The 45,507-nt window shown below is 38.2% G+C and carries 42 protein-coding genes (1 of these 42 cut by a window edge); 16 read left to right on the top strand and 26 right to left on the bottom strand.

Going from position 1 to position 45,507, the window contains the following annotated elements; translation table 11 throughout:
• Positions 1–38: 38 nt before the first annotated feature.
• The 5 genes from G9371_RS02830 to G9371_RS02810 all read right to left on the bottom strand — a co-directional run bounded on the left by G9371_RS02830 (position 39) and on the right by G9371_RS02810 (position 3,756).
• The gene (locus G9371_RS02830) at positions 39–443 is read right to left on the bottom strand and encodes a hypothetical protein (protein ID WP_165471252.1); all 405 of its coding nucleotides are present in this window, start codon (positions 441–443) and stop codon (positions 39–41) included.
• Between the two features lie 174 nt (positions 444–617).
• Positions 618–899 (bottom strand): hypothetical protein, encoded by a 282-nt coding sequence (locus G9371_RS02825; RefSeq protein ID WP_000650375.1) that lies wholly within the window; start codon positions 897–899, stop codon positions 618–620.
• A gap of 188 nt (positions 900–1,087) precedes the next feature.
• Complete coding sequence (locus G9371_RS02820) at positions 1,088–1,558, bottom strand: hypothetical protein (protein WP_001123841.1); 471 nt, start codon at positions 1,556–1,558, stop codon at positions 1,088–1,090.
• A gap of 412 nt (positions 1,559–1,970) precedes the next feature.
• Positions 1,971–2,222, bottom strand: coding sequence for a hypothetical protein (locus G9371_RS02815; protein ID WP_000179474.1), 252 nt, complete (start codon positions 2,220–2,222; stop codon positions 1,971–1,973).
• 298 nt (positions 2,223–2,520) lie between these two features.
• On the bottom strand, positions 2,521–3,756 hold the full coding sequence (locus tag G9371_RS02810) for a mechanosensitive ion channel family protein (RefSeq protein WP_000345328.1): 1,236 nt from the start codon (positions 3,754–3,756) through the stop codon (positions 2,521–2,523).
• Between the two features lie 452 nt (positions 3,757–4,208).
• Between G9371_RS02810 and G9371_RS02805 the strand changes: the two genes are divergently transcribed.
• On the top strand, positions 4,209–6,458 hold the full coding sequence (locus tag G9371_RS02805) for a TonB-dependent receptor (RefSeq protein ID WP_029424712.1): 2,250 nt from the start codon (positions 4,209–4,211) through the stop codon (positions 6,456–6,458).
• A 62-nt stretch (positions 6,459–6,520) separates the two neighbouring features.
• Here G9371_RS02805 and G9371_RS02800 read toward each other — a convergent pair whose 3' ends face one another.
• Together G9371_RS02800 and G9371_RS02795 are read right to left on the bottom strand one after the other, a co-directional pair.
• A complete protein-coding gene (locus G9371_RS02800) occupies positions 6,521–7,075 on the bottom strand; it encodes a TetR/AcrR family transcriptional regulator (RefSeq protein ID WP_029424711.1) in 555 nt (184 codons plus the stop codon).
• Between the two features lie 938 nt (positions 7,076–8,013).
• Positions 8,014–8,352, bottom strand: a complete 339-nt coding sequence (locus G9371_RS02795; protein WP_001980666.1) for a hypothetical protein — start codon at positions 8,350–8,352, stop codon at positions 8,014–8,016.
• Positions 8,353–8,960: 608 nt separating this feature from the next.
• Between G9371_RS02795 and G9371_RS02790 the strand changes: the two genes are divergently transcribed.
• Complete coding sequence (locus G9371_RS02790) at positions 8,961–9,446, top strand: Lrp/AsnC family transcriptional regulator (RefSeq protein ID WP_001089197.1); 486 nt, start codon at positions 8,961–8,963, stop codon at positions 9,444–9,446.
• Positions 9,447–9,474: 28 nt separating this feature from the next.
• On the opposite strand, the gene G9371_RS02785 is transcribed toward G9371_RS02790, so the two are convergent.
• The 9 genes from G9371_RS02785 to pepN form a co-directional block, all read right to left on the bottom strand.
• Entirely contained in the window at positions 9,475–10,032 is a 558-nt protein-coding gene (locus G9371_RS02785) for a chorismate mutase (protein ID WP_004840876.1), read from the bottom strand.
• A 77-nt stretch (positions 10,033–10,109) separates the two neighbouring features.
• Positions 10,110–10,793, bottom strand: a complete 684-nt coding sequence (locus G9371_RS02780) for an SDR family NAD(P)-dependent oxidoreductase (protein ID WP_005123773.1) — start codon at positions 10,791–10,793, stop codon at positions 10,110–10,112.
• 9 nt (positions 10,794–10,802) lie between these two features.
• Positions 10,803–11,564 (bottom strand): SDR family NAD(P)-dependent oxidoreductase, encoded by a 762-nt coding sequence (locus tag G9371_RS02775; RefSeq protein ID WP_000135428.1) that lies wholly within the window; start codon positions 11,562–11,564, stop codon positions 10,803–10,805.
• Positions 11,565–11,571: 7 nt separating this feature from the next.
• The gene (locus G9371_RS02770; protein WP_029424710.1) at positions 11,572–12,258 is read right to left on the bottom strand and encodes a glutathione S-transferase family protein; all 687 of its coding nucleotides are present in this window, start codon (positions 12,256–12,258) and stop codon (positions 11,572–11,574) included.
• A gap of 226 nt (positions 12,259–12,484) precedes the next feature.
• On the bottom strand, positions 12,485–13,504 hold the full coding sequence (locus tag G9371_RS02765) for a spore coat U domain-containing protein (RefSeq protein ID WP_165471251.1): 1,020 nt from the start codon (positions 13,502–13,504) through the stop codon (positions 12,485–12,487).
• A complete protein-coding gene (locus G9371_RS02760; protein WP_000873967.1) occupies positions 13,495–15,954 on the bottom strand; it encodes a fimbria/pilus outer membrane usher protein in 2,460 nt (819 codons plus the stop codon). Before G9371_RS02760 ends, G9371_RS02765 begins: the two co-directional genes overlap by 10 nt.
• A 9-nt stretch (positions 15,955–15,963) precedes the next feature.
• Complete coding sequence (locus tag G9371_RS02755) at positions 15,964–16,668, bottom strand: molecular chaperone (protein WP_029424708.1); 705 nt, start codon at positions 16,666–16,668, stop codon at positions 15,964–15,966.
• A gap of 72 nt (positions 16,669–16,740) precedes the next feature.
• Positions 16,741–17,271, bottom strand: coding sequence for a spore coat U domain-containing protein (locus G9371_RS02750; RefSeq protein WP_000750672.1), 531 nt, complete (start codon positions 17,269–17,271; stop codon positions 16,741–16,743).
• A gap of 549 nt (positions 17,272–17,820) precedes the next feature.
• Positions 17,821–20,427 (bottom strand): aminopeptidase N, encoded by a 2,607-nt coding sequence (gene pepN / locus G9371_RS02745; RefSeq protein ID WP_029424707.1) that lies wholly within the window; start codon positions 20,425–20,427, stop codon positions 17,821–17,823.
• A gap of 318 nt (positions 20,428–20,745) precedes the next feature.
• Between pepN and G9371_RS02740 the strand changes: the two genes are divergently transcribed.
• The 3 genes from G9371_RS02740 to thiM all read left to right on the top strand — a co-directional run bounded on the left by G9371_RS02740 (position 20,746) and on the right by thiM (position 23,173).
• Positions 20,746–21,003, top strand: a complete 258-nt coding sequence (locus tag G9371_RS02740; protein WP_029424706.1) for a hypothetical protein — start codon at positions 20,746–20,748, stop codon at positions 21,001–21,003.
• A gap of 151 nt (positions 21,004–21,154) precedes the next feature.
• The gene (locus tag G9371_RS02735; protein ID WP_029424705.1) at positions 21,155–22,312 is read left to right on the top strand and encodes a hypothetical protein; all 1,158 of its coding nucleotides are present in this window, start codon (positions 21,155–21,157) and stop codon (positions 22,310–22,312) included.
• A gap of 33 nt (positions 22,313–22,345) precedes the next feature.
• The gene (gene thiM / locus G9371_RS02730; RefSeq protein ID WP_029424704.1) at positions 22,346–23,173 is read left to right on the top strand and encodes a hydroxyethylthiazole kinase; all 828 of its coding nucleotides are present in this window, start codon (positions 22,346–22,348) and stop codon (positions 23,171–23,173) included.
• 121 nt (positions 23,174–23,294) lie between these two features.
• Here the strand turns inward: thiM and G9371_RS02725 are convergent, their stop codons facing one another.
• Positions 23,295–23,654: a 5-carboxymethyl-2-hydroxymuconate Delta-isomerase gene (locus G9371_RS02725; RefSeq protein WP_002132229.1), complete on the bottom strand. Its 360-nt coding sequence runs from the start codon at positions 23,652–23,654 to the stop codon at positions 23,295–23,297.
• A 43-nt stretch (positions 23,655–23,697) separates the two neighbouring features.
• Positions 23,698–25,410, bottom strand: coding sequence for an AAA family ATPase (locus tag G9371_RS02720; RefSeq protein ID WP_029424703.1), 1,713 nt, complete (start codon positions 25,408–25,410; stop codon positions 23,698–23,700).
• A gap of 230 nt (positions 25,411–25,640) precedes the next feature.
• On the opposite strand from G9371_RS02720, the gene mdh reads away from it, so the two are divergent.
• Positions 25,641–26,813, top strand: a complete 1,173-nt coding sequence (gene mdh, locus G9371_RS02715; RefSeq protein ID WP_029424702.1) for an iron-dependent methanol dehydrogenase — start codon at positions 25,641–25,643, stop codon at positions 26,811–26,813.
• A gap of 194 nt (positions 26,814–27,007) precedes the next feature.
• Positions 27,008–27,976 carry an alpha/beta hydrolase gene (locus G9371_RS02710; RefSeq protein WP_029424701.1) on the top strand — a complete coding sequence of 323 codons (969 nt, stop codon included), beginning with the start codon at positions 27,008–27,010 and terminating at the stop codon, positions 27,974–27,976.
• Here G9371_RS02710 and G9371_RS02705 read toward each other — a convergent pair.
• A complete protein-coding gene (locus tag G9371_RS02705) occupies positions 27,973–29,163 on the bottom strand; it encodes a helix-turn-helix domain-containing protein (protein ID WP_000494374.1) in 1,191 nt (396 codons plus the stop codon). The two genes, G9371_RS02710 and G9371_RS02705, sit on opposite strands and share 4 nt — an antisense overlap.
• 143 nt (positions 29,164–29,306) lie before the next feature.
• On the opposite strand from G9371_RS02705, the gene G9371_RS02700 reads away from it, so the two are divergent.
• The 5 genes from G9371_RS02700 to G9371_RS02680 all read left to right on the top strand — a co-directional run bounded on the left by G9371_RS02700 (position 29,307) and on the right by G9371_RS02680 (position 35,590).
• Entirely contained in the window at positions 29,307–30,818 is a 1,512-nt protein-coding gene (locus tag G9371_RS02700) for an aldehyde dehydrogenase family protein (RefSeq protein ID WP_001269055.1), read from the top strand.
• Between the two features lie 221 nt (positions 30,819–31,039).
• Positions 31,040–32,476, top strand: coding sequence for an ethanolamine permease (gene eat / locus G9371_RS02695; RefSeq protein ID WP_001075435.1), 1,437 nt, complete (start codon positions 31,040–31,042; stop codon positions 32,474–32,476).
• Between the two features lie 16 nt (positions 32,477–32,492).
• The gene (locus G9371_RS02690) at positions 32,493–33,878 is read left to right on the top strand and encodes an ethanolamine ammonia-lyase subunit EutB (RefSeq protein WP_000122143.1); all 1,386 of its coding nucleotides are present in this window, start codon (positions 32,493–32,495) and stop codon (positions 33,876–33,878) included.
• A gap of 10 nt (positions 33,879–33,888) precedes the next feature.
• Entirely contained in the window at positions 33,889–34,704 is an 816-nt protein-coding gene (gene eutC, locus G9371_RS02685) for an ethanolamine ammonia-lyase subunit EutC (RefSeq protein WP_029424700.1), read from the top strand.
• A 163-nt stretch (positions 34,705–34,867) separates the two neighbouring features.
• Positions 34,868–35,590: a glutamine amidotransferase gene (locus tag G9371_RS02680; RefSeq protein ID WP_001098474.1), complete on the top strand. Its 723-nt coding sequence runs from the start codon at positions 34,868–34,870 to the stop codon at positions 35,588–35,590.
• 542 nt (positions 35,591–36,132) lie between these two features.
• Here G9371_RS02680 and G9371_RS02675 read toward each other — a convergent pair.
• Complete coding sequence (locus tag G9371_RS02675; protein ID WP_000803942.1) at positions 36,133–37,860, bottom strand: glutamine--tRNA ligase/YqeY domain fusion protein; 1,728 nt, start codon at positions 37,858–37,860, stop codon at positions 36,133–36,135.
• Positions 37,861–38,028: 168 nt separating this feature from the next.
• On the opposite strand from G9371_RS02675, the gene G9371_RS02670 reads away from it, so the two are divergent.
• A complete protein-coding gene (locus G9371_RS02670; RefSeq protein WP_000009660.1) occupies positions 38,029–38,538 on the top strand; it encodes a peptidylprolyl isomerase in 510 nt (169 codons plus the stop codon).
• Between the two features lie 15 nt (positions 38,539–38,553).
• Entirely contained in the window at positions 38,554–39,273 is a 720-nt protein-coding gene (locus tag G9371_RS02665; protein ID WP_029424699.1) for a UDP-2,3-diacylglucosamine diphosphatase, read from the top strand.
• Between the two features lie 7 nt (positions 39,274–39,280).
• On the opposite strand, the gene G9371_RS02660 is transcribed toward G9371_RS02665, so the two are convergent.
• Positions 39,281–39,499, bottom strand: a complete 219-nt coding sequence (locus G9371_RS02660) for a hypothetical protein (protein WP_029424698.1) — start codon at positions 39,497–39,499, stop codon at positions 39,281–39,283.
• A gap of 139 nt (positions 39,500–39,638) precedes the next feature.
• Here G9371_RS02660 and nfsB point away from each other — a divergent pair, with 139 nt between their 5' ends.
• Complete coding sequence (gene nfsB, locus G9371_RS02655; RefSeq protein ID WP_000365037.1) at positions 39,639–40,292, top strand: oxygen-insensitive NAD(P)H nitroreductase; 654 nt, start codon at positions 39,639–39,641, stop codon at positions 40,290–40,292.
• A 38-nt stretch (positions 40,293–40,330) separates the two neighbouring features.
• On the opposite strand, the gene G9371_RS02650 is transcribed toward nfsB, so the two are convergent.
• The 5 genes from G9371_RS02650 to tsaE form a co-directional block, all read right to left on the bottom strand.
• Positions 40,331–41,188, bottom strand: coding sequence for a DMT family transporter (locus G9371_RS02650; protein WP_000242913.1), 858 nt, complete (start codon positions 41,186–41,188; stop codon positions 40,331–40,333).
• Between the two features lie 131 nt (positions 41,189–41,319).
• Positions 41,320–41,826: an RNA chaperone Hfq gene (gene hfq, locus G9371_RS02645; protein ID WP_000033651.1), complete on the bottom strand. Its 507-nt coding sequence runs from the start codon at positions 41,824–41,826 to the stop codon at positions 41,320–41,322.
• Between the two features lie 94 nt (positions 41,827–41,920).
• Positions 41,921–42,865: a tRNA (adenosine(37)-N6)-dimethylallyltransferase MiaA gene (gene miaA / locus G9371_RS02640; RefSeq protein ID WP_000070779.1), complete on the bottom strand. Its 945-nt coding sequence runs from the start codon at positions 42,863–42,865 to the stop codon at positions 41,921–41,923.
• A gap of 6 nt (positions 42,866–42,871) precedes the next feature.
• Entirely contained in the window at positions 42,872–44,824 is a 1,953-nt protein-coding gene (gene mutL / locus G9371_RS02635) for a DNA mismatch repair endonuclease MutL (RefSeq protein WP_000129007.1), read from the bottom strand.
• On the bottom strand, positions 44,817–45,290 hold the full coding sequence (tsaE, locus tag G9371_RS02630; RefSeq protein ID WP_032009438.1) for a tRNA (adenosine(37)-N6)-threonylcarbamoyltransferase complex ATPase subunit type 1 TsaE: 474 nt from the start codon (positions 45,288–45,290) through the stop codon (positions 44,817–44,819). The genes mutL and tsaE overlap by 8 nt, the downstream gene beginning before the upstream one ends.
• 119 nt (positions 45,291–45,409) lie before the next feature.
• Between tsaE and G9371_RS02625 the strand changes: the two genes are divergently transcribed.
• Positions 45,410–45,507 carry the 5' end (the start) of a pseudouridine synthase gene (locus G9371_RS02625; RefSeq protein WP_000097958.1) on the top strand. It continues 811 nt past the right edge of the window, so the window shows 98 of its 909 coding nt (coding positions 1–98); it begins with the start codon at positions 45,410–45,412; its stop codon lies off the right edge, out of view.

The raw sequence follows: 45,507 nt of genomic DNA, 5'->3' as shown, positions 1-45,507 counted from the left end.
TATATTGATGTTTATAACATCATTTGGGGAGCAAAATATCACTTATAAGTGTTGTTCAAATTTCCTGATCCACCTCTAAAGTCTAATTTATCAATTGGTTGCTTAAAACAGGTCCATGAATCTTTTTCCGGTTTTTCAATAATTTTTTTAGTCTTTACATCACGATAATAAATAGTCGCATCTTTTAAATTCGACAAATTACTTCCTACAGAAACACATGAATCGTTATTTGAACAAATATTTGATTCTTTAATAAAAACTTTTGTATTAGCAAAAGTTAATCTTTCAAAGTTAGATGTCGAGTTATTTGTAGAAGAAAGTAAGCAAGGCTCAGTAATATTTCTACCATTCACTACAAAACAACTTTTACTGACTTCGAATGGCACTTGAGCAAAGGAGCTTGTAGCATAAGCTAATAGAAATAATATAATAAGGCGCTTCATGTTCTTTCTCTCTATATAATCAACATCTAGTCTAAAACTGCCTATAAATATTTAGACTATATTTTCAGTTCGCTATTTATAATACCTGTATTAAGATAAGTTAAATATTTACTATTCGATAAATTTTACAAAATATTAAAGCATTAGCTTATAGGCTACCTAACAATCGCAAAGTTATTCATTAAGCACTTTCCAATCGGTTCCAATTTGTGCCAAAGCTGGTAGCTCATCGCTATTAAAAACATTGTAATTAGCATCTACAGCGAATCGATAGAGTGGTATTGAATCTGCCTCTGTTTTCTTAAAAAAACTAAAATCTTCAGTGATATGTATTAAGTCTTCTGCCCTATTATCTATTCCCAATTTGTTTCCACTAGCACCTGACGGTATATGTATATAACTTTCACAAGTTAATTCGACTATATTTCCATCTAGATCTTGATATGAACATTTCATGTTTAAACCCTTCCATAATTTTTATAGATGTGTAGAAAAACTTAACATGCTATACAGATAAGTTATGGAATTTTTTATGATGTAATTGTTTAAGTATGTATATGGCAAAAGAAAACCGCCCCAGAAGGCGGTTGCTGAAATTTTCCAGCGATTATAAAAGTGCGGTGGACACACACTTTTATATGGTTTTAAACCAGATTTATTTTTTTATTATTTTTCTGATATTCTTCAGAATTAAAATAATTCACAATCATCTTTGCATTTTCTTCCGATACTGCTTTTTTATTTTCAACTACCGTCTGAGCTTCTTTTTTTGCGTTAAAGTCGGCTGGCACAATACTTGAAAGTGGTGGTAATTTTGGCTGCCCGCCAACCGTGATTCTTTCAATAAAGCTCGCTAGCCACATAATATATTCACCTTTATTTTTATATTTAGGCATTAAACTCATGTCGAGTTTAATCGTGCATTCACTTAAAGGTTTACTTAGGCATTCTTCAAAATCGATAAAATTGTATTTGAGTTTACAGGGAGTTCCCTTTATCTCTTTACGAATAATACTGACCAAGTTATTTAGTTGTTCGATCAGGTTATCTGAAAACAATTTATCTTCTTCTAGTTTTTTATAAACCTTCTCGGCAATTATTAGAAATTTTGGCATATTTCCTTCCCTCTTATATTGACCATCGCGATTGATCAGACTTTTAGGGAAGTATGATGAATATATTATTGCAATATGTAAGTGTTGAAATACCAAATGTAATCTATAAGAGTGTTCTGAAACTGACTTCCATAACGAACCACAGCAATGAATAGAAATGTAAAATCCATCACATTTTAACTCCGAAAAATTTTTATAGTTAGTAATAATTTTCTAAAAAAATTAAGCTCATCAATAATATTATTTGACCGGTATTTTTTTGGTTTTTTGAGTAAAAAATAGAATATAGAAATATTTGAATTATTTTTATTTTACTGCCTTGCTGAATAACTAAGTTGCCTAGTCGAGGGGCTAGAACGTTAACCGTGTCTTCAGCAAGGTCTTTTATGATTATGTTTTAGTTTGATGCTGCTCACGCACCGCTTAAAGCTGCTTCAAACATTTCAATAATTGCTTTGGCTCCTTCTGCCTTTTGCCTTGCGTCCTGATCGTCAAAGATAACCGTTTCGTCATTTAGTTCACTCACATATCGCCGGGCTTCGTCTAGAGCTCTCCTTATTTTTTGTACTTTATGTTTGTTTACGTCTTTGGCAATGGTTGGCGCATATCCTCCACGTTTAGCGTTTTTAAGTTGTCTAGCTCTGTTCTCAATTGCTGTAGCCATTCAAACACTCCAACTCACCTAACAAATCTTAGTAAAGCAACTTTATTGTTTGTTATTCTTAAACATTTAGTATTTTCTTTGTTCAAAGTGTCAAATTTGTTACTTAAGCCTTACTCCTGCAAGTTTTAGATTGAGTTTGCTTAAAATCTTTTAAGCTACAATGTGCATGTAGCTTTCAAAGTCAACTTATACAGCTATTTAATAATAATTTTCTAAGAATAGTTATAAATTAATGTATAAAATTATTAAAAAGATGCTATCTATTTGAAAATAAAATAGATAGCACGCTAACAGTTGTTTATTCTACTGTTAATTTCTGAAAATCATGGCCTGAAGGTGCCTGATACACTCTTAAGCCAAACTCAGGCAAAATCGCAATCAGATGATCAAAAATATCTGACTGAATTGCTTCATAAGAAACCCATGCGGTGGTATTGGTAAATGCATAGATTTCTAATGGTAGACCTTCACTCGTTGGTTGTAGTTGGCGAACGATAAGCGTTTGATTTTGAGCAATCCCCTTATGCTGGCGCAAATAGAATTCAACATATGCTCTAAATGTTCCAATATTGGTTAAGCGTCTTTTGTTATAACGTGACTGACTACCTAAATGCTTATTAAATTCGTCAATCTCAGATTGCTTGGCATTGAGGTATTGATCTAGTAATAAGAAATCTTTGAGTTTTTGTTGCTCTTCTTCGGTCATGAAGTGCACGCTAGTTTGATCGATATAAAGAGAACGCTTCATACGGCGACAGCCCGCATTACTCATACCACGCCAGTTTTTAAAAGTGTCTGTCACTAGTTTATTGGTTGGAATCGTGGTGTATGTTTTATCAAAGTTTTGAACGGTCACTGTGTGCAATGAAATATCAATGACATCACCATCAGCATTGAGCGATGGCATTTCAATCCAGTCCCCAATACGTACCATGTCATAAGAGGCAATTTGTACACTCGCGACCAATGACAAAATTGTATTTTGGAAAACTAACATTAATACGGCTGCCATTGCACCGAAGCCAGCCAACAACGTAAATACATCCTTTTTCAGGAATGTACCCAAAATCATTAATCCGCAAACAACAAAAATAATGAGTTTAACGAGTTGCAAGTAACCTTTAATCGGCTTGTTTCTAGATTTTGGATTACGCTGATAGATTAAATTAAATATATTTAATAATTCACTAATGGTGAGCGCAATCGTGAGAAAAATAAATGCCTGTGCGCCCATCTGTACTAAAGCAACCGCTTTTTCCGACAAATGCGGAACGGTGGTAATACCATTCATAATAACAATGGCCGGCACAATATTGGCAAATCGCTTAATGACACTATGCTGGGCAAAAACCGACTGGTTGAGTGACTTAATTTTAGTCACTAAATGACGTATTCCCCGAACAATAATTCTTTTGGCAATGAAATTTGCTAATGCAGCAAAAAGGATCAAAAGTGTGAGCGAAACTAGCATTTCTAGCCAAGGATAGTTGCTTAACTCAGCTTGAAGATCACGATAAAAATTAAAAAAATCCAAAACCTACACCTTAAAACTTTATTTTCAATAATTTTAAAGTGTTCATGTGTTATAGATTAAGGCTTGTTTACATATGTCGTCATAAATACAACAAGGAAGTAATATTCAATCGTAAAATTAGATAAAAGCTAATCACTACTATTCGACTAGACAATAAATAGAGTAACAAGTATGGAATGGGTGGAAAGATATTGATCTCAAGTCACTGCTTCTCTTTGTACTTATATAAAAAGAGATTTTTATTCCTTAAGAATGCTACATATGAACAAGTTTTAAGACTTTTTTAAATATATTAAATTAATCAAAACTCTTAACTCTTTTAGAAGATCTTTTGTTATTTATGTTTATTTAAGAGCCACAAATACTTCTATTATATAGATTAATAATATTATTAATTAAAATCATTCTCATTTATAATTCGACGAATTTACAATCACTCTCAGGGCGAGAAAATGGGAAATAAGATAAAAAGTAATAAACTTTTTACTAGGAAGTCTGAAGCAAAAAATATCATTCCACGTCTATCACTTGGTGGAGCCATCTTTCTCTCAAACTCGGCCTTTGCAGCCTCGCCTTCTGAGACAACAGATGCTGAAAAAAAACCTGAAGCACTCCCTACAATTACAATCACCGCTTCACGTGCAGATGAACTTTCTACATCTGCCAAACAAGTGACGAAGCTAGATGAAAAACAAATTGAACTTTTAAGAAATGGTTCATCTGGGAATATTGCAACTGTTTTAGCTAAAGCCGTACCGGGCCTTTCCGACTCAAGCCGAACCATTACCGATTATGGTCAAACTTTACGGGGCCGTAATGCCCTCATCTTGGTCGATGGTGTTCCAATGAACCTGACACGTGACACATCAAGAGGTCTTTCAGCTATCGACCCTGAAAGTATTGCTAACATTGAAGTCATTCGCGGTAGTAACGCAATTTATGGCGGTGGCGCTTCTGGCGGTATTATTTCAATTACCACAAAAGCGGCTGGTGGAAAACCTACCGCCAAAACAGTCGTTGGGCTACAGACACCTTTAACAAATTTCCGTTCTAATGCTTTAAGTGGCGATATTCATCAATATTTCACAGGCAGCTTTAACGCTTTTGACTATGCACTCGACTTTGGTTACCAACGTATTGGTAGCCCATACGATGCAAGTGGCGACCGTGTTGCACCTGAACCAAGTCAAGGAGATTTATATGATTCTGACGGCTATAGCATCGGCGGTAAGCTTGGTTACCATATTGATGACAACCAATATCTACAATTCGCTGCAAACTACTATAATGCCGAGCAAGATTCAGATTATGCATCTGACCCAAGTGTGAAGAATGCCCCTGCCGGAACTGTACCAGCCAAAGCCATTAAAGGCTTAAAACTCAAAGACCAGACTAAAAACGAAAATCAGATTTACAATTTAACCTATAACCATAAAGACTTTTTTGGTAATAAAGTTGATGCTCAAATTTATTACCGTGACTTCTTTACCCGTTTTTCACCATTTGACGCACGTGTCGCTCCCGATAAAGTCAGCCCACGTGGTGGACAAGTGGATCAGGTCTATCAAGAAAATAACGTACTCGGTAGCCGCTTAACTGTAACCACACCACTTGAGTTTTTAGGTGACACCTCACTGGTTTGGGGTGGCGACTTTAGCCGTGAAAAAAGCGAAATGCCTTTAGATATTTTCGATCCTAATATTTATGATCAATCTGGTGGCTTAGAGTTTGTAAAAATTGGCAAGCTTATTTATTTACCTGAGCTTACCACGCAAAGTGTGGGTGGCTTTGTACAGTTAAAACACCGCTTTAATGATCAATGGTCAGCAGAAGCTGGTACGCGTTATGAAGACAGCTATGCCCAAATTGATAGCTTTGTTCCATTATCACAATTAGGTAAACCCAACCCTTACACCGTTCAGGGCGGAAAAGTGAAAGCTGATGCATGGTTGTACAATGCTAATGTAACTTTCTCTCCAAATGATCAACACTCGATTTATGCATCATTCAATCAAGGTTTCCAGTTGCCTGATGTTGGTGTAGTCATTCGCAATGCCAGCACAGGTTTTAACCTTGGTTCGTCATTCTTAGAACCTGTAAAAGTTGATAACTATGAGTTAGGCTGGAAAGGAAACTTCAATAACTTCTCATCAAGCGTAGCTGTATTCCACTCTACTTCTGACCTTGGCGCTGTGCAACCAGTAAGTAATAGTTTGGATATGACTAGAACGAAAGAGAAAGTCACTGGTGTTGAAGCAACTTTTGACTATCTTGACAATGCTAATGTTTGGGGAACTGGTGGTAGTGTTACGTGGATGAAAGGCCGTGAAAAACCGCAAAACGGTACCGAACAAGACATGACAGGCTTCCGTATTCCACCATTAAAACTCACAGCTTACGTTTCTTATAGTCCAACTGAAACTTGGACAAACCGTTTACAAGCTACTTACTTCGGTTCAGAAGACTACCGCTTAAACGGTGTAAATAGTTTTGGTCGCTATGATGTAAAAACTTATACAACAGCAGATTTAATCAGTAGCTTTGCGCTTAACAAAAAAGACACTGTGACGATTGGTTTAGAAAACATGTTTAACCGCAAATACTATCCTCTCTATAGCCAATTATTAAGATCTGGTAATAACACTAGCCATTTAGTGGCAAATGGTGTGACGTTAAAAGTGACTTATAGCCATAAGTGGTAATTGAGATTTTAGTTAGTACCTAACCTTATAAAAGCCCCATTATCGGGGCTTTTATTTTTAATCTAGGACATCATTATTAAAAAATAATCTAATAATTTATCTCGTTCATCTATTCTATCTTTACTCAAAAGCTGGACCATTGCCCCATCAATCACATACAAAAACATACAGGCGTCTTCGAGTGTAGCTGTGGCTTTAATGGTTAAAAGTAATTGATGTATTTGGTTCACCAACCAGTTTCTATAATCAACCACCACCTTGTAGGCAGTGGGATAAAACTTTTCAATTTCAAAAATGGCCTGTAAAGGTAAACGGTACAGTCCTTCGAGGTTGGCATGCAGAAAAAAGATTTTCTTGAGCTTATCAAATACCATAAGTTCACGGTATGAATAAATAATAGAAAATACTTCTTCTTTTAGCCCGTCCTTTTGAAAGGTTAAGCACATTTCAATGAGTCTTTCTTTAGAGTGGAAATAGTTGTAAAAGGTGGCTTTGGTAATTTTGGACTCAGCAATAATTCGGTCGACACCAACCTTGTGAAATCCGTATTGTTTAAATAAATCTCTTGCTGTGTGAAGCACTCTAAGTGCTCTAAATGAAGCTTCTAAATTTGGCATAGTTATACCGCTTAAAATAATTTTTTGTTGTATATAAAAGAGATAGACATGCCGTCACTCTTAAATTGAGCGCTAAAAACAGACATGCAAAAGCCGCACAATAAAGATGTGCTCGCCTATCTCGGGTTTATTGTTGCTATGATTTTTGAGTCGTAACGATGTTTAGGTTTAAAAACCTAGAGTCGATTCAACCGCTTTATAGACTGTTTAAGTGGTATAGCAAAAAGACTTTGGCAAAAACCAATAAATGAGAAGAATTAGTACGCATAGCGAACTCCTTTGGCTATAAAGAAGTTTCACCACATTACTGCTAAATAATGGTGGCGAAACGAAAGAGGGTTAGCAGACTGGAGCCAAAGAATCCAGCACACCCGAAGGTGTCCCCCTCCCGTTCCGCCGCAGAGGGGGCACGCAGGGATTCCCACAAAAAAGTGATTACTTTTTCGTGTTCTTTGGCTAATGGTCTGCTAAAACCAACTGGCAATGTAGGCCAGCAGACAAAGGATAATCGGAGGGGTTTTAGGTGTCAATGTGATATTGGCTAGAAATAAAGCTTTAAAAACTCTATAAAATAACTTTACTTAAGATTTAGTCATCCATTCTAGAATCTTTTATTTTTGAAATTTAAAAATATAAGTAAACTTAAAATGTAATCCGCTATATTAATTAAGACTTTGAATGCCGACTGATGCTTATTTTTCCTCCATAATACATAACGAACGGCTAATCCAAGGAAGGAAATGTTATTTTTATGGTTACAATAAGGGATTCAAACTAAAAAATGATTGTTGTTAGATCTAAAACAAGGTGAAGTTTTATATTAGCTAATTTTTTAAGAATTATTCTCTAATTTAACTAGTAAATTTATACACCGATAAAATGAATAATTAAATTCATCTTATCGGCTTGCTAGAAGGGGTTTTTAAAACCTTATTTTTTTATTGTTTAATATATTTTGGAAATTCTTTTAAAACCTTATGACAAAAGTGGCCCTGTGAGTCCTCTTTCTTCCGCTCTTCAAATTCCTTCATCCCAAATTTCATAACCTCTCTACCATATTTTTCGCCGAGATCATGTTTAGTACATTTTGCGGCAGCCTCTTTTAACTCTTCTGAATAATAGTGATAGTTACAATCAAGTTGAGCTCGGCTTAAAAAACCATGGAGCTCTACTGCCTTTTCGCATTGTGTTTGCTCTAGAAGATTTCTAGATTCTTGACTCGCATAAATTGATGTTCCTACTAATAAAGTGAAAATCGTTACTAAAAAATTACGCATTATTTCCCCGACAAAGTTATTAAAAGTATTAGTCATAATATTGCGGGCGTATTAAATAATAATTATCTCTAAGTGTCTATTAATAATAAAGAAAACAGGATAACCTTCTTCTCTTTCGAATATTTAATCACCTTATTAAAATTAGGTGATTAAGTTTTAACAAATAAATAATCTTTATTTTACTTCCCTATTTAATTGTTAAATTAGTACTTTGGTTAGGGATTAAAGTATGCCTTTTTTGACTTTCAATAATAATATTTAGCCATTTAGGATATTTAATAAGATTCTTGGAAAGATGAGCGCTATGATCAATAAGAATATATTTATGATTATTATTGAACCAATATTTGATGATTCTAAAGTATGAATCAAAAATTCCTGATATTTGATTTTTGGTAAGATCCGCAAAGAGCACTGTTTAGTCACCCTTACTGAAACAGTGCTCTTTGCTTCATCACAACTCCTATCCAGTAGAGTCCGATGCATAGAAATAGTGTATGGCTGTGTCGCTCAAAATGTTTACTGAATTTTCAGTTTTTTTTAAATGATATCAGCATAAAAATCACGTATATTTAAAATTAACAGAAGAATCTTCTTTGGTTTATATTTTGAACAGCACAGAATACACACTAGATCGCATAGATCGGAAAATATTATCTGCCCTACGTAGAAATGGCCGTTTAACGGTTGCACAGCTCGCCGAAGAAGTCGGGCTTTCATCTTCGCCTTGCTGGACTCGACTCAAACGTTTAGAAAGTCTAAAAATTATTGAAGGCTATACCGTAAACGTAAACCCCAAAGCGATTGGCATTCATGAGTTGTTTTTTATTGAAATTACCCTAGAACGCCACGATGATGAAATGTTAGAAAACTTTAGCGAGGCTTTGGCAGATATTCCGGAAGTGGTCGAAGCGCACTTAGTTACGGGCGACTATGATTATTTGGTGAAAGTGGCTGTAAAAGATGCCGAGCATTACGAACGTTTTTTACGTAAAAAGCTCTACTCGATTAAAGGAATCCGCCACACGCGTTCAACCTTTGCTTTACGACCACTTAAATCTGCCAATACTGCCGATTTAATGTTGATTGAATAATTTGCTTATAGGAACGGCTTTAGGTGGTTCATTGTTTTAATTTGATTTTATTTAATGTTACACATAAAGCTCTCTTGTCAGCTTCTTTAAGTTGAGGATGCTGAACAGGCCACATATAGCTACAGCCATGAGGCGCTTTGTTATTATTTTTCTTAAGTTCATAGGCGATATTTTTTAGCAGCTCCGTGTTTAAAGCGCTAATTTTTACGCGTACTTCGCTTAAGTCTTGAGGCTTCCAGTTGGTTTCCGGACTCGACAACCAGTCGGCGCGATAACGGTACTGGATTGCTTTAGCCACATCCATTTGCGCCACTATAAATGGCTTTACTGTTTCGCTGTTAAGCCCAAAAGAGTCGGCTTCAGAAAGCGATTGACCGAGTACTTTCTTTTCTTGTGTTAAATCTTCAATCGGTAAATGCTGCTCTGCCTTATAGCCTGCAACATCTTTCATATAAGATAAGCGTTCGTTAATTAAACGCGCGGTTTGCTCATATTGATATGCTTGTGCCAGTGAAGAAAAGCACATCAAAGCTGCCACTGTAGTCGCTACTTTAACCGTTTGTTGAATATTCTTAATATTTAACATTTAAGTACCTTCAAAATTATTGTTCTGTTGTCATTCCAAAGCAGTACTCTATTTTAAGAACACTCGAAAGTAAAATCTCAAGACACGCTAAGCTCTTGGCTCCATGCAGAATTTGGCTGCTGATAGATATGCTGACAGACTTGTTTAACAGATGAAATAAAGTGCTGGTTTTGCCCATCCCATTTTTCCACCATGCAATATGTCACATGTATACCTTTGGGCTGAAACTCTCTTGCCAATGATTGTGATAACGCTCGAATACTCGCAAACATGCTTTGGCTTAACACATCGTAGTGAGCCGAGTTATTAGATGGCGCTCCAAGAAAAATAACAGTGCCCCGCTGCTGCTTTAGCATCGGTTTAATCACTGCTTGTGACACGCTCACAGCGCTTAAACCCGATGTTTGCCAACTGTGCTCAATTTCTTCTAAAGATAAAGCTTCAATATTTGGCGCAGATGAAAAATTTGGCTGAAACACGCATAACTCAATGCTATGACTATGGCTGGCAATATATTTTAGTAAACTTTTTAAATGCTCAGTATTCACCAAGTTTAAACGGACACTCGTTATGCCATCATTTACACGGTTTACTTGTATATTCTGAACGCTAGAATCATGTACAGCTTGATAGACATACAATGGAGATTGCTCATTTTTGTCTAAAATTACAAAGTTCTGGTCAAGTAGTTCTATATCATGACCTGCAACCACCACACAGCCCTGCTTTTTTTGAAACTTCTGAAATATTGTTTTTAGCATATGAGTCTCTCAAAATTTTTCTTGATATGGACGTAAATCTAGCTCGTGTGTCCAAAGCTCAGGGCTTTGCTGGTAGAGCATCCAATAGTTGTCGGCTATGGCATTAATATTGAGTCCACCCGTCCCCCGTGTGAGACGAATGAAACGTCCTAGACCAAATAAAGCTTTATTAATTCTGTCGCCATCCACCATTCCATCAATAATGACATGAGCAATATGAATGCCTTGAGTTTTATAAATTTGAGCTAAGTTTAATGCATAAGTCCGCAAGGCAGATTTCCCCATAGTGAAAGCTGCGAAAAAAGGCTTTCCACGCAATGAAGCACTGGCTCCGGTAAAAATAAGCGTACCGTGGTTTTGTTCTTTAAATATTTTTAAACAGCTTTGAGAAACTAAATAGGCTGATAAAAAAGTGGATTGCCACATTTGAGTAAAAAACGATAGCGGACTACGTAAAAAAATTGAGGGAATATTTCCCCCAACATTATGAATAACTGCAGTAATGCGTTCATTCTGACTTATGATGGTGTCAAACAATGCCTGTACTTGATTGATATCTTCTGCATCTAGACGAAATGCCACAGCTTCACCTGCATTGGCATGGATTTCGGCAGCTACTGCCTCAATTTTTTGGAAAGTACGTCCAGCAACGTAAACTTTTAAGCCCTCTTTTGCAAAGCGATGACAGACAGCAGCACCAATGCCCTGTGATGCCCCAACGCCAATAACAACTGCACAATCTCGTATTTTATCTGGTGTTGCTGATGCCATAGTCGTCTCAACCTGTTTGTTTTTTATACCATGCTGCCATAAATGGACGATCCAAGATTTCCTTACCAAACTTCTTACTTGTACGAATGACTTCACCAAGTTGAGCAACTACAGCTATGTCTGCAATCGTTTGATTCTCATCCACTAACCATTCACTTTGTGATAAAACCTGCTCAATACGGTCAAGGTGTCGTATAAATTCTTCTTCAACATTTTCAGTCTTCATTCTGCCCAAGCCTTGAAAGAAAAGCTGTGTTTTTAGTTCAGCTAAAATAAAACCCTTCACCATAGGTTTTTCATATGCAGGGCGACCAATATTGCTAATACGAATTGCTTCTTCTAAAGCTTCCGAATCATTTACCCTTAAATATACTTCATAAAAATAGAGTGATTCATCTGCCCAGTCTTCCCAAAGTTCTGCAAGTGCTTTTTGATTTGCGTCTTCGGGATAAAGTCGAGGTGTATCCGGAAAAGTTTCGTCTAGGTAGCGAGCGATGCGGGTACTGTCTTGTATACGCTGCCCTTTATGGTCAATAACAGGTACTTTGCCCACTTTACTGAGCAAAGGTACTTTCGCTCCAAGAATGCCGTTGTAATTAATCGTTTCGTATGGGATTCCCTTAAATTTCAAAGCTCTTGCAACTTTTTGGCAAAATGGAGAAATTTCCCATTGATGCAAAATAATATCCGACATTTATTCACCTTTATTTTTAATTGCCTGTTTTACTATTCAGTTCCTTTTTGGAACTAATTATTAAATATACAGGATGTCTTTTTAAGTCAAACTGTTTTTGATGACGACCAAGTTTCAAAAACTGAGAATATTTTAACTTTCTCTTTTTGTACTCAAACTATTTTGGACAATATCAAAGGAATTACGCGGATCTATTGAAATAAAAGATCCACGTATAGTCTTAAAATTAATAAGTCACTGTCACAACAACACTATCAGAATAGTTTCCCGGTTTAGTTGAAATGGAAGTGCCTTGCGGAATTTTTCCATAAACGGGTGTACTTTGAGCGCTACCTGTACCAGTTTTTGAGACTCCACCTGAACCACCAACATTGGTTACACCTCCTGTGGCATCCCATACCGTACTATAATTAGAATCTTTATATAGCTGATAGGGAATATAATCATTATTGCCATTGGTCATACGCCTAAAACCTCCAACTATACGATTATTGCCATCCCCTAAATAAATGCTATAAGGTGTTCCATAGTTGCAGGTAGTATTCACTGCTCCTTGAGTTGTGTAATCACGCTTAGTCGTACCAATATCATTAATATTGCCGAAATCTACAGTTGAAGTTGAGTTTAATTGGCACAGACTTGGGACCACAAAGTTTGCTGTTAGTAATGTATCACCAGAATCCCAGTCACCAAGTAAATCGCCACATGACAAACCCAAAAGATCCATATCCCAGTACAACCGAACCGAAGCCGTATAGGTTCCTTTAGGATATGCAATGAGAGACCCCGTTCGAGCTGGTACTTTTATATTTACCGAGTAACTCACAATATTATTTGATGCGACTGTTGCTACTGGACCATACCACACATTGGAGGTTTGGTTGGTAGTAGAAGAGCCAGCCCCGCCTACAGTTGCAGTAACTGTATAGGGTAAAGTCACACTATTATTCGCAGTGGTTGCTCCTGTAAATACGGTTTTCATACACATAAAATTAGAAATCTGGGGAAGTCCTAAATTCGTACAAGTAATTGTTCCTGAAAGGTTTACGGTTGCATCACTATTAATATTTGCTGCAGTGTAATTAAAAGTACTATTTGTAGTCCCGCTTACCGTGCAAGCAGCTTGTGCAGGACTAAAAAATGCATAAACGAGATAAATTAAGCAAATGCCTATGAAGTATTTTAAAGACCGTGGAAGTTTTTTATAGCTCTCTATTTGAGCCTTATTCATAAAATTTAATGACATACATAAGGTCCCAATTTTTTAGTTGAGTACTGATTACTGTTATAGGTAAAGTCAACTTGGCATGAGCCATGATCAAGAAGATCGACTACAAGTTTGTTTTGTTTTAATAAGTTTGAAATAAACACTTCACCGTCATAGCCAACCACTCCATCTTGCTGTCCATTAATTTGAACGCTATACCCCGGTAATAACGGTGAGTTATTTTTATCAACAAGTTTCACTAATCCTGAGATGACCTGATGTGCACCAAAATCAATCATTGTTCCTTGGCGATAACCTACAACAGTTTTTTGTTCAGTGGAGTTAACGCTCCAATTTAGAGGCAAGAATGAAGGATCTAAATAAATATGGTTCTCTTGATATGGCATGAGACTAGGAATCAAAAATCTCCCTGATTTATCCGTAAAGCCTAAATTTACTCCACCATTTAAGATTTGGCTTTGCGGGCCTGCATTAGTGACAACAGCATATCCATCTCCAATTTCATTGGCCGCAAAGAGCCGCCCTGCTGCAGCTACCAAAGATCCCGTTGCCGAAAGAGCAACCTGATCGTTATCTCCAATTCGGTTATAGCGACCTGCCAAATAAGCAGCACGGGCACGGTAAGAGGCATAGATTGATGCATTGTTGTCGTGGTTATCCTGATCTCGCTCAACATAGCCTCCCCATCCAAATGACCCAATTTGCGGGTCCGACAAACCGAAAATTTCTTGTCGATAACTCAATCTACCGCTGTCGCTAGAAACACTAGTAATGGCATTGAATTTATTCGAAGGTGTATATCGCAGCGCAAAGTAAATACCGTAGTCCTTGTGATTTTCATAATCTTTATAGGCAGAGGTATAAAATCCCCAGTTCTTGTTCAGACTTCCACTTAAATTGGCCGATAGTAGTTTATATTGATTATCACTATATTTAATCTGGTTATACCCCAGATAGGCCCCATAACCTGCATAAAAGTTATAGTTAATTCCTGCCCTAAAAATTTCATCTGCCAACGCACTGTAGTTAAGGTAGTTTTGTGACTCAGCATCGCTCTGATTATCTTTTAAATATCGAACCTGAGATACTCGTGCCAAATCAAAATAGTTATCGAATATTTTGCGGTAACTGGTGTTAAAAGAAATATTTTTACTAATCCGACCTTCTAAACCCAACAAGGCAGAATAACCGTTTTCATCTTTATACTGGCTTGCTGCAATATCAGCATTAATCACTCCAATACCGAACAGGTTCTTGGCAAAGCCTGTTCCAATGTTAGACAAACCATCTGTTGAAGCCTCTACCCCACCGCTTAAGGTTAATGAGTTGCTGTAACCATATCGAATTGCCCCTGATGCAAAGGTAGCATCGTCATAATCGTTCGAGTATAGGCCATAGTTATAGCGCGGAACCCCAACATCCACTGAAAACTCATTAATACCTTTTGCCAGAATCTTGGATGAAAAATAGTAAGGCTTTTTGGTAATGCTCTGCCGACCAGTAGCATCCGTAGTTACAAGTGTGACCTCATTTCCGGAAATAAACGGGAGCTGTTTAATATCAAAAGGGCCTGACGGGACAAGTCCTGAATAAATCTTTTGCTGGTTAACGTATAAATCCAGTGTTGAAGGCAGTGCGGCTGAACCGGAGAATTGTGGCAGTGCCGAAGTGACAATATCGCCACGTTGAGTATAGGCACTCGACCATTGAAAGCCTGCAAGGCGGACGCTGCTGCCCCAATCCGAACTATTGGAGATAAAGTCCCCTAGGGTATATATCCTGATCTTTTCAGGGTCTACATATTGCCATTTACTTTCCAGACGTACCCATTTTTCGTGGCTATAACTATTTTCATCATTTCCGTTATATAACACACCAGACGAAAAGTTACCGATCGCACTGTTGAAAATTCCCTCTGCCGAACCGGAGAAAACATTCTCATCATTAGTTATGGTGTGATACAGGCTATAGTTCAGGATTGCAGCGTTTAAAGGCTTTATTTTAAGTAGCTGCGGACTGGTGATCTGCTGCCCTTTTAAGTCAACCGAATAGCCTGTCATCATGTGAGGAGGTACTTGTAAGTTTAAAGACTGCTCATTCTCCAAGTATTTAAACCGGATATCTTTAAGCTCATTAAGACAAATCCACTGGCTATCAGAAATGGAATCATCCATTTTTAGTCTTAAAGTTTTTAAGTCACGGGCACGGATATATAATTTTTTATCTTGATCTTGTCTTACGGCTACTAAATCCTCAGAAGGGTTGGAATTAATAGAAATATTTAAAAAAAGCTGTGCAACGTTATTATCTTGCTCCTGTTCATTCATCTTTATCTGCGTGTTTTTACTTTTGCTGTCAATCGTATCCGGAATACTTGGAACCGGCACATTCGTATTGTCCTGTAACTGTTCAGCAAAAGCATATGCAGGAAGATATGTAACACATAAGACACCTATAATATATTTCATATAAGCCTCTTATAGCGTGACTTTCTTACCATTAACTGTTAAGGAAATACTGTATTTATGGTCGGGCTGATATGAAAAATTACTAATCGGATAGCTTCGTGATTGTTCTGCAAGAATATAACCATTCACTGTATTTACTTTAATGGAGTAACTCTTATTTTCTGTTAGATCTACAAGTTTTAAGTCATTTAAAAGTGCATGCCTGTTTCCAATATTGCTGATATTTAAAGAAGGGGTTTTTTGACTATTATCAATTTTCCAATTTAGTTGAGTAATCGCATCTTTATTCACTACAAATACAGGTAATGATGAGCGAAGTAAGACATTTACACCTTGACTAACTTTGCGGCTATCCATAGGTTTTGGCAGCTCATCAATAATAATACGATAAGTTTTTTCGCCAGAAACTGGCGTTGGATTAACCCTCACTACACGTAAATTATAAGAGTCATTAGGTTGTAATTTTAAAAAAGGTGGACTAACCGCAATTTCATCCGTAGGGGTTAATTGATCCTGTCCATTGTTTTGACTCCACTCAAATACACGCACCTGTAAATCGGTACTTTCATTTGACTGGTTATATAAACTAATCGAAGAAGCACTTTGATTACTTAAAATTTCCACCGTTACAGGCGAAAGACGAATTGTAGCGGCATAAATAGTGCTCGATAAAGATAAGAATAATCCCGTAATAATAAAAATGTTTTTTTTCATAATTAACCCAAGTATATCTTTCTAAAGTATTAGCCCTTTTAAAGGGCTAACTATATTTATAATTTATAAAATTTAATAAGTTACTGTGACTGTCACAGTGTCAACATAGCTACCTGCACTTGGTAAAGTTGTACCAGCAGGGATACGGCCATACACGTTAACTGTCTGGACATTACCCGTGCCTGTTCCACTATAAGCAGTTGTTGCAACTCCAATAGCCGTAGCACGTCCTGTGTCAGAGTAAAGGTTATAAGGAATATATTCTGTAGTAGACGCGCCACCAATCATACGACGTTGAGTTGATAGAACATTTTGTCCACCATCAAATGACAAAGTCCATGGCACTGTGTTGTTACACAACACCCTAATTGGAGTACCACCAGTAGTCGTAGTATCTGCGTCTACATTACCAGCCAGAGAACTTAAGGTGCCAAAGTCTAGAACTGCATTAGCTGTCGTACCAGTAGCTGAGGTATTCAGGACACAGCTATTTGTTACTGTAGCTCTAACCGTCAAGGTGCCTGTTGCTGTAGCGGCATTGGCTGCATTGAGAGAAGATAATCCTACAGCAAATGCTGATAAATAAAAAAAAGTCTTTTTCATGGTTAAAACCTTTTTACATTAAATTGTTGGAATTAATAGATGTAAAAAAATTAATCTTCACCATTACAATCACTTTTATTCGACTGCTCTTTTAAAGCTTATATTTTTTACTCTATTTTTGGCATCATACATAAAAAAATTTAAATTGTATGAGTATGTTTTTATTTCAATTTTCAATTAATAAAATACAATTACCCATTCTAACCCTTCATTAACAATTCATTAACAATACAAAAAAACAAATAATTGATTTTTATTAATTTAATTAAATACCAATAAAATAATTTAGAAAAAATTTAAATAAATATTTCAATATTTTTAGCAAAAATTATAAGTATAAAAATAAAATTTATAGAATAATTTAAAATATTTTTCTAATTAATCGATAAGTAGTCTCTATTTTTAAGAATAATTAAAAGATATATTTAAAATAAATCATTAATTATTAATTGAGATATAATTCCTATTTCTTTATATTTTTTTGATTTAGTTAATTATATAAAAATAAAGGCCCCTCAAGAGGCCTCTATTCAATATGCTTAAATATTATTAAACGCTCAGCATACTATTTAAAGTTTCAGAAACGTTTTTAGATTTCACTTTAGGCTGCAATGCTTGTAAAGCCTGTTGCACTTGAGTGCGCTGAGGTTCGGCAAGCGTGTACCAGCGAGATAACACCTGTAATAAGCGTGAACCTAAAATCGGGTTTTTCTCGTCCAGATATTCTGCAAGATTAATAAAGTGAGCTACACCAAAGCCCCATGTATTTTCAGGGTTATTTGACAAACCACCACTCACGGCGCGAATACGGTTTGGTGTGGTTAAGTCATAATCAGGATGCTGAGTTAGATATTCAATTGTCTCAACTGTAGCATTTGGGTTTGCCGCCTGAATCATAAACCATTGGTCCAAAGACAATGCTTCGTCTTTAAAGCGGTTATAGAAATCAGCTAGGGCTTCTTGTGCTTGAGGCGCACTTTGCCACACTAGTACACGCAGCGCACCTAAACGTTCAGACATATTCCCCGTGCTTTGATATTGCTTATAAGCTAATTCAAATGCACTTTGGTCACCCTGACGCGCCATCATCATGAGCATAATGTTCTTTAATGCACGTACACCCATCGCTAAAGAAAATTCTTTTTGCAAGTCAGGGTCCAGTGTAAGGTACGTATCTTTCCAGAACGACCCCAACTCTTGAGCCAAACGATTGAGTAAGGCTTCACGTTTTACATGAATATCGGCTGGTGCATAGTTTTGATCAATACGGCTACCTAAATAACCTTCAGTTGGTACATCAAACAAACGCGATGCTAAAAGTGGATCACGACCAACTAATTCAGGCAATGTGCTTTGAATAGCTTGAATATAGGTATCCGCAGAGTGATCTTCTAACAAAATACGTTCAAGCAAGGTTTGTGTTGCTTGCCATTGGTTAAAACCATTTGTTTCATGTTGAATTAAGAATGCTAATTCTTCATCACTGTAATCAAATACCAGATTTACAGGTGCAGAGAAATTACGTAGTAGTGAAACAACAGGTTGCTCAGTTACTCCTGTAAACTCAATAGCTGCCTCGTCTTGGTCAAACAAATACACACCATCTTTAACACCATTTACAAATAGGCTTTCGCTATGGAGCGTATATTGCTCTCCTGTTTTAGCATTAAATAATGCCAACGCTACAGGAATTGGGACAGCTTTTAAGTTTGGATATTTCGGATGCGCTTTTAGGCTTTGTTTAAAGCTTAGACGATAAGTTTGCGCTGCTGCATCATATTCACCTTTCGCTTCAAGCTTTGGTGTACCTGGTTGGTTATACCAAGTTAAGAATGCAGATAAATCAACACCTGAACCTGCAGAGAGTGCAGCAACCCAGTCTTCAACAGTTACGGCTTGTCCATCATGACGACGGAAATATTCATCCGTTCCCTGACGGAATTTTTCTTTACCCAGTAATGTCGACATCATGCGGTTAATTTCCGCACCTTTTTCATAAACAGTCGCTGTATAGAAGTTATTAATTTCGACAAAGTGGTCTGGGCGTGGAGGATGCGACAAAGGACCTGCATCTTCTGGGAATTGATGTGATTTAAGAACAGCGACATCATCAATACGTTGAACCGCAGCAGATTGTAAATCTTCCGAGAAAGACTGATCACGGAATACAGTTAGACCCTCTTTTAAGCACAACTGGAACCAGTCACGACAAGTAATACGGTTTCCTGTCCAGTTATGGAAATATTCATGGGCAATCACAGATTGTACACGCATAATCGCTGCGTCAGTTGTGTATTCTTCATCGGCAAGTACGCATGAGGTGTTAAAGATATTTAAACCTTTATTTTCCATGGCACCCATGTTGAACTGGCTCACCGCCACAATCATATAGTTGTCGAGATCATAGGCACGGCCATAGTGCTCTTCATCCCAGTGCATAGAATGCTTTAATGCTTCCATTGCGATATGGCATTTTGGAATGTCTTTCTCAATGGCATAGATTTCTAAAGCGACATCACGTCCTTCCGAAGTCGTATAGCGGTCTTTCAATACAGCTAAATCACCAATCACACAAGCAAACAAATAGCTTGGCTTTTTAGTCGGGTCTTGCCAGATCGCAAAGTGACGGTTTTCACCAACTTCACCTGTTTCAAGCAAGTTACCATTCGCAAGTAAAACCGGATATTTTTTGTCTGCTTCTACACGTGTAGTAAAAACTGAAAGTACGTCTGGACGGTCTGGATAGAACGTAATTTTACGGAAACCTTCAGGCTCATTTTGCGTTACAAATAAGTCGCCAGCTTTATATAAACCTTCAAGCTGAGTGTTGGTTTCCGGGTGAATAATCACTTGAGTTTGTAAAATGACTTCATCTGGTGCATCAGTGATCACCAGTTGTTCACTATCGAGTGAATATTGTGCAGGAGTAATATCTTGGCCATTGAGCTGAATAGATTGCAACTCAAGATCACGGCCCAGTAGCACCAAGTCTCCAGCAGTTTGACGCTTCATGACTAATGTTGAATCAACAATTGTTTTATCGTCATAGACTTGAATATCAAGATTAATTGATTCAACCAAGAACGCAGGTTTTTGATAATCTTTTAAATAAACTGTTTGATCTGCCTGAACTGGAGGCTGCGCCGCAATATTCATCTTTATTCCTTATATACTTTTGGAAACCGTAGTACGAATTTTATGAACTTGATCATACACATTCATACATACTGTGTTTGTTTACCTTTATAAAATTAATGGGACTTCATTTATACATTTCAAATTAGAATCGTCTTTTATTAGCACAGATTAGACCAAATTTACGATAATCGCTGCTTATATAATCAATCTATACAATAAAAATAAAACTCCTTTCGCTTTTAACATTTTTGAGGAGCTGCTTACATTTTGGGCATGGTTCTTGCCTTATCCAATATACCAGTATAAGTATTTCAATCAGAATAAGAGGAACTCACTATGGAATTAAAAGCTTATTTACATCGACTAGAAAACATTAAAGCGATTCATGATCTAAATGCAGCAGGACTCGACCACCATGTAATTGCCGTGTTCTTGTCTGCCGAAGGTATTTCAATGACTGCTCAGGAGGTAACCACTATCGTTAATACGTATGACGCCTTAGGTAAAGTGAAATTACCAAATAAAAAAGTGCAGGCACTGATCAATGCCAAAAAACTTGGACAAAATGATGAGACCTTGCCGTGCCCTGTTTAATCTTAACTTTTAACCTCTTATAAAAACCTAAAGTCAAAACAAAGACTTTAGGTTTTCTATTTTTGCATCAAACAAAAAGACAATCTCATCTATCGGCAATGCGGCTGTGTATAATAGGTCAGTCATGATTAATTTAAACGTTCGGAGCGAAATGGCCTTACAAATTCTACAAAAACAGCTAGATGAAAGTAGCCATTGCCCTCTCTGCCAAGCGTCGATGTACTGGGTAGATGCCGAACAATTTGAGCAAGACGTTCAATTTCATGAATGTAGCCATTGCCAACACCGTGTATTTAAAGACACAAAAATGACTTGTCATTGTGAAACATGCACTAAACAACGGAAAAAACTTTTACAACAAACTCGTTTACAAGAACAACGCCAGTTTAAGTCAAAAGACCAACCTCAGCGCAGTCTGGAACAACTAAGTTTTTTACATAAACTTTTTTTACTCAGCCTACTTGATGACTATGCTCGTGATGACATTGCACATGATGAATACATTCATTGGGACCAGATAAAATATCAGCCGATTACCCCTAACTGGATGTTCCAGAACCATCTCATTAAACAGCTTCATAAAGATGGGATTTTAAATGCACAAGATCAAACCGATGAACCACAGTGCTTTTATTTAAATATTCGTCTAGATGGTTATAGCGACCCGAGTTTATTTAGTGTAGCTCAGCAACTACGCCACTGGTTCTATGAAAACCTAAGTCTTGGTATTCCATTTCGTAGTGCCGATGAAGTGAAAGACGTGCTGTTTCAGGTGCTCTATCAAGAAATTATTCAGTTCTCTCAGTTCTATTGCCGAACTTGGGGTATCCAAATTGCAGGAAGCTCTAATTTTCAAGCCTTTTGCTACCGTTTAATGGACTCATTGGCGATTGGTCAAATTTATTATCTTATTCAGACTGCACTTGAATATCTTTATAAACAAAAGGCACTACAGCCACGAAATGAAAAGTTTATTAATACTAATCTATTAAAGAAAACTTTAGAGCAATATCGGGAACGAGCTTTGGCTGAAAAGTGGGAAACTTCGATGTTGCCACGCCCTTACAATATTCCTTACAGTAAAATGAGCCATATATTATTTAACCGCTTTTTAGGTTATGACGAACAGATATTTGTACAACCTGTATGGAAAGCATGGCGAAAAATCGAACCTCGTTTAAACTTTTACTCGGTTAAACGTTGTATGTACTGTGGTTCAAATGATCTAAGCGTGGACTATGATGCAGCAGATTATGTGTCGTTGATTTGCCAAAATTGCAAACATCAAGATCACTATTTTACCCGTTAACTTTCTTATCTCTGGCTTAATAAGGATTATCAGATGACTTCGACATCCAACCTCATTGAACAGATGATTGAAGCTTGGCAAAACATGCAGGCAAAAACGCCGCTGGTACAATGTATTACCAACAGCGTTGCTGCCAACTACACCGCCAATGTATTACTTGCTTCCGGTGCTTCACCTGCCATGATTGATAATCCTTATGAAGCAGAAAGCTTTACCAAAATTTCAGCGGCTTTAAGCATTAATTTAGGCACACCGACTTCAGAGCAAATGCAAGCCATGCAAATCTCTGCCAAGACCGCACAGCTTAACAATGTTCCTTGGGTACTCGATCCGGTAGGCTATGGACCAATATTAGCTTGGCGTAGTCAAATGACAGACGAGCTTTTACAGTTCAAGCCAAGCGTTATACGTGGTAATGCCTCAGAAATCAGTACGCTTGCAGGCAATCAGGTTCAATCAAAAGGTGTAGACAGCACTTTAAGCAGTGACCAAGCTTATCAGCAAGCTTTGTCGCTCTTAACACATGCAAGCTGTATCGCTATTTCAGGTGAATCAGATTATATTTTGTCTAACGAAGTTGATGCTGTAATTCAAGTAAATGGTGGAAGCCCGTTACAACCCAAAATTACTGCAACTGGCTGCGCTTTGGGTGCATTAATTGCTGCATATAGCGCCGTGACGACACCAACCATTGCAGCTCTTTCAGCTCATATTCATTTTGCAATTGCAGGTAAACTTGCTGCAAATCAAGCTCAAACGATGGGTAGTTTTAGTAGCATATTTATGGATTATATCCATATGTTAGATGCTAATCTGATTGAGCAATACGCAGATATCAAACTTTTAAATAAACAGGCATAACCTAAACTATGCCTGAATTACACTAGACTCACTTTAAAAGTAAGTAGATGTCGGTAATAAGATCAGACTACTTTTACATAGTACTCATTGCTATTCTTGATCGAAATTGCGCTTTTTAGAGTTATACAACTTGTTTGAAATAATCTTCTCTCGGCATATCAACAAGCTCAACGCACAATTGAATTTCTTTATTAAACCCTTGTTGTAGATATTTTTTGTTGCTAAGCGCCGCTAATAACTGCTCACCCATAAGCTGTTTTTGTTCAGCCGTTCTTCCAGACAAAATATAGACCTTTGCATGAATATAAGCTTGATCAGCCCCTAAGCCTATTAGGAAAACATCATCTTTACGCGCACGGCTTTTAATGTCTTCTGGACTAAATAGCTCTGTTTCAATGAGCGTGGTATTAATTTCTTCAAGTAATTGTTTTGCATTTAGTCCAGTTAAGTTATCTGAATAATCAACTACAACGTGCGGCATAGCCACCTCAATTTATATAATAAGTCATTAAGCCAATTAAACTTTATTCAATAAATAATAAAGCTAATCGAACCTGATCATATCCCATTCGAGGGCTGGTTGCTTCAACAATTGGTCTTAGTTTGATCGAACCATCATCAGAAAAATGATCCGGATTTTGGCGTTTTTTCAACTTCTTATAAATTTTACGCACTTCTTCGACCACTTCTTCACCAGGATGGGCAACCGAAATATCTAGGTTTTGTTCTTTATGCAGTCGAGCCAAGTGATTAATAATGGTTGCAGGTGTTAGACCACGTTCATGTGCAATATCTTCAATTTCGTAGCCTTCTTCAAACAATGCACGAGTTTCATCCAAAGTCGCTGAGGCGTAATTTTGCTTCTCGCCTTTCGCTAGTTTTTTCTCATTTCTTGAAATTTCAGTTTCATTTAAGGTTCCACCACAATGACGAATAAAGGCTTTATGTTGAGCCGTTAAATCGACATTAGCAAAATTATCTTCGGCTTCTTTAGAAAGTTCTTGAAAACGGCGATCAGCTTTTACAGCCAGACTATCTAACTCCAAAGCTTGTTCATTAAAACCTAATAATTTTAACCCTGTTAAAGACTTCAAACGTGAGAGCGCAACATAACCTTGCCCTTTTTCAAAGGTATGCATCAGGTTAATTTCGGCAGCTTCCAAAGTCATACCTTGACTTTTATGAATGGTAATCGCCCACGCCAAACGAAGTGGAATTTGCTGGAAACTTGCAATGACTTTTCCTGCTTCATTTTCAATTGACCATGTTTCAGGCGCTACCAGCAAAGTTGTACCATCGGTTAATTTTACCTTTGGCAATAACCCATTTTCGTCATCTTCTTCAAAACCGATCACCTCACCTAAACTTCCGTTGATATAACCCATATCAAAGTTGTTTTTTACAAACATCACTTTGGCATGTTTTTTAAGTGTGAGTTCTTCCGGAGCACGAACTGAAGATTTCAAAGTTTCTAATAACTTTTCATTACCATCTAAAACCGCATTAAATTGATGTCCTTCATTATCAATTTCATTTAAGTGCTGATAATTGATATTGTCGACATCCATGTTATGTGTATAAAGACGAGTAAAGGTTTCGCCAATGTCATGAGTACGGGATTGATGCAAAGCTTGCAAATGCTCGGTTTGAATACTTTGCGCACGAATCGCATTTAATATCTGATTCAGAATTTCATCATCTTGGCGGTGTTGTTCTGTTAAATAACATACCCGAAATTTGGCTTCGACCCATGCATCAGACATAAAACAGAACTTGTCACGATTGGCTTCACCATTACGGCCTACAGGTGGCAACTGGAAGAAATCTCCAGCCACAATCACTTGAATGCCACCGAATGCTTCATCACTTTCTTTAAAATATTTTAAAACCTGATTGACCAGATTAAGCTGCTTCGCATGGAGCATTGAGATTTCATCAATCACAAGAACTTGCGCGTTTTCAAGGTGTTCCTTGAGATATTTACGCTCTTTCATGCGTTTCAAGTCATCGTCAGTTAGATGATCTTTGATGCCAATACCAGCCCATGTATGAATGGTCATGCCATTCATATGCGTTGCAGCAATACCAGTAGACGCTGTAATCGCTACAGGTACTTTACGCGCTTTTAAATAATGGATGTACTGATTGAGTGTATAGGTTTTCCCTGCACCAGCCGAACCGGTTAAAAAGACATTTTCACCTGCTTTTAGCAGTTTAAGTGCAGTTTCCTGTTTCATAATCTCATATGTACATCTTCAACAGCCCATAGCTTAACGATTTTCCCGAAAAATTTAAATGAATGAGCCAAATTTTCTATAAAAACAATATAAATCAATAGCTAATATCAAGTTGGTAATTGGTAGGTTTTTGGTAGGTAGGAAAATAATCTACACATCACAATACTAAGGCCATGGTGAGGCTCACCTGTAATAACAAACAATGGATTTATGGAAAAAGGAATCACTCCATGGCTTTTAAAAATATTGCAGATCAAACAAACGGTTTTTATATTCCTTGCGTATCACTCTTTGGACCAGGATGTGCCAAAGAAATTGGAACAAAGGCGCAGAACCTCGGCGCAAAAAAAGCATTAATTGTGACCGATGAAGGGCTATTTAAATTTGGCGTTGCAGATCTTATCGCAAGCTATTTAACCGAAGCAGGCGTAGCGAGCCATATTTTCCCGGGCGCGGAACCTAACCCAACCGATATTAATGTCCACAACGGTGTGAATGCCTATAACGAAAATGGCTGTGACTTTATTGTGTCGTTAGGCGGCGGCTCATCTCATGACTGTGCAAAAGGGATTGGCTTAGTGACTGCGGGTGGTGGTCATATTCGTGACTACGAAGGCATCGATAAAAGTAAAGTCCCAATGACGCCATTAATTGCAGTGAATACAACGGCTGGTACGGCATCTGAAATGACCCGTTTCTGTATTATTACCAATACAGATACTCATGTAAAAATGGCTATTGTGGACTGGCGTTGTACTCCACTTATTGCGATCGATGACCCGAAACTCATGATTGCAAAACCGGCAGGTTTAACCGCTGCAACAGGTATGGATGCATTAACCCATGCAGTTGAAGCATATGTTTCTACAGCAGCAAACCCAATTACCGATGCTTGTGCTGAAAAAGCAATCACCATGATTAGTCAATGGTTACAACCTGCTGTCGCAAATGGCGAAAACATCGAAGCTCGTGATGCGATGAGCTATGCGCAGTACTTGGCTGGTATGGCATTTAACAATGCATCTTTAGGTTATGTTCATGCAATGGCACACCAGTTGGGCGGGTTCTACAACCTACCTCATGGTGTATGTAACGCAATCTTACTACCACATGTTTGTGAATTTAACTTAATTGCTTGTCCAGATCGTTATGCAAAAATCGCAGAATTAATGGGTGTAAATACCCACGGTCTCAGCGTAACAGAAGCTGCGTATGCTGCAATTGATGCCATTCGCAAACTGTCTTCTTCAATTGGTATCCCATCTGGCCTAACAGAACTGGGCGTAAAAACCGAAGACCTCGCGGTTATGGCCGAAAATGCTCAAAAAGATGCATGTATGCTCACCAACCCTCGTAAAGCAAACCATGCACAAGTTGTAGAGATTTTCAAAGCAGCACTTTAATACTGATGTAACGCTATGTTCCTGTAGTAAGTCAAATCCCTCCGACCGTTGACTTACTTTTTGGGGAATACTTAGCTCCAGCGGTATTCCCTTTTTTTAAAACCTATACTCCAACCTTCTCTAAACCTGATTGACAATTTGCCCATTTCATTGAAGGATACTCAACATGACTTAATGACAATAGCTCGATAAAAATGAATACATCTACAGCTAAACACAATTATGCCCCAGATATTTTAGGTGCCGGCTATGAGCAGCTAACGCTCAACTTTCCAGATGATTATGAAGGTAAAGTTGTAGCCACCTTAGTTCGTAAAAAAGCCACTCAACCAACTCAAAAAGCGGTACTTTATATTCATGGTTTTTTAGATTATTTCTTTCAAACCGAAATGGCCGAGCAATTTAATGCCCATGGTTATGACTTCTATGCACTCGATTTAAGAAAATATGGCCGCTCAAAACTGCCTCATCAAATTTTCTATAATGTGCTCGATTTAAATGAATATGAGGCCGAAATTACTCAAGCATTAGAGATTATTGGCCAAGAAAAACATACACAAGTTTTACTTGCAGGTCACTCAACAGGCGGCTTAACGGCAACGCTTTATGCTGCGCATCATCCTGATCATCCCCTCATTAAAGCACTCTGGGCGAATAGTCCGTTTTACGATTTTAATTTAAGCTTAGTCGAAAAGAAGTTTGGTATTCCAATGCTCAGTCGAGTAGGAAAATATCTGCCAAAAGTTAAATTTCCAAGCCAACTGAACAAATGGTACACCACCAGTCTTCATAAGCAGCTTAAAGGTGAATGGGATTTCAACCTCGATTGGAAACCAACCTCTGCCCCGACAGTTCAACTCAGCTTTGTACATGCAATTCATACTGCGCAAAAAGAAATTCACCGCGGTGTTAAATTGAATATTCCAGCCCTGATTATGCATTCGCACCAAACTAAAAACCCACGCAAATGGGGACCCGATGCAACTCAAAGCGATGTCATTTTAGACGTTAAAGACATTGCTAAATTTGGGAAAAAAATGAAAGGCGATGTCTCAGTTGTCTCTATTCACAATGGTTTACACGATTTAGTCCTTTCGGCCCAGCCAGTACGGGAACAAGTCTATCAGCAACTATTCCAATGGCTGGATCAAAAAGTCACCTAACTTAGCTTAGGTGAGTCAATATATTTCACTAGCAATTGATGCGCAGGATGTTCACTCGGTAATAACTCCATAAGACGTTCTACCGCATCGATTGCTTCAGGGAAATGAGCTAAATGCTTAAGTAATAAATCTGTTTCTTGTGTTTTAAAAATCGCATCACTTAAGCGCGACTCAAGGCAGTCACGCCATGCACACAGAAACGGACTTTCGGTTTTTGCCAGAAATACGCCCGTATAAAGCTGCAATGCAGAGGCGACATATCCAGCATCAAGCGCTTGTTCAGCTTGTAAAAAATCGGCCTCAACATGCACAAGTAACCGATATGGACGTGAACCAAGCAAACCTCCCAATATATCTCGCAGTTGAGACATTTCAGCTTTAAGCGTACCCATGCTTACTTTACGCTCACCATAAAGTGCCTGATAGAGATGCTCTAAGGTTAAACCATGTGGACATAGTGCCAATATCGTTAAAATTTCAATTTGACGCGGCGTCAATAATAAACTTTTGCCGTTAAATTTGACTTGCGGCGTCGAAAATGCCCGGATGTGTAAGTGCTGGCGCTGTTGTTCTAACAAGGCAGATTGAATAATGGAGGCACAACGCTCAGCGGCCAAAATACCCAAGGTATTATGGTTTTTCCATGTGGTTGATAAATCTACCACACCCAAGGTTTGCTTTGAGTATGGATCGATAATGGGTGCTGCATAACAAACCCAATCGTGAATCGACTCCATATAATGTTCATTGGAAAAAACACAGCTTGATTGTTGAGTTTTTAAAGATAACGCCAATGCATTCGTACCTACAAATTCTTCACGCCATTGACCACCTTGTACAAAATGTACACGTTCAGCAGCACTCTGCATTTGAGCACTTGAGGCTGTCCAGATAATGGTACTACCGATGTCACCCACAGCAATGACCATAGAAGATTGCTCTGCAATATGACGTAAGTCATCAGCACACTGGCTTAGTGCCAGATCTAAAGCATTTTGTGAAGCAGATTTTCTTTCAAGTAGAGGTGCTGCAAATCGTTCTTTAGGAATCGCAGCAGAAGCTGATCGTTCCCACGAGCTTGCAATACTTTGGCCGAGTTTGGCAGCGTTCTGAGGAGAGAGACTATTTTGCGTGCGCAGTTGATCAATCAACATCCGTTGCTGCAATAAATCCTTTTTTGTGAACATTTGTAAATTCCTTATATATTCACATTTCTATTCCAACCTTTCTCCAACCTTCTTCTTTATATCCTAATTATACAAAGTACGAAAGTACTTACTGACAGGGTTCTTGTTAGTCTTTAGTCCTAAAAAAGCAAAGGAATATTTATATGCGCTATATCGATCCAAATCAACCAGGCTCAAAAGTTCAATTTAAATCACAATATGAAAATTTTATTGGCGGTGAATGGGTTGCACCTCTAAAGGGTGAATATTTTGATAATGTGTCACCAGTGGATGGAAAAGCTTTCACACGCATTCCACGCTCTAGTGCTGAAGATATTGAACTTGCTTTAGATGCAGCACACAAAGCGAAAGCTTCATGGAATAAATCTTCACCGACTACACGTTCTAATATACTTTTAAAAATTGCTGATCGTTTAGAAGCAAATCTTGAAATGCTTGCGGTTGCAGAAACTTGGGACAACGGTAAAGCAGTTCGTGAAACTTTAGCAGCTGACCTTCCACTTGCAATCGACCATTTCCGTTATTTCGCAGGATGTATTCGTGCTCAAGAAGGCGGCATCTCTGAAATTGATGAAGATACCATTGCCTACCATTTCCATGAACCACTAGGTGTGGTTGGTCAAATCATTCCATGGAACTTCCCGATTTTAATGGCTGCATGGAAGCTCGCTCCCGCTTTGGCGGCTGGTAACTGTGTGGTGATTAAGCCAGCTGAGCAAACTCCGGTAGGTATTTTGTTGGTTGCCGAACTCATCCAAGATATCTTACCGCCGGGCGTACTTAATATTGTGAATGGTTTCGGTGCAGAAGTTGGCCGTCCGTTAGCGACAAGCCCACGTATTGCAAAAATTGCGTTCACAGGTTCAACTCAAACTGGGCAAATGGTGATGCAATATGCGACCGAAAATATTATTCCAGTCACGCTAGAGCTTGGCGGCAAGTCACCGAACCTTTTCTTTGAAGACATCATGGATAAAGAAGATGACTTCTTAGAAAAAACGCTGGAAGGTTTTGCCATGTTTGCCTTAAACCAAGGTGAAGTATGTACTTGCCCTTCTCGTGCTTTAGTACAAGAAAGTATTGCTGATCAATTCTTAGAGTTGGCCGTCGAACGTGTAAAACGTATTAAAACTGGTCATCCTCTCGATACTGAAACCATGATTGGTGCTCAAGCATCTTTGCAACAACAAGAGAAAATCTTACGTTGTATTAATACGGGCCGAGAAGAAGGTGCAGAACTCTTACTTGGTGGTAGTGGCCGTAAAGAAGTAGGTGATGGTTTCTATGTTGATCCGACTATTTTTAAAGGCCACAACAGCATGCAAGTTTTCCAAGAAGAAATTTTTGGTCCTGTACTGGCTGTGACAACATTTAAAGACTTTGACGATGCAATCAAAATTGCCAACGACACTATGTATGGTTTAGGTGCAGGTGTATGGTCACGTTCAGCCCATATTTCTTACCGCGCTGGTCGTGCTATTGAGGCGGGTCGTGTCTGGACAAACTGCTATAACATCTATCCTGCGCATGCTGCATTTGGTGGTTACAAGAAGTCTGGTATTGGTCGTGAAAACCATAAGATGATGCTGGATCACTATCAACAAACCAAAAACTTGTTGGTGAGTTATTCAACCAAACCAATGGGCTTCTTCTAAGTTTCGCACCAAGTTGATACCAAGCTATCAACGCTAGAAGGAAACAAGCTCATTAATTATATAAGAAGCCGGTAATTTAGATTGCTGGCTTTTTTATTTAGTACAGTCAGCTCTCAAATTTTTACTATCCGGAATAAAAAAGCGTCATCTAATATTTAAAGCACGTCATTTAGGCATTGCTTTTGCATTCATTCATACAAACCAACTCGCAGGAGTATTGTATGAATCAACCAGAAACAGCTTCCGTTATTTCTTCAAGTGCAGAAGTCTCATCAGCAGAATATTTTGCTCAGCGCCAACTTAAACAAGGTACCGTGGGTTGGTTACTCCTGATTGGTTTAGGCGTAGCGTATGTGATATCAGGTGATTTTGCTGGCTGGAACTTTGGTATTGCTCAAGGTGGTTGGGGTGGTATGTTTATTGCCACTGCTCTTGCTGCCTTGATGTACCTGTGCCTATGTCTTTCTATGTCAGAAATGTCCACCATGATGCCGACAGCAGGTGGCGGTTATAGTTTTGCCCGTGCTGCCTTTGGGCCTTTTGGTGGTTATTTAACAGGCACAGCGATTTTAATTGAATACGCAATTGCGCCTGCTGCTATTGCCGTATTTATTGGTGGTTATTGCGAATCTCTATTTGGTATTAATGGCTGGATGATTTACCTCGCCTGTTACGCCATTTTTATGGGTATACATCTCAAAGGTGCTGGCGAAGCTTTAAAAATCATGTTTGCGATTACACTTGTCGCCGCTGTTGCCCTTGTCGTGTTTATTGGGGCAATGATTCCACACTTTAATGCACAAAATTTATTTGATATTCCAGTTAGTACAGGTGTTGGCGCAAGTCTTTTTTTACCTCATGGCTACTTGGGCATCTGGGCCGCGGTTCCTTTTGCTATCTGGTTTTTTCTTGCAGTAGAAGGTGTTCCGTTAGCAGCAGAAGAAGCAAAAGATCCAGCCAAATCTCTGCCACGCGGTTTAATCGGTGCAATGCTCATCTTAACAGCATTTGCCATGCTTATTTTGTTCTTGGGTGCAGGCGCAGCAGGTGCAAGTACTTTACAAAACTCAGGCGCCCCTCTGGTAGATGCTTTGGTTAAAGTTTATGGCACCAACACTTGGCTTGCGACATTCGTAAACTTTGTGGGTTTAGCTGGTTTAATCGCAAGTTTCTTCTCAATTATCTATGCCTATTCGCGTCAAATCTTTGCATTGTCACGAGCTGGTTACTTACCGACGTCACTCTCTTTAACCAATAAAAATAAAGCTCCTTATCTTGCAATTATTATTCCGGGCATTATCGGGTTCTTACTTTCACTCACAAAAGAAGGCGATTCACTCATTTTAATCGCGGTTTTTGGTGCAACTATTTCTTATGTGCTGATTCTTTTATCCCACATCAAACTGCGCTTATCTAAACCCGATATGCCTCGTCCTTATAAAACTCCAGGAGGAATCATCACTTCAAGCATTGCACTAGTTTTAGCGGTCGCTGCTGTGGTCGCAGGTTTTGTTGTTAATCCGAAAGTGTGGTTTATTGCTGCCGGTATCTATGTCGTATTTATTGCTTACTTTTTGTTCTACAGCCGCTATCATTTAGTGAAAGGAACACCAGAAGAAGAGTTTGCAAATATTAAAGCCGCAGAACAAGAACTATAAATAAAAGGATGTAACTATGAGTTATCGCAATATTGTCGCCAATCAACAGTATCACTTTGCTGACCTAAAAACGTTAATGGCCAAAGCTACACCGTTACGTTCAGGCGATGAGTTAGCAGGTGTAGCTGCCAGAGATGCAACCGAACATGTTGCGGCACAAATGACTTTGGCTGATGTGCCATTAAAAACCTTTTTAAATGAAGTTTTAGTCGATTACGAAACTGATGAAATTACACGACTGATTATTGATGAACATGATCTGGCAGCCTTTGCCCCTATTTCACACTTTACAGTAGGCGATTTTCGAAATTGGTTACTTGGAGAAGATGCCACTGCAGAAAGCTTAAAAGCTTTAGCATCAGGTTTAACTCCAGAAATGGTGGCTGCTGTCAGCAAAATTATGCGCAATCAAGATTTGATTTATGTCGCCAGCAAATGTGAAGTGGTCACCCAATTTCGCAACACAATTGGTTTAAAAGGACATCTTTCTACCCGTTTACAACCCAACCACCCTACCGATGATGTGCTCGGTATTTCAGCCAGTATTTTAGATGGTTTGATGTATGGCAATGGTGATGCCGTAATTGGCATTAACCCTGCCACGGATAACCTGCATAATTTGTCAGAGCTACTGAAATTGCTTGATCATGTCATTCAGGAATATCAAATTCCAACGCAATCTTGTGTACTTACGCATATCAGCTCAGGCATTCAACTGGCTGAAAAAAATGTACCGATTGATTTAATGTTCCAATCAATTGCCGGCACCCAACTGGCCAATGAAGGTTTTGGAATTTCACTTGATTTACTACAAGAAGGATATGAAGCCACCCTCTCACTCAAGCGCGGAACCATTGGACAAAACGTCATGTACTTTGAAACAGGTCAAGGCAGTGCCCTATCAAGCAATGCTCATCACGGCGTTGACCAACAAACATTAGAAACTCGTGCCTATGCGGTGGCCCGTAAATACAATCCGCTTTTAGTGAATACAGTCGTTGGTTTTATTGGCCCCGAATATCTCTTTAACGGTAAACAAATTATACGTGCAGGACTGGAAGATCACTTCTGCGGTAAGTTACTTGGCGTGCCAATGGGCTGCGACATTTGTTATACCAACCATGCCGATGCCGACCAAAATGATATGGATGTACTTCTTACTCTATTTGGCGCCGCAGGCATTAACTTTATTATGGGGATTCCGGGTTCAGACGATGTCATGCTCAACTATCAAACAACATCATTCCATGATGCCCTCTATTTAAGACAACTCCTCGGTTTAAAACCCGCTCCTGAGTTTTCAGCTTGGCTTGAACAGCAAGGTATTTTTAAACAACAAAACTCTCAAATCTGTTGGGCAGACCATATGCCCGACCAATTCTCTCGTCTGCTCATGAACTAGGGAGAACGCCATGAAACTGAACCGTGATATTCAATATCCATCTTCTACCCATCAAGATCAGTGGGAAAAACTTAAACAATTTACTGATGCCCGTATTGCTCTGGGCCGTGCGGGTTGTAGCATCCCGACACGTGCCTTACTTGAGTTCCAGTTGTCGCATGCGCAAGCAAAAGATGCAGTTTATCAAGAGATGGATGTTTCTTATTTGTCTGAGCAATTAGCACAACGGCAACTGCAAAGTATTCATGTCCAAAGTAATGCTCTTAATAAGGAAATTTATCTTAAACGTCCAGATTTAGGTCGTCAGCTTTCAAACCCATCAAAAGAAGCCTTAATTAAGAAGTATGCAGAAAACACGCAACAGTATGATGTTTGTATTGTGGTCGGTGACGGTCTCTCCGCAAGAGCGATTGAAGCGAATGCTATCTCATTCATTACAATGCTGAATGAACAAATTCAGCAAGAAAACTGGAGCCTTGCACCAATTGCAATTGCGACAGGCAGTCGGGTTGCATTAGGTGATGAAGTCGCAGAAATCTTTAAAGCAACCATGCTTGTGATGCTAATCGGTGAGCGCCCTGGTTTAAGCTCTCCTGACAGTATGGGAATTTACTACACATGGAATGCATATTCAGGCTGTCTCGATTCCAAACGCAACTGTATTTCAAATGTTCGCTCAGCAGGTTTAAGTATTCCGGTTGCTGTACAACGTTTAATGGCATTAATGAGAAAATCGAAACAGCTTGGCTTTTCAGGAGTGAATTTAAAAGATGAACATCAACTTTCAAATATCGACCATAATGAAAACGCAAAGCTTTTATTTTAAATAGCAGTTACGCGTAGATATTTCTTCCCTACAAAATATTTATGCGTAACAAGATTATCTTAACGAAAAATAGCAATTTTCAGGTATTGACGATTTGTATGGATATTTTCTTCTTTATATTTATCGCTATACTCCACCTATTGATCTTCTCTAAATCATTTGTATGAACACAACAAACGCCTTCCCTAAAACTATTTATGCCATTCAGCATCTTGCTTTCGAAGACCTAGGTTCATTAGAAGATGTTTTTTATCAACTTGGGTTTCGTGTCCGCTATTTTGAAGCAGGTGTGGATGATTTAACCCCTGCTTTTACACATGACGGTTTAACTATTATTTTAGGCGGCCCAATCGGAGTTTATGAAACCGAAGATTATCCGTTTTTAAAAGATGAAATCGCTTTACTTAAACAACGCTTGGCAGCAGATAAACCTACACTTGGTATTTGCCTAGGCGCACAGCTTATTGCTCATGCACTTGGGGCCAAAGTATATGCAGGCCATCAAAAAGAAATTGGCTGGGGAACCTTAAGCTTAAGTTTACGTCCTAATCAGGTATTATCACCTTTGCTTAATAATGTGCATGTTTTACACTGGCATGGCGACACTTTTGACTTGCCTGAAAACGCAGTGTTATTAGCTAGTTCAGAGATTTATACTAATCAGGCATTTGAAGTTGGAAATAATATTCTTGCCTTGCAGTTTCATATTGAAACAACAGAAGAAAATTTTGAGAAATGGTTAATTGGCCATACATGTGAACTTCGTAATGCCAAAATTTCAATTCCGAAACTACGAGAAGAAAACTTACAATATGCTCAAGCACTTGAACATGCTGCATTTGAAGTTATTCAAAAGTTTCTAAAACGAATCGGATATAGTGGTTAAATTAGAAATTTTCTAATATCTACAAAGGTTAGAGTTTACCATTTGGTATTAATTGTTTATTTTTCAAGCAAAGGAAAGTTTATATTCTATCTTTGGAAACATTTCTTAAAATTTTCAGTGTATTATTAATTTGTAACATAAAATATACGCTGAATTACTATGGATATCTGGAAATTTATTAAAAGCTTTAATACGGTCAATACTTATTTATTGCTTTCATGCGTTCTCCTCATCATCTTAGTTCTTTATTTTTATGTGATTAACCCGGCCTAAGCTACTTTGCCAAGGACGTTAATCATAAAGAAAAAGAAAATATGAGAAGACACCTGAATAAAAAGCCCAACTTTACAGTTGGGCTTTTTTATATCTGCTGTTTACTCACCACATGGTATTCATCTTGCGAAAAAGTAAGAGATAAGCAATCTCAACTATCTACTCACAACACGTTGCTCGTCTTGCGAAAAAGTAAGAGATAAGCAATCTCAACTATCTACTCACAACATGTTGTTCGTCTTGCGAAAAAGTAAGAGATAAGCAATCTCTTACTTTTTCTCAGGTTTGAAGCTGTCTTTTAAGTCAAGAACACGGTTAAACACAGGCTTCTCAGGAGTATGATCGTATTGATCAGCAACGAAATAACCTTCGCGTTCAAACTGGAAGCGATCTTCTGGCTTCGCTTGAGCTAAAGCAGGTTCGATCACAGCTTGAACCACTTTCAAAGAATCTGGATTTAAGTTTGCTAAGAAATCATCACCAGTTTCAGGGTCAGCTTCTGTAAACAATCGATCATAAATACGTACTTCAGCAGGAATACCTTTAGTTGCAGATACCCAGTGAATTACGCCTTTTACTTTGCGGCCTTCAGGATTTTTACCTAAAGTATCCGGATCGATTGAACACTTCAGCTCAATGACTTCACCGTTTGCATCTTTAATGACTTCATTACACTTAATCACATATGCATGGCGTAAACGAACTTCACCATCAGGAATTAAACGTTTAAAGCCTTTTGGCGGTACTTCTTCGAAATCTTTACGGTCAATATAGATTTCTTTAGTCAATGGAATCACGCGCTCACCCATATCGACATTAGGATGACGAGCATGGGTAAGGTCTAAATCTTCCGGTAAGTTCGTAAGTGTTACTTTTAATGGATTTAACACTGCCATACCGCGCGCTGCCGTATTCTCTAAAGATTGACGAATACAGAACTCAAGCATTGCGACATCCACAATACCGTCAGTTTTAGACACACCTACACGTTTACAGAAATCACGTAGGCCTTCTGGTGTGAAACCACGGCGACGCATACCGACAACCGTTGGCATACGAGGATCATCCCATCCATTCACATAACCGCCTTCAACCAATTTACGTAATTTACGTTTAGACGTAATGGTGTAATCTACGTTTAAACGAGAAGATTCGTACTGATGCGGCACAGCTTTAGACTTAACTTTTTCAACAATCCAGTCATAAAACGGACGGTGGTCTTGGAACTCTAATGTACAAAGTGAATGTGTGATTCCTTCGATCGCATCAGACAATGGATGAGCATAGTCATACATTGGGTAGATTTTCCACTTATCGCCTGTTTGGTGATGCTCTGAATGTAAAACACGATACAAAATTGGGTCACGCATATGTACATTCGGGCTTGCCATATCAATTTTGGCACGTAAAACAGCTTCACCTTCTTTAAGTTCACCATTGCGCATTTTTTCAAAACGAGCAAGGTTTTCTTCAACAGAAGCATCACGATATGGCGAATTTTTACCTGGCTCAACAAAGCTACCACGATTTAATTTGATTTCTTCTGGAGACTGCAAATCAACATATGCATCACCTTGTTCAATCAACTGAATTGCCCAAGCATAAAGCTGATCAAAATAACCGGAAGCATAACGTGGTTCGCCATTCCAGCTAAATCCAAGCCATTTCACATCATTGGCGATACCATCAACATACTCTTGTTCTTCCGCATCCGGGTTGGTATCGTCAAAACGTAAATTACAAAGACCATTAAACTCTTCAGCAACGCCAAAGTTGAGGCAAATTGCTTTTACGTGACCAATATGTAAATAACCATTTGGTTCTGGCGGGAAACGCGTTACGATTTGTTTGGCACGTCCGGCAGCTAAATCATCGGTAATGACTTGGCGAACAAAATCTAATCCAGCCTGTTGTTCTTGCTGCGCAGAATCGACAGAGGCATGAGTATTCGGTGTCGGGTTGTTTGGCAGGTTCGAGACAACATCATTAGGCTTCATAGTGTATCAATCACTTCTTTGTAGATAAAATTTCGAAAAAATAAACGCTATCTTCATTTTTCACAAAGATTTTAACGTTTTTTACTTGCCTTGTAGTTTACAGTTTGCTTATGCTTCTCTCAACCAAAAACCCATGGTCAATTTGCCCATGTTTAGGAGATTAATGTAATGAGTTTTCCTCAAGTCGAATTAAACACCAACAAAGGTCGTATTGTTCTTGAGCTTAACACTGAAAAAGCACCGAAAACGGCTGCTAATTTTCTAGAATACGTACGTGACGGTTTCTATGATGGCGTGATTTTCCACCGCGTTATCGACGGTTTCATGATCCAAGGTGGTGGCTTTGACGAAAACTTCAAAGAAAAAGCAACTCGTGATGCGATTGAAAATGAAGCTGACAATGGTTTAAGCAACGATGTAGGTACCATTGCAATGGCACGTACTCAAGCTCCACACTCTGCTTCTGCACAATTCTTCATCAACGTAAAAAATAACTCTTTCTTGAACCATACTTCAAAAACTGCACAAGGTTGGGGTTATGCTGTATTCGGTAAAGTTGTTGAAGGTATGGACGTTGTAGAAGCAATCAAAGGCGTACGTACAGGTAACCGTGGTTATCACGCTGACGTTCCTTTAGAAAACGTTGTTATTGAATCTGCTAAAATTATTTCTGAATAATTTTAGGATAAAGCTGTGACTTATCTGTTTATTTCAGATTTACACTTGTCACCTGAACACCCTCGACTCGTTCGAGGGTTTTTAGATTTGTTGGTACATTATCAAAATAAACAAACACAGCTTTATATTTTAGGTGATTGGTTTAATGCTTGGATTGGTGATGACTATTCAGCGCCTTGGCTCGACGAAATTGTCGAGGGTTTAAAAGTATTTAACCAAAAAGGGAATCGCGTTTATTTCCAAGTGGGTAACCGAGACTTTGCTTTAAATCAGGTTTTCCTTGATAAGTTTAATGGTGTATTACTTCCTGATATTTATTATCTCAACATTGCAGGTCACCAATACCGTTTGGAACATGGCGATGCGTTATGTACTGATGATATTTCCTATCAAAGATTTAAAAAAATTATCCGAAATCCCTTCCTAGTTGCTTTTTTACGCCGCACCCCCTTGAGTTTCCGTACAAAACTGGTCAATGGTTTTCGCAAAAGAAGTCATTCAGACAAACAGCAAAAAAGTTATGAAATTATGGATGTAAATGAACAAGCTGTTGTCTCTGCCCTCACAGATGTAGATATACTTATTCATGGACACACTCACCGTCCAGCAATTCATCAATTACAACATAAACAGCGGATTGTTCTTGGCGATTGGCGTGAAGATCATGCACAAATTTTAGAAATTGATCCCTCTTCACATTTGCAGCAAATCAAACTAACCGATTGGTATTATTAATTAATATTCATTTATTTTTCAAACACTTAGCTTGTTTATTTAAATCAAAATCCCAGATCATACATAGACAGGTAAGGAATACAAATTTCCAGCTTATATGTCCATATTTTTGATATTCGATATATAAAATTAAAAGACATAATACAAATGCAAAAATTAGAAAGGCTTTAATAATTCTAATTTCTCGCAGCTTACTTTTTCGATTAATTGATATTAATTCAAACATTTTCAATAAATTAGTAAAAAATTTATATAAGTATTATATTTCTTTATCACATTAAAATGCAGATGTTTTTCTCTAAAATCGCGTATGATGCCAAAGATTAGAACCCTTCCATTGTAATAAGATTGATATGGAGTAAAGTATGGATTTATTAAATACGGTTAAAAGTCGCTACACTACCAAAGCGTACGATCCCGAGAAAAAAATTCCTCAAGAAAAATTCAATAAGTTATTAGAAATTTTACGCTTTACCCCTTCTTCAGTGAATATTCAACCTTGGCATTTCTTGGTTGCAGACAATCCTACTGCTAAAGAACGCATTGCCAAAGCCTTAACAGGACGATATGCCTACAATGCACCCAAAGTTCTTGAGTCATCACACACCCTTGTATTTTGTACAAGAACAGATATTTCACCCGAATATTTAAACCAGTTACTTGAACAAGATGATTTAAGTGGTCGTTTTAAAGATGAGAAAGCCAAACTCGGTCAAAAGGATACTCGTCATGGCTATGTTGAGTTTTACCGTAATGAGCAAAAGAACTTATTTGGCTGGATGGAAAATCAAACTTTTATCGCTTTAGGACAACTACTGTTTGCAGCTGGTCTTGAAGGCATAGATGCAACCCCAATGGGTGGCTTTGACGAAAATGTTTTAAATGAAGAATTTGGCTTAAAAGAAAAAGGCCTGCGTAGCTCTGTAATTGTTTCACTGGGTTATAGAAGCGAAAATGACTTCAATGCGCAATTGCCAAAATCTCGTCTGCCGGATGAAGTTATTTTTACACATTTATAAGAATTCAGTGGAGTTCAAAAGAACAGTCTTTTGAACTCCTATTTCATAGCTAAGGCTAAACTCACCAGTCCGCTTATTCCTAAAATAATTCCTACGATGGTTGGTAATTTTAATTTTTCTTTATATAAAACTACGCCACAAACTATTCCAAGTAACACGACCAAAATATTCATACTCGCAAAGACAATGGCCGGAGAATCTTTGAGTAAAATATGCGCTTTAACGTATAGGGCAATGTTTGAAAAATTTAGTACACCTAGCATTAGCCCAGCAAAAGTATTTTTAAAATGCCATGCTGAATTTTTTTGAAATATTAAATAAATAATCGATAAAACAAAGGCCGTTATAAAAATTAGATTTAAAGTCAAAGTAAACTGTAGGCCTAAGCTACTCGTATATTTTAACAAGATATCTACAGCGGCATATCCAAACCAGACACTCATCAAAGCAAAAATTGCTTTTTTTGATTGAGATCTGGAAGACTCGTTGAAATGACCCAATAAAATTAAGAGAACAGCAAAAATTCCCAAACCTATCCCTAATAATTTAAGAGAATTAAACTGCTCTTGGAAAAAGAAATAAGCCGCTAATAAAGAAAGTACCACGGACAGCCGCTGAGCAATTTCGGTTTTGACAATACCTGCGTACTCTAAAGATTTAGCAAGGCACAAAAAAATACTCGGTAGAATGACGCCTAAAGCCACTATTAGCCACCAAGGTGTATGTTGTATAGAAATATGCTGAATATCTGGCTTAAACCACAGATAACATAGCAAGCTGGCACTTGCGTAATTCCATGCAATCATTTGCATGGGTTGATATCCCTTTTTCTTTAAATTTTTAAGTAGTACAGAAACCAGAACACTGCACAATGCTGCAGCAAATATTAATACCATTTGCAAAGAACCTATTAATTTAAATTTTAAGAAACAGAGATGGACCGCAGGTAGCTTTAATATGCTTTTTTATATTTTTAAAGCCATAAAAAAACCAGTCATCACTGACTGGTTTTTTTCAAGCTAATCAATTAACGATTGTTTTCGTCATCTTGACCATCTTCAAATTTAGAATCGTTATCAAAACCGCCTTGATGTCCGCCGAAGCCGCCTTGACCACCGAAGCCGCCTTGACCACCGAAGCCACCTTGACCACCGAAGCCACCTTGACCACCGAAGCCGCCTTGACCACCGAAGCCACCTTGACCACCGAAGCCGCCTTGACCACCGAAGCCAGCACCTTGAGCACCACCAAAGCCAGCGCCTTGACCACCGAAGCCACCTTGACTACCACCCTGAGCTGGGAAACCTGCACCTTGTGCACCTGCTGGACGTGGGTTACGAGCTGGAACAACTGTAGAAATTGCGTGTTTGTAAACCATTTGACTTACAGTATTTTTTAATAAAACAACATATTGGTCAAAAGATTCAATATGACCTTGTAATTTAATACCGTTAACAAGGAAAATAGAAACTGGGATGCGTTCTTTACGGAGAGAATTTAAGAACGGATCTTGTAAAGTTTGACCTTTAGACATTTTTAACTCCAAAAAAAAATTTTTAAATCAGCGCAAAAAAACTATCTTTATTTTTCAACTAAAAATTATAAAAAGACAGTGTGCAAATTTTGCTTTATCCATAAGAGTTTCGCAAGTCTTCTTTCGCCTGCTTTATCGTCAAGTAAGTTTTAAAATCGTGTATTTCTTGCAAAGAACGTAACCACGTATATTGACGTTTGGCAAGTTGTCGTGTTGCAAATAAGGCTTTATCCTCCATTTCCTGCTTTTTTTTGAGACTCATATCACTTTTTAATAGAAATTCTAGAGCTTGTCGATAACCAACAGAACGCATAGAGGGTAAATTTTCATCTAAATCGTATTTTTCAATTAGAGACTCGACTTCACTCAAAAAACCGATATCCCACATTTTGCTTAATCTTTGCTCAATGCGTTGATGTAATTCTAACCGATCTGGAAGTAAAGCGTAGTTATGAAATGTGTATCGATATGGTACATTTTTTGGTTGTTCTGCCTGCAATTTGGTAATTGGTTGACCTGTAATACGGTAAACTTCCAACGCCCGAATAATTCTTTGTTTATCAGAAACCTTAAACTTCACTCCAGCCGCCGGATCTACTGCCACCAGCTCATCATAAACAGCTTGCCACCCTTCATTTGCTGCTTTTTCTTCAATTGCTGCGCGAACATTTGCATCTGCACTTGGCAAGTTACTTGATAATCCTTCTAAGAGAGCTTTGAAATACAGCATGGTTCCTCCTACCAAAATAGGAGTTTTGCCACGTGAATGCATCTCATCAATTAAAGCACAAGCATCTTCAACAAACTGAGCAGCCGAATAGACCTCAAGTGGAGTAATAATATCAATTAAATGATGTGGATATAGCTCCTGCTCTTCACGTGTTGGCTTAGCCGTACCAATATCCATATCTTTATATACAAGTGCAGAATCAACTGAAATTAATTCAAAATTTCCACGTTCATAGAGTTCACATGCCAAAGCGGTTTTTCCGCTTGCAGTCGGTCCCATTAAATTGATGACGGGCAATTGGTTTGACATGTAAAACTACTCTCCTCGAGCAAATAATTTATCTAGTTGAGATAATGGAAATGCACGCCAAGTTGGGCGACCATGGTTACATTGGCTCGCAAATTCGGTTTGTTCCATTTGGCGAAGTAAAGCATTCATTTCTGAGAGACTAAGTTGTCGATGAGCACGTACTGCACCATGACACGCCATACCAGCTAACAGTTCATCACGCTTTTGCAATAAACCTTGTGCTTCATCATTTGGATCTAAGTCATTGAGAAGTTCGGGAATAAGATTTTCAAAATCCGCTTTTTGCAAAATAGCCGGCACACCACGCACAATGACTTGCTCATCGCCATATAAATCAATCTCTAACCCTAAGCGTTCAAGCTGAGGTTTTAAATCCTCAACACGAACAGCTTGCATACGACTAATTGAGATCACTTTAGGGATAAGCAACTGTTGAGATGTCCAAAACTCAGGCTTATCCCAAGCATTTTTCATTTGTTGCAGCAAAATACGCTCATGTGCTGCATGCATATCAACAATAATCAAGCCTTCAGTATTTTGCGCCAAAATATAAATTCCATGAAGCTGGGCAATTGCGATACCTAGTGGAAATTCATCTACCTTAGCGACAGGCTCAATACTTTCATCAACTGAAAAATTAGCAGGTTGATCACGTAATGGTGCCAAGTAAGTCTTTAATGCATTATTTAACTGCGCAGAACCATTATATTTTGGAGTTTGTTCCGCATAATGAACAGCTTGGGGACGACTATTATTAAAATCAGTTAAAAGCTCAGTAGAAGGCTGATAACCATTTGGTTTGTCTACTGCTGTATCAGCGGCTTGCGCTGTACGGTGCAATGTAAATTGTTCTTGGTATTTAGGCTGAGGTTGTACCGAAAGATTTTGAGTATCGTCCACTTTCATGGCTTGTGCTAAATCAGCACTAGCTGTCTGAAATTGTGCTAGCGTTTCTTTAGCATAATGTCTTACAAACTCATGTACTTCACGTTGATTTAGAAAACGAATCTCATGTTTCGTCGGGTGAACGTTAACATCAATATTTTCAGGATCGACTTCTAAGAAAAGTAAATAAGATGAATGCTGATGGCCATGTAAAATACCGTCATATGCCATTCTTAAAGCATGTGAAATGGTTTTATCTTTCACAATCCGGCCATTTACATACACATATTGTAAGTCTGCTTGGGCACGTGCATCTGAAGGATGCCCTAGCCAACCTGACAAACGCATATTAATACTTTCGGCATCGATCCAGTAAGCATTTTGAACAAACTGTTGACCCAATAATTGCTGTACACGCTGAAATCTTAATTCACCGCTATCTGCTATTGGTAAATTAATTCGAATATTATCGTTATGCTCAAGTACAAAACGTATATCAAAATGCGTTAAAGCTAAACGGCGTACAATTTCTTCAATATGCCCAAATTCAGTGGTTGGTTTTTTTAAAAATTTACGGCGAGCGGGCACATTAAAAAACAAGTCCTGAACTCGAATATGGGTGCCCTTTTGTGCAGCAACAGCTTGGACTTGTTGATGATCAAAGGCGGTACCATTCACCTCAACCTGATGACCAATTCCGCTTTCATCTTGGCTACTGGTTAAAGTCAATCGTGAAACTGCTGCAATAGAAGCAAGTGCTTCACCACGGAAACCTAAGCTAACAATGGCATGTAAATCTTCTGCTGTTTTAATTTTACTGGTTGCATGGCGCATCACTGCCAATGGTAAATCATCAGGATGAATCCCATGTCCATTGTCAATAATCTCGATTAATGTTGAGCCGCCTTGTGCAATCCGCACAATTAATTCGGTTGCACCTGCATCAATTGAGTTTTCTAATAATTCTTTTACGACCGATGAAGGACGTTCAATCACCTCACCGGCAGCAATCTGGTTCGCTAACGCGGCGTCTAATGTATGAATACGACGTTGTGTTAGCTTTTCATCAGTCATGAAGCTGTTCCTGCAAAGTCTGGTATAAATGCTCTGTTGGTAAAGTTAAGGTGACGAAACGATTGAGTTCATCATCTGATTTTTGAATATCAATGATGATATCTGCTTCAGGGATTTCGTCTCCACCTTTCGATGGCCACTCAAATAAAAATAGTGCATCCTGAATATCTAGATAATCACGGATTCCCATTAATTCAAGTTCGTACGGGTCATTGAGACGATATAAGTCAAAATGAAAAATTTCTTTATTATTGATTTTATATGGTTCAACCAACGTATACGTCGGACTTTTAACCGAGCCTTTATGCCCTAGAGCTTGCAAAAAATAACGGGTCAATGTCGTTTTACCGGCGCCCAAATCTCCAATCAGATAAATCACGCCAGCTTGAACATGCTGCGCCAATGCCTGAGCTAAACGCTGGGTATCTTTTTCATGATTTAAGACCATTTTCAATGAATACGACATAACACACATAACATGATTCAAAATAATCGATATGATACCATTGCCCTGCTTTAAAGCCTACTTAAGTGCTTAACGTTGGCTTTTTTTACATCACATTTATCAAATATTGACACACTTTTATGTCTAGCCCGATTGAATTTTTCCCACCTATGATTGATGGCGTAAGCGCAAGCCAAGTCTATCTTCCTCCACAAACGACAGCACAAACCATCTATCA

The organism is Acinetobacter sp. EKM10A, assembly GCF_011075215.1.
Classification (GTDB): domain Bacteria; phylum Pseudomonadota; class Gammaproteobacteria; order Pseudomonadales; family Moraxellaceae; genus Acinetobacter; species Acinetobacter baumannii.
The sequence above is the reverse complement of the archived record's forward strand: the minus strand, read 5'-3'. Positions and strand labels throughout refer to the sequence as shown.

Excerpts from the sequence above, each read along its gene's own strand:
- G9371_RS02830 (WP_165471252.1), bottom strand. The coding sequence starts at position 443 with ATGAAGCGCCTTATTATATTATTTCTATTAGCTTATGCTACAAGCTCC.
- G9371_RS02825 (WP_000650375.1), bottom strand. The coding sequence starts at position 899 with ATGAAATGTTCATATCAAGATCTAGATGGAAATATAGTCGAATTAACT.
- G9371_RS02820 (WP_001123841.1), bottom strand. The coding sequence starts at position 1,558 with ATGCCAAAATTTCTAATAATTGCCGAGAAGGTTTATAAAAAACTAGAA.
- G9371_RS02815 (WP_000179474.1), bottom strand. The coding sequence starts at position 2,222 with ATGGCTACAGCAATTGAGAACAGAGCTAGACAACTTAAAAACGCTAAA.
- G9371_RS02805 (WP_029424712.1), top strand. The coding sequence starts at position 4,209 with ATGGGAAATAAGATAAAAAGTAATAAACTTTTTACTAGGAAGTCTGAA.
- G9371_RS02800 (WP_029424711.1), bottom strand. The coding sequence starts at position 7,075 with ATGCCAAATTTAGAAGCTTCATTTAGAGCACTTAGAGTGCTTCACACA.
- G9371_RS02795 (WP_001980666.1), bottom strand. The coding sequence starts at position 8,352 with ATGCGTAATTTTTTAGTAACGATTTTCACTTTATTAGTAGGAACATCA.
- G9371_RS02785 (WP_004840876.1), bottom strand. The coding sequence starts at position 10,032 with ATGTTAAATATTAAGAATATTCAACAAACGGTTAAAGTAGCGACTACA.
- G9371_RS02780 (WP_005123773.1), bottom strand. The coding sequence starts at position 10,793 with ATGCTAAAAACAATATTTCAGAAGTTTCAAAAAAAGCAGGGCTGTGTG.
- G9371_RS02775 (WP_000135428.1), bottom strand. The coding sequence starts at position 11,564 with ATGGCATCAGCAACACCAGATAAAATACGAGATTGTGCAGTTGTTATT.
- G9371_RS02770 (WP_029424710.1), bottom strand. The coding sequence starts at position 12,258 with ATGTCGGATATTATTTTGCATCAATGGGAAATTTCTCCATTTTGCCAA.
- G9371_RS02765 (WP_165471251.1), bottom strand. The coding sequence starts at position 13,504 with ATGTCATTAAATTTTATGAATAAGGCTCAAATAGAGAGCTATAAAAAA.
- G9371_RS02760 (WP_000873967.1), bottom strand. The coding sequence starts at position 15,954 with ATGAAATATATTATAGGTGTCTTATGTGTTACATATCTTCCTGCATAT.
- G9371_RS02755 (WP_029424708.1), bottom strand. The coding sequence starts at position 16,668 with ATGAAAAAAAACATTTTTATTATTACGGGATTATTCTTATCTTTATCG.
- G9371_RS02750 (WP_000750672.1), bottom strand. The coding sequence starts at position 17,271 with ATGAAAAAGACTTTTTTTTATTTATCAGCATTTGCTGTAGGATTATCT.
- pepN (WP_029424707.1), bottom strand. The coding sequence starts at position 20,427 with ATGAATATTGCGGCGCAGCCTCCAGTTCAGGCAGATCAAACAGTTTAT.
- G9371_RS02740 (WP_029424706.1), top strand. The coding sequence starts at position 20,746 with ATGGAATTAAAAGCTTATTTACATCGACTAGAAAACATTAAAGCGATT.
- G9371_RS02735 (WP_029424705.1), top strand. The coding sequence starts at position 21,155 with ATGGCCTTACAAATTCTACAAAAACAGCTAGATGAAAGTAGCCATTGC.
- thiM (WP_029424704.1), top strand. The coding sequence starts at position 22,346 with ATGACTTCGACATCCAACCTCATTGAACAGATGATTGAAGCTTGGCAA.
- G9371_RS02725 (WP_002132229.1), bottom strand. The coding sequence starts at position 23,654 with ATGCCGCACGTTGTAGTTGATTATTCAGATAACTTAACTGGACTAAAT.
- G9371_RS02720 (WP_029424703.1), bottom strand. The coding sequence starts at position 25,410 with ATGAAACAGGAAACTGCACTTAAACTGCTAAAAGCAGGTGAAAATGTC.
- mdh (WP_029424702.1), top strand. The coding sequence starts at position 25,641 with ATGGCTTTTAAAAATATTGCAGATCAAACAAACGGTTTTTATATTCCT.
- G9371_RS02710 (WP_029424701.1), top strand. The coding sequence starts at position 27,008 with ATGAATACATCTACAGCTAAACACAATTATGCCCCAGATATTTTAGGT.
- G9371_RS02705 (WP_000494374.1), bottom strand. The coding sequence starts at position 29,163 with ATGTTCACAAAAAAGGATTTATTGCAGCAACGGATGTTGATTGATCAA.
- G9371_RS02700 (WP_001269055.1), top strand. The coding sequence starts at position 29,307 with ATGCGCTATATCGATCCAAATCAACCAGGCTCAAAAGTTCAATTTAAA.
- eat (WP_001075435.1), top strand. The coding sequence starts at position 31,040 with ATGAATCAACCAGAAACAGCTTCCGTTATTTCTTCAAGTGCAGAAGTC.
- G9371_RS02690 (WP_000122143.1), top strand. The coding sequence starts at position 32,493 with ATGAGTTATCGCAATATTGTCGCCAATCAACAGTATCACTTTGCTGAC.
- eutC (WP_029424700.1), top strand. The coding sequence starts at position 33,889 with ATGAAACTGAACCGTGATATTCAATATCCATCTTCTACCCATCAAGAT.
- G9371_RS02680 (WP_001098474.1), top strand. The coding sequence starts at position 34,868 with ATGAACACAACAAACGCCTTCCCTAAAACTATTTATGCCATTCAGCAT.
- G9371_RS02675 (WP_000803942.1), bottom strand. The coding sequence starts at position 37,860 with ATGAAGCCTAATGATGTTGTCTCGAACCTGCCAAACAACCCGACACCG.
- G9371_RS02670 (WP_000009660.1), top strand. The coding sequence starts at position 38,029 with ATGAGTTTTCCTCAAGTCGAATTAAACACCAACAAAGGTCGTATTGTT.
- G9371_RS02660 (WP_029424698.1), bottom strand. The coding sequence starts at position 39,499 with ATGTTTGAATTAATATCAATTAATCGAAAAAGTAAGCTGCGAGAAATT.
- nfsB (WP_000365037.1), top strand. The coding sequence starts at position 39,639 with ATGGATTTATTAAATACGGTTAAAAGTCGCTACACTACCAAAGCGTAC.
- G9371_RS02650 (WP_000242913.1), bottom strand. The coding sequence starts at position 41,188 with ATGGTATTAATATTTGCTGCAGCATTGTGCAGTGTTCTGGTTTCTGTA.
- hfq (WP_000033651.1), bottom strand. The coding sequence starts at position 41,826 with ATGTCTAAAGGTCAAACTTTACAAGATCCGTTCTTAAATTCTCTCCGT.
- miaA (WP_000070779.1), bottom strand. The coding sequence starts at position 42,865 with ATGTCAAACCAATTGCCCGTCATCAATTTAATGGGACCGACTGCAAGC.
- mutL (WP_000129007.1), bottom strand. The coding sequence starts at position 44,824 with ATGACTGATGAAAAGCTAACACAACGTCGTATTCATACATTAGACGCC.
- tsaE (WP_032009438.1), bottom strand. The coding sequence starts at position 45,290 with ATGTCGTATTCATTGAAAATGGTCTTAAATCATGAAAAAGATACCCAG.